Origin of the sequence: Ochrobactrum sp. AP1BH01-1 (assembly GCF_018066705.1) — a bacterium.
Taxonomy (GTDB): domain Bacteria; phylum Pseudomonadota; class Alphaproteobacteria; order Rhizobiales; family Rhizobiaceae; genus Brucella.
The window spans coordinates 113738-170827 of sequence record NZ_JAGPOU010000001.1 but is presented as its reverse complement, the minus strand read 5'-3'; the positions used below and the strand labels follow the sequence as shown (position 1 = coordinate 170827).

Here is a 57090-nt window from a genome sequence, read left to right as displayed (position 1 = left end):
GATTTCTCCGCCCGTCGGCCGCTCATTGCCCGCCAGCAGCTTCATCAGGGTCGATTTGCCCGCGCCGTTCTCACCGATGATCGCATGAACTTCGCCGCCGAAAATGCGCAGATCGATATTTTTCAGAACCTGAACAGGGCCGAATGATTTGGAAAGCGACACGGCCTCCAGCAGCGCAGGCCTGCCATCCTCTTCCGGTGTGCTCATTGGCAGCCGTCCACGGCAACCCGCCGCAACTGACGCTTCTCAAATATGCTTTTGTCTGAAACTTCTGGCTGCACGTGAACTCCTCCCAAAGCATCACGATAAAAAGATTAGCCTTCGTTTTGAGGTACGTAAAGCAAAATATGTGCCCTACCTCATCATCGTGCCTCGCACAAAAGTCCGTCAGTCGTCCTGATGGATAGGCTCATCAACAAATGCACCGCCCTGATAGACGGCAAGTGCAGAATCCGGCGCAGGCCGCGGTGTCGTCTTTTCCAGTTCGGCGCGGAAGCGTTCGGCGTTGTCCTTCGGATGCCAGCCGAGGAAACGGGCATGGCTGTTATCCCACCACATCGAATCGTTGTTGGAAACGCCCCAGATGACGGGGCACCCCAGCATCGGTGCCCGGAAAACGCACTCGATCAGGCTGGCAAAATCGTCATAGGACATCCAGGTGGAGAGCATGCGATGATTGCGCGGCTCCTCAAAACAGGAACCGATGCGCACGATTGCCGTCTCCTGCCCGAACTTGTCGTGATACATGCTGGCAAGGGACTCGCCGAAACACTTTGAAACGCCGTAGAGGCCATCCGGGCGCGTGGGTGCCTTTGCGTCGATATATTCGTCCTGCCGGTAGAAACCGATCGTGTGGTTGGAGCTGGCGAAAATGATGCGTGGATGGCCATGCGCCCGCGCCGCTTCGTAGAGATTGTACATCCCGACGATATTCGCGTTGAGTATCTTGCTGAAAGACGCCTCGGTGGAAATCCCGCCAAGATGCAGGATGCCGTCACAGCCCTCGACAAGGCGCATGACCGCATCCAGATCGCCAAGGTCGCACTGAACAAGCTCTTCATTGGGGCTGGCTTCTCCCATATCGACAACATCGGAAAGGCGCAGCAGTTCTGCTTGCCCCACCAGCTTTTCGCGCATCACGCGTCCCAGTCCACCCGCAGCACCGGTAATCAGAAGTCTTTTCACGAAAATCTCCATTCGGACGGGATAGGGCATAATTCGACCGTTCGGCTTGCGGCCACCGACCCTCGCCTACGGTAATCCTATGGATGGAAAGGCAGCGTCCCCTCCCAGGCATATCGCCGCTTGAGCAATCATACATGCCCGAAGGTGACGGTCAACGCCGAGACCGCTTCAAGCCACTTTCGCGTTATGCGGATCGCTGATCCGGCAGCAGACTTGTCAGGTTGTCGATCAGCGGTGACCGGTTGTTCTTCATCGACACCAGGCCGAGCCGAGCCACAAGTGGCTCCCCTTCGATCGGTCTGTAAGTGACGCCAGCGAGCTTGATCTGCGCAATCGCAGCAGGGACGATTGAAACGCCGAGATCAGCCGCGACCAAATTGACGACGGATGGCATCTGCGGCGCTTCCTGCGCCACGATCATCTCGAAACCAGCGTTCCGGCAGGCTTCTACCACATCATCGTAAAGGCTAAGCCCGACAATGCGCGGGAAAAGCACGAATGCCTCGTTTGCCAAGGCTGAAATTGGCAGCTTCGGATGAACCGCAAGCGGATGATGACTTGGCAGGGCGATCATCATCGGCTCGTCCGCCAGCCGCTTCATACGCACATCCTTGGGGTTTTCCAGACCGGGACGGATAAAGGCTGCGTCCACTTCCCCCCGCAATACGCTCTGCATCAGAAGATGGCTGTTCATCTCCGTCAACGTCAGCCGGACATCGGGCCATCTGGCCCGAAACTTGCGGATCGTACCGCTGACAGCCGGATTGAACGCGGACGACGCGGTGAAACCCAATGCAAGCCTGCCGGTTTCCCCACGGGCCGCCCCTTGCGCCGCAAGCCTTGCCTTCTCTGCGGCGGCAAGGGAGGCTTTCGCTTCATCTAGAAAAGCCGTGCCTGCCGCCGTCAGTTCTGCACCGTGCGGCACGCGATGAAACAGCGCCACGCCGATCTCGTTTTCAAGATCGCGTATCTGCTGGCTGAGCGGCGGCTGGCCAATCCCAAGCTTCGCAGCCGCCCGGGTAAAATTGCCTTCTTCGGCAACCGCCAGAAAATAACGCAGATGACGCAGCTCCATCGCCATACCCAAAAGCTATTGCAATCGTTACTTTCATATATTGGACAAATGAAGCCCATTTGACTAGATCAAAATGCGGGAGGATTTGAAAAGGCAAAGTCATGTCCCGCCTCGCAGAACGCAGTCTCGACAGCGTCAGAACACAGGAAAGCCAGCTCAAGCTCGTTCCAGCTCCAGCGGCGCCCGAACAAAAACACTACCTCATCAAGGGTACACCGGCGTTTCGCAATGCGAGCATCGCACTGTTCCTGTCAGGCTTCGCGACCTTTTCGCTGCTTTATTGCGTGCAGCCGCTGATGCCGCTTTTCGCGCATGATTTTAACATCACGCCTGCGGCCAGTTCGCTGTCGCTTTCCGTTTCAACGGGTTTTCTCGCTTTTGCAATCTTCTGCGCCGCTGCCGTATCCGAACGCTTCGGACGCAGGACACTGATGTTCGTCTCGCTTCTTGGCTCCGCGCTCTGCACAATAGCCAGCGCGAGCGTGCCGGACTGGCACATGCTGCTGGTCATTCGCGGCTTGCAGGGTTTGTTGCTCGGTGGCGTCCCTGCGGTCGCCATGACCTATCTGGCGGAAGAAATCGACCCGCGCGGGCTGGGCGCATCGATGGGACTCTATATTGCCGGGAACGCATTCGGAGGCATGGCAGGCCGCGTCATTGCCGGAACGCTTGCGGAATATTTCTCATGGCGCGTCGGACTGGCAGGCATGGGCCTGCTCGGGCTCGCAGCATCCATCGGCTTCCTTCTCCTTCTGCCCCCATCGCAGAACTTCGTCCCGCAAGCTGGTTTCAATGCACGATTTCACCTCGGCGCGTGGATCGGCCACATCCGCAATCCTGCCCTGCCGCTGCTTTTTGCCATCGGCTTTCTGGTGATGGGCTCGTTCGTCACCATCTATAATTATATCGGTTTCCGCCTCGTTGCCGCGCCTTACAGCCTCAGCCAGACGGCACTCGGCGCTATTTTCACAGTCTACCTGTTCGGCATTGCAGCTTCGTGGCTTGCCGGCAAAATGGGCGACAGGCTCGGCTATTTCACCGTTCTTCCCATCGGCCTTGCCGTGCAGGCTGCGGGCTGTCTTCTCACCCTGTTTGCGCCGCTCCCCGTCATCGTCGCTGGCATCATCCTTGTCACTGTCGGCTTCTTCGTCAGCCATTCCGTCGCCAGCGCACTGGTCGGACGGCTGGCGCTCCAGACCAAGGGGCATGCATCGTCGCTATATCTGCTCGCCTATTATCTGGGCTCCAGCGTCGCGGGTGCGGCGGGCGGCTATTTCTGGATTGCCGACGGATGGTCCGCGGTCGCCGAATTCACCTTCGTCATGCTCGCCCTTGCTTTCGCAGCCGCGCTGGGCGCTGCCCGACTGTCAAGGCGAAACTGACGGCAGGCAAAAAGATAAAATTGCATGGAACCATATCCGTTGCGGCGCGTTCATGCGGCTCGGAAGGAGAATAAATGCATGCAAATTGTTGATGCTCTGGTCAAAAGGTGCGGCAAGGAAAATTCCTATCAGGTCGAATTCATCGGTGAAGATGGCGAAACTGTCTGCGTATCCTTCCGCCACGATTCCGAGGAAGAATTGAGCCACCACGATGCCATTGCAAGCGCGCTTGCAAAGATGGCGCCGCTCACGGCTTACGGTGCAGCGTTCATCAGCATCCTGTCGGCCAACAAGTTGAACACAGCCGCCACGGCTGCCTGACATTTTCCAGACCAAAGCCCTGCGATCCGAACGGACCGCAGGGCTTTTTGTATCCGCCGATCCGGCCTTTATGAACCAGTTTGGGATTGATATCCTTCTGGAAATTGCCTAGCTGCCAGACAGGAGCGAGGCAGTTGACGGAGGTGCGAACATGAGCGAGCTGGCCGATTGGCTATCGGACACCCATCCGATCACACGAAAGAACGCGGCGGAAGTCGTATTCGACGATATTCGCACCGCCATTACGTCGGGTCGCCTCGCCATCGGCACCCGCCTGCCCTCAGAAGCCCGGCTTGCAGGCCGGTTCGGCGTCAGCCGTCCGATCGTGCGGGAAGCCTTACGGTCGCTGCAGACGCTGGGCCTTACCCACACCCGAACGGGCAGCGGTACCTATGTCCTGAACACAGTCCCTGCGACGGAACTGAACTATGGCGGTTATTCGGCCCGCGATCTGATCGAGGCGCGCCCCTTTATCGAAGTGCCAGCGGCAGGCTGGGCGGCGCTACGCCGCAACGCCGGGCAATTAGCCCTTCTGCTGGAACTTTGCGACAAGATGGACAGGCAAACAGATCCCCATAAATGGGAGTTGCTGGATTCCGAGTTCCATTGCGCCATTGCCGAAGCCTCCGGAAACACGGTCTTTACCAAGATCGTGGCCGATGCGCGCGAGGCGCTTATCCAGCAATCCGAACTCGTCAATCTGATGTCCGGTCGCCGCGAAGCATCGAATGTCGAGCATCGCCGTATCGCCAAAGCCATCGAGGCCGGGTCGGAAGCCGAAGCCCGCGCTTCGATGGAAGCGCATCTGAGCAAGGTCAAGACCGCCGTTACGACCATCATCGGCAAGGATGAGGTCTAGGGCCAATCGAGCCTCCAAATATTTCCACAGGATCGAGCTCGCCATTCGTGCTGAACCGGGCCGTCACGGTGCTTTCACGCCATTTCAGCACAGGCCGATAACACTTTCTTCCTGCTGGTTTTTTCTCCGCTGAGAGATTTTCTGCAACGCACATGGGCCCCGTGAGTTGAAGCTCAATACTTGACGCACGTTCTCCGATATGCGTTAAACCGCACCCAAAACCTGTCATGCAGCTTTACAGAATAACTTTTCAGAAGGGGATGAGTTTCATCCCTCATTGAATGGCCAGCGGCGCGCCCTAATTGGCCTTGCACGCCCATGGTCGCCCCCAGCAACCCCGTGCTCTCAGGGAGGAGCGATGCCGACTGAAACCATAAAAGCCACCCCGGCCGAACGCGAAGTGTTCATTGAAGAGGATCGCGGCTATCACAAGGCCCTGAGACCGAGGCAGATCCAGATGATCGCCATCGGCGGCGCAATCGGAACCGGGCTGTTCCTCGGCGCGGGCGGACGTCTGGCGCTCGCGGGTCCGGCTCTGGTCTTCGTCTACGCACTGTGCGGCTTCTTTGCGTTTCTGGTGCTGCGTGCGCTCGGCGAACTCATCATGCATCGTCCCAGCTCCGGCTCGTTCGTCTCCTATGCCCGCGAGTTCTACGGCGAGAAGCTGGCTTTCGTGGCCGGCTGGATGTACTGGCTCAACTGGGCGATGACGTCGGTGGCTGACGTGACTGCGGTCGCGCTCTACATGAACTTCTTCAAGCACTACGTGCCTTGGCTGCAAGGCATCGACCAGTGGATATTCGCGCTGACAGCGCTTGTCATCGTGCTGTCGATGAACCTCATGTCCGTGAAGGTGTTCGGCGAACTGGAATTCTGGTTCAGTCTCGTCAAGGTCATCGCGCTGGTGACGTTTCTGGTGGTCGGCATTTATTTCGTCGTGACCGGAACGCCGATTGACGGTCATCCGGCGGGCTTCAGCATCATCACCGATAGCGGCGGCCTGTTCCCGAACGGCATATTGCCTGCCTTCATCATCATACAGGGGGTTGTGTTTGCCTATGCATCCATCGAGTTGCTGGGCACCACGGCTGACGAAACCGAAGACCCGCGCAAGGTCATGCCTCGCGCCATCCGCACCGTGGTCTTCCGCCTGCTCGTCTTTTACGTCGGTTCGGTTCTGCTACTGTCGCTGCTTCTTCCCTATACGGCCTATTCCGCGGGCGAGAGCCCGTTTGTGACCTTCTTCGGCAAGATCGGTGTCGAAGGGGCGGATATCATCATGAACCTGGTTGTTCTCACCGCGGTTCTGTCGTCGCTGAATGCCGGGCTCTATTCCACAGGCCGCATCCTGCATTCCATGGCGATCTCCGGCTCGGCACCGGCGTCCCTCGCCAGAATGAACAAGAACGGCGTTCCCTATATGGGCATCGCCGTGACCGCCGTCGTCACCGTCATCGGCGTCATTCTCAATGCCGTCGTGCCCGCGGAAGCGTTTGAAATCGCGCTCAATCTCTCTGCGCTTGGCATCATTACGGCATGGGGCGTGATTGTCCTGTGCCAGTTGAAACTGTGGCATCTTGCGCGTCGTGGCGAGATCGTGCGCCCGAATTTCCGCATGTTCGGCGCGCCCTATACGGGCATCCTCACCCTCGCATTTCTGCTCGGCGTGCTCGTCCTGATGGCGCTTGATTATCCGGTCGGCACCTCAACGATTGCTTCGCTGGCGATCATCGGCCCTGCCCTCATCCTCGGCTGGTATCTGATGCGCGAACGCATCCATCGACTTGCCGCCGAACGTGCTGTAGACGCCAGCATCCGCGGTAAGTAAGAGGATTCGGGAATATGACGCTTGCAACGCCCTCCATAGCGCTGATCACCACTGGCGGCACCATCGCCAGCAAGCGCGGGGAGAACGGAGCAAGCGCACCGGTCCTGTCGGGTGAGGACCTGGCTGGGCTGGTTCCGGGTCTCAAAGCGAAGCTTCGTCCTGTCAACCTGATGGCGAAGGATTCAGCGATCCTTACGCTCTCCGACATGCAGCGCGTCAGCAATGCCATTGACGCCGGAATGAAGGATGGTGAAATCGATGGCATCATCGTCCTGCATGGAACCGACGCGATGGAAGAAACGGCGCTGCTGGTGCAGTTGCAGTGTCGCATCGGCAAGCCGGTAATTTTTACCGGCGCGCAGTTTACCGCCGATCACCCCGACGCGGACGGCCCGGAAAATATCGCCACCGCCATTCGCCTTGCCTGCGATCCGGCCAATGCGGAAAAAGGTGTCCAGATCGCCTTCGGCGGACGCATCGTCCCGGCTTGGGGAGCCTATAAATTCAGCAGCGACAACGCCGATGCCTTTCGCTCCGCCCGTCCGGCCCTTGTCCAAAATCCGATGCTCCCTGCCCCTGTCGGCGATCGGCGCATCGACATGATAGCCATCTATCCGGGCTGCGACGCCCTCCACATTGAAGCGAGCATAACAGCCGGCGCCCGCGGCATCGTGCTTGCGGCGCTCGGTTCGGGCAACGCCACGCCTTGCGTTGTCGAAGCGGTCCGTGCGTGTTCGCGCCGCGATATTCCGGTCGTGGTTTCAAGCCGCGTGCCGGAAGGCTTGCTGGTCCCCGGTTATGGCGGCGGCGGCGGCGGATACGACCTTGCCGAAGCGGGTGCCATCCATGCGCGCACGCTTCGTCCCGGTCAGGCCCGCATTCTGCTTGCCGCACTGATCGCCAGCGGCAGCTCCAGAGATGCCATGGTGCACGCTTTCAGCGATTATCGATAAAGCGGTTCAGCCCGGAAACTGGCGATAGCATTCTTCCGCCACCTGTCGCAGCCGGTCGCGCGATATCTCGCCGCTCACCGCATAACCAAGATCGTTGTCGATCCAGTAGAAGGTTTCGACGCCGTCGCTCGAGGCAAAGCGGAAGCTCGTGTCGCGGTTATCCGGATTGCGCCCGACGATCACCGAAAGCCGTTTTCCTGTCGCATCTTCATACAAAAAGAAAGCGCCAGCCTTGCCGCCAACCGGCAAGAGGCGCCCGCCGACAAGCTGAAAGCCGAGCGAGCGGAGATCGGGTAGCCGAAGGTCGGCTATGTCGAGCCTTTTGCCAAGCCATGCCGCCAGATGCGCTTCTTCATTGGAAAAAACCTCGACCGGATGCCGTACTTCGCTGGCATAGATAAGATAAGCGGCTTGAGCCTGCTCCGGCAGGGTCTGCGCGCTGGCGAGTTGCGGTGCATTTTCCGCAAGCAGGCGCGAACCTGCAAAGCCGCCCGCGCCGCCGACAAGCAAAGCCGCGAGAACAGCCGCGGCAACGGCTCCCCGGTAGGTTCGCGACTGGCGATTTCCCGCCTGCCGGATCATTCCGGCATCGTCGTTTTTCGCCTCTGCATAGCCGGAAAAAAGTTGCCTGATGCCCTCGTTCTGCCTGCGCCATTCATCCGCGAGCGCAACCTGTTCGGAGTTGTCATCAAGAAGCCCGGCAATGCGAATATGCTCTTGTTCAGATAGTTGCCCGTCGACAAAGGCGTGCAGTTCCGCTTCGGTTATGGGAGAATTGCGGTCTGTCATCGGGTTCTCCGAAGCGTTACGATATTTGATCCGTTCAAATGTTCTGCAAGGCGATGGCGCGCTCGCGACAACCGCGACATGACGGTCCCCAAAGGTATGCCCAGCATTTCCGCCGCCTCGCCATAGCTATAGCCTTCGACGACGATGAGCATCAGCACGGCACGGTTATCTTCCGGCAGGGTGTTTATCGCTTCTTCCAGCTGCTGCAACTGGAATGGATCGGTTTGGGAGGCCGCGACACTGACATTTTCCGCAGCGTCCAGCGTTTCATGCCGGGTGCGCGCGCGGCTTTTATGGCCATTGCGATAAAGGTTGGTCATCATCGTGAGTATCCACCCACGCAGATTGAGGCCGCGCCACTGGCCGCGACGGGCCAGCGCTCTGGCCACACAGTCCTGCAGGAGGTCCTCGCCCTCGGCGTCGGACTTCGCAAGACTGCGCGAATAGCGCCGCATGACTGGCAGGAGGGCCAGAAGCTGGCCCTCGAAAGTTTCTGGAGCGGGATGGCTCACATCGGCCTCATGGCTTTGCGACGTGCCAGACCCCATTAACACCGTCTCCGGTTACATCGCCGGGCTTCTTGTCCTTCACCCAGTAATAAAGCGGCATTCCATCCTTTGCCCATTGTTCGCTGCCATCCTTGCGCTTGACCAGCGTATATGCGCCGGAAGCCTTTGCCCCTTTCATCGCCTTGAATGGCGGCCAGTTTTTCGCACAAGTATCATAGCAGTTGGATTCGCCCTTGCTATCCTTGTCGAAAGTATAGAGCGTCATGTCCTTGGCGCCAGCCAGAACCTGCCCCTTCGAGCTTTCCATCGTCTTGACGGATGGCGCTGCCAGAGCAGCGGACGCCGCCACGGCTGCGATTGCCAGTACGGACACAAAACCAAACGTTTTCATGATTTGCCTCACAGGGTTCCAATCGCGACATGCGATATGGGGTAAGACAATCGTCGGTCCCGGTTTATTCCCGAAACGACAAAATTATTTTTTCTTTTCTCCTTTTCGGGGAGCAAGTCCCATTGATTAGCAGACCGGAATTAATATATGTATAGCTACACACATAATAGATAGCTATACAAATGTCTCACTCAAATACCGATCTCGAAGCGGCCTTCACGATGGAGCTCTCCACGGCCGCGCGCAAAATGCGCAACCTGTTCGATTCCCGCGTCCGCGAACGCGGGTTGACGCTGGCGCGCGCCCGCCTGCTGCTGCTTCTCGCCCAGCCGCGCGACTGGAACCAGCGCGAGCTGGCGGATGCTCTGGAAATCGAGCATCCTTCGGTGGTGCGCCTTCTGGATGGCCTTGAAAAACAGGGATTGATCTATCGTGCTGCGGTTGAAGGCGACCGTCGCGCGAAACGTATCGAGCTGACCGACGAAGCACAGTCACAGGTGCGCGAACTGCAGGAAATCACCCGCAGCATCCGGTCGGACCTTTTGCAACGCATCGACAGGCCCACGCTGGAAGCGGCGCTCTCGGTGCTTCAGGAAATCAGCCAGACGGTCGAGACGACGCTTGCGGATAAAGACCGCTAGAAACATGCCGGAAGAAAACAAAGACAGCCAGTCAGATGAGACCTCCCCGGCAGAGCAACCCGCTGCGGCGCCAGCCGCCGCGCACATGCCGGTTTACATGTCTGCCATCTACATCGCCGCGTCGATCCTCATGTGGTCGACGCGCGGTCTCAGCATGTATTTCATCTCGGCCAACACGCAGCAGATTCAAGGAGCGCTCGGCGCAACGCTGACGGAAACCTCGTGGCTTATCGCGGCCTATATGGCGCCCTATGCCAGCCTGACGATCCTTCTCGTCAAGATTCGCACCCAGTTCGGTTTGCGCCGCTTTGCGGAAATAGCCATTGCCGTCTTTCTGGTGTCCTCGCTGCTGCATCTGCTTGTCTACGACATCTGGTCGGCGATCCCGATCCGCTTCATTGCGGGCGCGGCCGCAGCACCGGTTTCGACCATCGGCTTTCTCTACATGCTGGAAGCCTTTCCACCCGCCAAGAAGATGACCTGGGGTCTCAGCCTCGCGCTCACCTGTTCGGGTGCGGCAGGCCCGCTGGCGCGCGTCATCTCGCCATTGCTGTTCGATATCGGGCAATGGCAGCAGCTCTATATGGTCGAGATCGGCCTGTCGCTCGCGGCCTTCGCCGTGGTCTATATTCTGCCCATGACACAGGCACCCCGCGCCAAGGTGCTGCACTGGCTGGATTTTGTCGCCTATGGACTGATCGCCATCGGCTTCGGCCTTCTCGCGGTGGTTCTGGTTCAGGGAAAGAACTACTGGTGGTTTGAAGCGCCTTGGATCGGCGTATGCCTCGCGATCTCCATAGCGGCGCTGGCCTGCGCTGCCGCAATCGAACTCAACCGCGAACAGCCGCTGATGAACCTGCACTGGCTCTTCTCACCGGAAATTCTGCGCTTCACGCTGATCCTGTTCGTCTTTCGCATCGTGCTTGCCGAGCAGACGACGGGCGCCGTCGGTCTCTTTCAGGCATTCGGCCTGCAGGATGGCCAGAGCCAGGGACTTTATCTCGTCATCCTCGCCGCTTCGCTGGCGGGCGGCATTGCCTGCGGCATGTGGATGAAGCTTGAACGCGTATCGCTCATTTTCGGACTGGCATTGGTCTTCATCGCGGTCGGCGCCTTTCTGGATAGCCATGCGACCAATCTCACCCGCCCGCACAATGCCTATCTCAGCCAGGCGCTGATCGCATTCGGCGGCGCCCTGTTCCTGCCTCCGGCCATGCTTGCGGGCATCACCAAGGCTCTGAAACAGGGGCCGACCTATATGACGAGTTTCATCGTCATCTTCCTCTTCACCCAGAATATAGGCGGGCTCATCGGTTCTGCCGTATTCGGCACATTCATCGCGATCCGCGAGAAGTACCATTCCGCCTATCTGGTGGAGCAGCTGGTCATGTCCAACCCCGTCGTCGCCCAGCGCATTCAGGCACTGTCGGGCACCTATGCAAAGGTGCTTGCCGATCAGGGACTGACCAAGGCCGAAGGGCTGGCGCTCCTCGGACAACAGGTCACCAAGGAAGCGACGGTGCTGTCCTATAACGATGCCTTTTTCGCGATCTCCATCATTGCGGTCCTCTCGCTCGCGTGCCTGATCGCTTATCGCCTCTATGAAAACATACAGGCCCGCCGCCATAGCGTTGCGGCGGCCGGATAAATCCACGAGTCTTTGAAAATGTCAGTTGGAAAACAGTATATTCGCGGCGGACTTGCCCTCATCATTGGCCTTGCAGGCGTTCTGATGGTGCTGTGGGCGTGGCAGCTGCCGCCTTTCAAACACAGTGTCGAAACCACTGATAACGCCTATGTCCGCGGACAGGTGACGGTTATCAGCCCGCAGGTCGCCGGCTATGTCACCAAGGTCAATGTCAACGATTATCAGACCGTGAAGCAGGGCGACCTCCTGTTCGAGATCGACAACCGCAGCTATCAGCAGAAGCTGGATCAGGCGCTGGCCGCACTCAACAGCAAGAAGGCAGCCCTTGCCAATTCGGAACAGAGCCAGCGTTCGGCGGAAGCGACGATCCAGTCGCGGCAGGCCCAGATTTCCGGCGCGAAAGCCGCGCTTGAGGTGGCCGAAGCCAATGCGAAACGCGTGGAGGCCTTGCTGCCGCGCGGCGTGACCACGCAAAGTTCGGCTGATACGGCGCACGGTTCCCTGCTTCAGGCGCAGGCTGCTGTCGAGGAAGCTCAAGCCGCGCTGGCCGTCGCGCAACAGGACCTGCAATCCATCATCGTCAATCGCGACAGCCTCAATGCCGATATCGCCAATGCCGAGGCGACCGTCGAGCTGGCGCGGATCGACCTGCAAAACACCCGTATCATCGCACCGCGCGATGGCACGCTTGGTGAAGTCGGCGTGCGGCTCGGTCAATACGTGACGGCGGGAACGCAGCTCGTCTCCATCGTCCCGAAGACCAAATGGGTGATGGCCAATTTCAAGGAAACGCAACTCTATGGAATGAAGGTCGGTCAGCCGGTCACATTCACCGTCGATGCGCTGCGCCATGCGGAGCTGACCGGACGTATCGAAGCCTTCGCGCCTGCTGCCGGTTCAGAGTTCAGCGTGATCAAATCCGATAACGCCACCGGCAATTTCACCAAGATCACGCAGCGCCTTTCGGTTCGCATCGCCATCGATGAAGATCAGCCGGATGCTGCACGTCTTGCGCCCGGCATGTCGGTCGTCGTCCGTGTCGACACCAATGCGAAGCCCCTCGCAAACTAGAAAAGTCGCAGCTTGCGGGCATGGAAAGCCTCGGCATAAGTCTCAGGCGCGCGGCATTCCATGCCGCGCAGCCGGGCAAGCCCACGAAAGGTTTCCGCGTCGAACCAGTCCTTGGAGCGCTGGGTGCCGAAATGCTTCATCAACAGGTCGATCTTGCGACCCATGATCGCAGCCGGTAGCGCTGAATAGGCGTTGGGCTGGCCCAGATCACCATCCCATTTCGGAATTTCATATTCCAGGATTACCTGATCGCGGAAAAGGTTCCATGTCAGTTCGTTGACCGTTCGGTGATCCTGATGGGCGTCGCCATGTCGATGGGTGAACACCATATCCGGCTGCCCTCGCCCGCGCTGCTCGATCAGCCATTGCTTGATTTCGCGGCTCTGTGCCGGAAAATAACTGTCCTCGAAAGAGGCCAGATGGATGTTGAAACTATCCATGCCGCGCAGAAAATCGCGGGCGGAAGCTTCCGCCTCCGCCCGCCTTTTCTCATTTCCCGAAAGCACGCACCACTCTACATGGAGCGGCATGCCGCTCTCGATCAGGCTCAGAAGCGTGCCGCCGCAACCGATCTCGATATCGTCAGAATGCGCGCCCAGACAAAGCAGTTGCAGCGGACGGCCGGGATTTGCGAGCGAAGGCAGGTCGATCATAGCGCTATCGCGATATTGGCCGCGCGGCGTTCCGCCTTGTGTCTCTTCCAGGGCATATCGCCCTTTTCAACCATGTCCTCAAGTGTCTGCCAGTCGCGCAGCGTATCCATGGACCGCCAGAAGCCTTCGTATTTATAGGCCATCAACTGGTTTTCAGCGATCAGCCGTCCGAACGGTTCAAGCACCAGTTCCTCACCCTCGCGCATATAATCGAAGATTTCCTTGCGGAAGAGGAAATAGCCGCCATTGATCCAGATGTCGGACGTGTTCGACGTCCGGAAAGCACGCACGTCGCCGCCTTCGGCAATATCGGCAAGGTGATAGGTCAACGGCGGACGGACTGCGAGAAAACAGGCGATCTTGCCGCTGGCGCGGAAGCGTTCCGTCATATCATCGAGGTCTACATCGCTGAGGCCGTCGCTGTAATTGGCGAGGAAAATGTCCTCATTCGCCACATGCGACCGGGCGCTCCATAGTCTTTCACCGATATTGCGCCAGATGCCGGTGTCGAGCAGCGTCACGCTCCAGTCGCGATCCACTTCCTCAAGCAATTGCACATTGCGCCCGCCATCCGAAACCACGCAATCCGCAAAGGTCTGCGGACGGATGGTCAGGAAGAAATCCTTCACCACATTGGCCTTGTAGCCAAGGCACAGGACGAAATCGTTATGCCCGTAGTCGCTGTAATATTCCATGACGTGGTGCAGGATCGGCTGATGGCCGAGCGGAATCATCGGCTTCGGGATATTCTCTGAATATTCGCGAATTCTGGTTCCAAGACCGCCGCAGAACAGAACGACTTTCATGACTTACCGCTCCTCTGTGAGTAGTGCCGGGTCGATCAACGTGACGTGCGGAATGGGAATGATGAACTTCGCCCCCCATTCGACCACGTGCTGCATCTGCCGGATGATCTCGTCCTTGAAGTTCCACGGCAGGATCAGGATGTAATCGGGCCGGTACTTGTCGATTGCCGATACATCGTAGATCGGGATGTGCATGCCCGGCGTGAATCGCCCGTGCTTGTAGGGATTGCGGTCGACCGTGAAGTCCAGGAAATCCGTGCCGATGCCGCAATAGTTCAGAAGCGTGTTTCCCTTGCCCGGCGCGCCGTAGCCACAGATGCGCTTGCCCGCGTTCTTGGCCGCGATCAGGAAGGACAGGAGATCGCGCTTGGTGCGGCGGGTCTTTTCGGCGAACTGTTCATAGGTTGAAATCTCGTTGAGGCCGAAACTCTCTTCGCGCTTCAGGAGTGCCGCGACACGCGGTCCCGCCTTCCGCTTGCTGCTGTTATGCGCAAGATACACCCGCAGCGACCCGCCATGGGTCGGCAATTCCTCCACGTCGATGACCTTGAGGTGATGGCGATGCGCCATGTAGCGGATCGTCAGCAACGAGAAATAGGAAAAATGCTCGTGATAGATCGTATCGAACTGGTTCTGCTCGATCAGGTTGGCCAGATGCGGAAACTCCAGCGTGATCACGCCTTCCGGCTTCAAAAGCAGTTGCAGGCCGCGCACGAAGTCATTGAGATCCGGCACTTGCGCCAGAACATTGTTACCGATCAGAAGGTCGGCCTTGCGTCCCGCGCCGACCAGCTCGGCGGCCAGTGTCGCGCCGAAGAAATCCACACGTGTCGGCACACCTTTGGCGATGGCGGTCTCGGCCACGTTGACCGCCGGTTCGATGCCGAGGATCGGGATGCCCTTCGGCAGAAAATGCTGCAGCAGATAGCCGTCATTGCTGGCGATCTCCACCACGAAGCTGTTTTCATTCAGCTCCAGCCGCTCGGTGATCTCGTCGCAATAGGTTTTCGCGTGGCTGACCCAGCTGGTGGCGAAGGATGAGAAATAGGCATATTCGGTGAATATCTCGGCAGGCGAGAAATATTCCTTCAGCTGCACCAGATAGCAATGGTCGCAGACGAGCGCATAGAGCGGGTAATATGGCTCCATACGGTCAAGCCGATCCGCCGTGATGAAGCTTTCGCAGGGCGGCGACATCCCGAGATCGACAAAATTATGCTTAAGTAGTTTACCGCACAGGCGACAGCCGGTCTGCTCTTGCGCCATGCTCGTGCTCCGCGAAATATCCGGCGTCTGGATGGTCATACGTCATTCCTCGCCTGTTGAACCTATATGGCCGGGCTTCTGTGGGGTTGAATTCCGATCCGCGTCGGATAGCCAAAATTACTAAGCGGTCTAAAAATTGCCGAGACTGTCATCAGGGGCGAGCCGCACCTACGATCGGGCGCAATATTCACCGGATGGACTACGAAGCGTAGTTACCCGATCTTCGCCCAATGGCGGCGGGGGCTTAGCCGCATACCCCTTTCGGACAGGGTCGCTTCATCCCGAAGCCGGTCCGGATGCATCGAAGAAAGTTCTACCGTCCGAGAAACCCGCTGGCAGAATGCCCTTGATACAATTCGGGGCACGACATGCGTTTCACTTCGCTCAATATTGAAGGCGCCTGGTCTATCGAGCCGGAAAGGCTTGAAGACGAGCGCGGCTGGTTTACACGCGTCTATTGCGAAAGCGCCTTTGCCGAACGGCAGATGGAAACGCATTTTCCGCAGCACAGCCTGTCTTTCTCCCGCGAGGAAGGAACGTTGCGCGGCCTTCATTACCAGAGCGAGCCGCATTCGGAGACGAAGCTCGTCACCTGCCTGCAAGGCGTGATCTGGGACGTTCTTGTCGATCTGCGCCCGCAATCGCCGACCTATCGGCGCTGGACGGGCGTGGAGCTTTCAGCTGCAAACGGCGTGCAGCTCTACATTCCGGAAGGCTGCGCGCATGGTTTTCAGACCCTGACGCCTGAGGTCCTCGTGCGTTACATGATCTCAAAGCCCTATGCACCTGATTATGCAACAGGATTGCGCTATGACGACCCGGCGCTCGGCATATCGTGGCCGAAAAGGCCAAGCGTCATCTCAGACAAGGATCTGGCCTGGCCGCTGCTTTAAGTCTCCGTCAGCAAGCCTGCACCGCGAAGCCGGTCTGCGGCATCGGCAAGGGTCGCGAATGGCAGTTTCGCCCGTTCTGCCATATCAAGGATGGAATGTTTGCCATCCGCCAGATTAAGCACCCATAACAACGCCATTGCATTTTGCGCGGCGCGGCTGTCGCCGCCCATGCTTCCATAAAGCCCGCGCTTTCCAAGCTGCGGCTCCCCCTTTGGGGAAGTGTTCACTGGAAGCCAGTTTCGTTCGGCAATCTCAATGGCTTGCATGATCATATTGAAAGATTGAACGAGACAGTCCGGTTGGATAAAATCGAGATTGTCCGCCGATGTATGATATTCTGGAAAAGTGCCATAGAGGCTGCGCTGGAACATGCCCACCGGCAGGTTGAATCCCGGCGAACAGAACTGGCGCTCGTCATAGCCATAAGGCCAGAAATCGTGCATCAAAGCACTGGCCTGCCCCGCCAGCACATGGCCCATGATGCGGTCAATCTCCGCATCGCCGCGACGGCTGCGCTTGTAATTCGGCCCGCCCGCATCACCGACACAGGAAAGAACCAGCCCATGGCTGACAAGGTCCAGTTGCACCTCATTCTGCTTGAGCCATGCGAGCGCGCCGAAAGTCGCCGGACCGAAAAGCAACCGGTAGGTCAAGCGCGTGCGGCGCGATTGCAGCACTTCGCCGATATGGGTAAGCAGCGCCAGCCCGGAACAATTGTCGTTGGCCAGCGACGGGTGACAGAGATGGGCTGACAGGATGAACGTTTCGTCGGTTTTACCCCAGTGAACGAACTCGCCGTAGGTCAAAAAACCGTCGCGCCGCTCCGCGTCGACTACGACGTCATAATCACCGTCCTGCATCGCCAGAAATTCCCTATGCGCCATGCAGAAACCCCACCCATCCGCATGATAACAGGTGCGGTAGGGAATGAGGTCGGGCTGATCGGGCAGTGTATGAATATGCTCCTTCAGCGTACTGAGCGGCATCCGCATACGCACGGGCACGCTGAAATTCACGACATGCAGATTATGCCGGGCAAAATCGACAATGCGATTGCCATTCATGTCCGCGATATAGGCCTCGCGAATGATCCATTCCTGCGGCGCTTTCCAGTCGTAAAGCGGCGTACCGGTCGGCACCTGATGGAGCGTCAGCGGCAGGTGCTCCCCGATAATGGCGAGCGTTTCGCGCACGCCATCCCCTGCCAGACTGCGGCAAAGCGGGTAAAGGCGGGCAGCGAGATCGTAAATGGCCATCCCGTCCGATGACGATGGAACGGCCCGTTCGGTGCTTCTGCCCGCCCCCGTATCCATCACGCCGTCGCCCGCAGTGGTTGCGGCTCTTCTTCAACACGGCGCAGGTTCGTATCCAGCACGCCGTCGGCTATCAGCTTGCGGATATGAGCAATGCGCTGGAAGCGCGGCCCCTCGAATTCCTCCAGCGTCAGGGTGGAGCGGCTATAGGCGGCGAGCAATTCACGCGTACCGGCAACGGCATCCCATTCCGGTTTGGCTTCTGGCAGCACCCGCGTCAGCTTTTCAAAACTGACGCGATAGGACCGCGTATCCGGCCCCGCATCCTCCGCATATTCGATGCGGCAATCGGGAACATTCTCGGCAACGATCTCCGCAATATCGCGGATACGGTAATTATGCTCCGTCGAGCCGACATTGAAAGCTTCGTTCCAGACTTTCTCGCGCGGGGCTTCCATTGCCGCCATGAAGGCGCGGGAAATATCGCGGATATGCACGATCGGTCGCCAGGGTGTGCCGTCGGACTTGAGGTAGATCAGCCCCTTCGTCACCGCCCATGCCACGAGATTGTTGAGCACGATATCGAAACGCAGGAAGGGCGAAACGCCATAGGCCGTGGCAGGCCGCAGATAGACCGGGCAGAAGCTTGCATCCGCAAGCTCCCGGATTTCCTGTTCCGCCCGCACCTTTGACCGGCCATAGGCCGTTACCGGCTTCAGTTCGCCGGTCTCATCGATCAGATCGGCGTCACTGATGCCGTAATTGCTGCAGGACGAGGCGAACAGAAAACGCCCGACACCGGCCTGCTTCGCGGCTTTTGCCATCGCAACGCTTGCCCGGTGATTGATGTCGTAAGTCAGTTCCTCGTTGAGATTACCCAGCGGATCGTTGGAAAGCGCGGCAAGATGAATGACCGCATCGAACCCCTCGAGATCGCGCGGCGACACATCGCGCACGTCCTTGCGAAGCGTCGGCACATTCATCACCGCGCCGCCTTCCTGAAAAAGACAATGTTCATAAAGGCCAATGTCATAGCCGGACACGTCATGCCCCGCATTGATCAGGACCGGCACCATGACCGACCCGATATAGCCCTGATTGCCCGTAACCAGTACCTTCATGTCCAGCTCCTCAAACCTTGATAAATGCATGTTAACGGGGGAGCGCAGGTGCGACGACCTGACCGAAGGCATGTCCGGTTAGGACAAGCGTTTATGAAAGGAGAAAAAGGGCGTATCGGCTACTTCTTTTGGATGTCTCGCAGGCGTTCGGCGCTGCCGACCAGCAAAAGCCAGTCGGCTCCGCCACCGGCGTTTTTTGCCTGCTTCGGCCGGTAAGTTGCGTTTGTTCCCTCGACCTTCGGTCGGCCTGCATCTGCGAACATGCCGGAAACCGGATCGAACCAGATTGCCTGCCAGCCTTCCCCGACAGCATCCTTTGCCACCGCAAAGCCATCCGCGTCGCCATAGATGACCGACAGCGTGCCGTCAGGCAGGGACGAGGCGTAGCTTTCCGGCTTCAATACGATGCGCTTTTCACAATCAGGTCGCAAGTACTGCCATGGCAGTCTGTCGAACAGTTTCTTCAATACCGTCATCGACCGGGCGCCCGGACTGTTCAGCGCTTCCTGCCAGCTGCGATCGGCGGTGAAGACACCCGGCCCGGTGAAATGCCAGATCGGGTTATTGCCGAAGAACTGCCCTGCGGCACCGGCCAGCAGCGCACCATAGGCATTGCGGCGGATCATCCGCGCAGTGGTTTCCCGCTCAAACTCATAAGCGCCCTCCAGCAAGATGACCGGCATTCCGCCCGGTTTCAGCCGGGCAGAAATCGCCGCATGAACATCGTCATAGGTATAAACCGTATCGAAGCTCAGCCACGGCTGGTCAGCCCAGAGCTCAGCCGTATTGGTGTTGCGTCCGGAATGCACGGTCTGGAGCGCGTGCGGGGAAACGAGCGCTATGCCTTCGGCCAGATCAGAGACAAGCTGGCGATCCGGCGCATTGAAATCCCCGCCCAGGACCCAGACAATATTGTGAAATCCGGCAAATCGCCGGGCAATCGCTTCGCCATAGGTACGCATTTTCGCGGGTCCGGCAGCCTGAACCTTGGAAAACCAGCCCTGGCTGTTGCCATTGACGCCCAGATAGGCGGGTGCCAGGAAGACAGCCATTCCCAGTTGCTCCGCCCGCCCGATCACCCAGGCGGCATGGTCGAAATATCTCGGATTGAGCTCACCGAACGCGTCGCCCACGAAGGGCTTCTCGCCATAGGCATTGGCAGGCGGATGACTGGAAAACCGATGTTCGAGCAGATTGACCAGAATAGCGTTGAAGCCGCGCTTCCTGCGATCCTGAAGATAGATCTCGGCATCTTCCCGTTTCAGTTCGGCGATCAGCGACCAAGCCGTATCGCCCTGCAACAGGAACGGTTTGCCCGTCGCATCCTCGAAAATGCGTCCATCCTCAGCGACCCTGATCGGAAACTGGCCCGCCGCATATGAACCGCCGACCGCCATCGACAGCAGGATCGTTGCGATCATAACCGCAGCGAAGCACCTCATCGCATCGCGGAGGGATAGGCCGACGCTTCGTTGAAGCGGCGATAGACCACCTGCGAAGGACGGCCCGTCAGATAGGAACCCACCCCGTCGTTGAGTGCGCGAACATAAATGCCGAGCGCACCGTCGATTGCATCCACTGTGCGCGCAATGTCGGTGTCGCTGTGGGTGTAGCTCACGACCAGCGACGGCATCAGCACGCCACGCCGGATCGTCTCCTGAAGGAACAGCGTGCGGAAAGCTTGCGACGGCTGGCCCTCTTCATCAAGCGTACCATAGGCAAGGCAGCACGGCCGCCCGAACAGGCGAACGTGGTCCTGAAGCCCATGGCTGGCTATTGCCGCATTCACGCCTTCCGCCAGTTTGGAGCCTTGCTCATAGAGCCTTTCGATCACGGGCTCGTCGCGATAAATGGTCATCGTGGCAATCGCCGCCGCCATCGCGTGGGTTTCCGCGCCATGCGTGGTCGAAAGCAGGAACACGCGCGGATGGTCGGTCTGGGTCAGACCGCCAAGCTGCATATATTCCGCCTTGCCTGCGAGCGCCGAAATGGCAAAACCGTTGCCCAGCGCCTTGCCGAAACAGGAAAGATCAGACTCGACATCATAAAGCTTCTGCGCCCCGCGCGAATGCCAGCGAAAGCCGGTAATCATCTCGTCCAGAATGAACAAGGCCCCGTTTTCATGGGCGATGCGCCTTGCTTCGTGCAGAAAATTGTCCTGCGGTTCATCGGCCTTTGCGGGTTCGAGGATGATGGCAGCGATACGCCCCGGATAATCGTCGAACAGGGCCTGCACGCTTGCGATGTCGTTGTAGCGGAACGTCGCCGTCAAGGCCGATACCGACGCGGGGATGCCCGCGTTCATTTTCGTGGTTCCGATAAACCAGTCATCGGTCGAAAAGAATGGATGATCGGCGCAGCAGGCGATCATGTCGCGCCCGGTATAGGCACGCGCCAGCCGCACCGCGCCGGAAGTCGCGTCCGACCCATCCTTGCAGAATTTCACCATGTCCGCGCTGTCGATCAGCTCAAGAAAGCTTTCCGCGCATTCGACTTCGATGGCGCTCGGACGCGTGAAATTGCATCCATCCTGCAAGGCGTCGCGCACCGCGCGCACGACGGGCGGGTAGGCATGACCTAGCCCCACGGCGCGATTGCCCATGCCGTATTCGATATATTCATGGCCGTCGACGTCAAAGACATGCGAACCGGAACCGCGCTGGATGAAGCCGGGCGCCAGAACCGGATACTGGTCGTCGCCCTTGGCATAAGTGTGACAGCCACCCGGAATGAGCGCATGCGCCTTGCTGGAGAGCAATTGAGAATTGCGGAACTGCGACGTGAAAAGGTTCATGCCCTTCTCCTTTCTATTCACAGGTCATGCTGCCGACCATCCCGCATGCAGGCGCTCGCGCATCTGGCGCAGCCAATTCTTCACGGGCTTCGGCAGGCGGCTGCGCAGGCTGGAATGAAGCGCGTTCGGCATCGCCCATTGCGAAAGCGCCAGCGGCGGGGCAATGGCCGGGCGTTCCGCCACCAGATGTTCAAGAAGGCTCGCATAGGCGCGCCCCACAACATCGTTGTCGAACACGGTTTCCACCTTCTGCCGGGCGGCGGTGGCCATGCCCGCAAGCAGTTTCCGGTCACGTGCAAGCCGCTCGATATGGCGCGCCGCCTGACGGAAATCGCCAACAGGGAACAAAAGGCCGTCCTCGCCATCGGTGACGATGGTATCGGTCACACCGGCGATCCTCGACACAACCGCAGGGCAACCCTGGCTCATTGCCTCGATGAGCGTGAGGCCGAACCCCTCGAAGCGCGAGGGCATGACCAGCACGTCATGCTGGCTCACCCGCCACGGAACATCGGAAGGCGCAACCCAGCCGGTAAAGCTTACCCTTTCGCCAAACGGCGCCAGACGTTGGCGCAGTTCCGCCAGATCGGGGCCGTCACCGGCGACTGTCAGATGGTAGGAACAATCAAGTTCCCGCAATATGTTCGGCAGCCAGAAAATGCCTTTGGAGTTGTCCTCAATACGCCCCATATAGAGCAGGCGCAGCGGACTGCCTTCATCCTGTTTCGTAACATTGCGCGCCAGGTGAATATCCCGGTTCAATCCATGCGGAATGACCAGCGTGCGGGCCGCGTCGAAACCGTGCTGGCGGACGAGATCGTCGCGGCAGCGTTTTGAAACGCCGACCGTCGCATGGACGTGATCGCGGATCGCCCGCGCCGCCGCATAGGTGCCGGGCGTGATATTGTGCACGATCATGATGCGCAGGATATCGGCTGGCAGATAGCGCGCCAGATTGGTTTCAAAGCGATTGGCGAGAACATTGACGAAAACGGCATCGAAGCGGTTTTCCCGCAGAAAGGCGATCATGTGCCGGGCGCGTGTTTCTTCGTCCAGCAGCCCCATGCGGTCGATGGCGTCGCCCTTGCGCAGCGCATCCTCCAGCCCCTGCCCGCTCGGTACGTTGACCGTATCGCCCGCTGCGCCCGCCGCCAGCCAGCGAAGCTCTATCCCCGACCGGCCGAGCGACGAGCGCAGGCGCGTGAAGACCGAATAGGTCCCGCCAATATGAGGACGGACAAAGTAAGCACATTTCATGGCCAGAACCTTGTTGCCACGTGATATTGCAAGGGAGCCAAGACTTCGAGGGAACAACTCCCTCGAAGCCTTACTCCGGTATATCGGGGGGCAATGGATATACCGCTCGCCAGTGTATCGGAATTGAGATACCGCGCATTTCGGCTATGAGGGGTACATGCCCTCCTACAATAGAGGATGGTGTTCACCATTCTGCCAGTTTTCCCGACAGCGCGTCCGGCATTAGCTTCTAGGTCTATCGGGAGGCGCGCATATGCGGGTTGGACTTTTCGGGCAATTTGGATCGGGCAATACCGGCAATGACGGTTCGCTGGAGGCCATGTTGCAGCTTTTGAATCGCAATTGCCCCGAGGCACAACTTGTCTGCATCTGCTCCAGGCCCGACATCGTTGCGCAGAAATTCGATCTTCCAGCCCTTCCGGTCTCCCAGCCCCATCCCTCGAACCGGCTGCTTCGGGCCATCAACAAAGCCATGTTGCATCTTCCTCGCCGCGCAATCGGTTTCTGCTTCGCGCTGCTGCTTGCTTCCCAGCTCGACCTCATTGTCGTGCCAGGGACCGGCATTCTGGACGACTTCAACGAAAACCCCTTCGGCTGGCCTTTCGCGGTGCTGCGATGGTCGCTTGCGGCGAGGCTGACCGGAACAAGCATGATTTTTGTGTCGATTGGCGCGGGTCCTGTCAATCATCCGCTGAGCAGACGCTTCATGCGCTGGGCATCGGCGCTTGCCGCTTTCCGGTCCTATCGCGATCAGGTTTCGCACGACTTCATGAAACAGCTCGGTGTCAGTCCCCATGAGGATTTCGTCAGCGCGGACATCGCCTTTGCGCTGCCTACGGTTCCAGATGGAAGACGGGACGAGCGGGACCAATGCGTGGGCATCGGCGTGATGTCCTATCGCGGGTGGAAAAAGAACGGCAGGGACGGCGATGCCGTTTACGCGGATTACGTCGCCAAAATGACCACCCTTGCAAAAAGACTTCTGGGCGGTGGACGGCAGGTTCGACTGCTGATTGGTGACAAGGGTGATGTCGAGGCGGCGCGCGATATACTGGGACAGCTTGGCCCGGCGGAAGCGGACAAGGTGATGTTCGAGCCGTCGGCATCGCTGCACGAACTGATGCAGCAGATCGCCAGGACTGACATTGTCGTTGCCAGCCGCTACCACAATATCGTCTGTGCCCTTGCCATGGGGCGTCCGGCAATTTCGCTGGCTTATGCGAGCAAGAACGATGCGCTTCTGCACGATACCGGACTTTCGCCATTCTGCCACCGGATCGACAGTTTCGACCCCGAAACCATCCTCTCCCAGATCGACCTCGCCTTCGCGCAGCAAAAGGCGTTGAGCAGACAGGTGGAGGCTGGCGTGGAACACTATCGCAACCGGCTGGCAGAACAGGAACAAGTTCTTCGCGCCGCATTTCTCGAAACGGCTGACGAGAAGATCATACGCCGTTTCGACGGGCGGATCGTTTCAACAGGTAGTCGAACGGGGGCATGACCGCGAGTAAGGGCTCCCGCTTCAGAGCGAACGCCATCAGCGAACCCGCCGCTTTAGGCTGCCGCGCCAGATTTGAGATTGCGGACCAGTAGGCGCGCCTCGCCAGACAATCCCGTGCCATTGCGAACAGCCGCTGCCCTTGCGGCAGGCTGGCGCCTTCATGCTCGAAAAACGACCGGAAACCGGCCTCGAACTCCCTGTTCCAGTTCAAAATGCCATTAACCGCCGCCGACTGGTTCTGGGAATGCGTACGCGCAAAAGCCTGTATCTGACCGGTCGATGCAACGCATCCATGGATGGCGATGCGCAGCCACATTTCCAGATCGTCCGTATGTGAAAGCGACGTGCGGTAATATCCGGCCTGTTTCTGGATCGCAGTGCGCACCACCGCTGTCGGGCCGATCACCGGATTGAACGCATGCCGGCAGGCCAGTTCGATGAATTCCTCCCCGGACCGTATCCGCCATTCATCCGGGGCGGGACCTGCAATGGGATGGGGTTCGCCGTCATCGGCTTTCATCCTTCCGGTCGCGCCGTGCGCCAGATGAACGTCCGCGTGTTGCGAAAGCACGCCTGCCGCCCTCTCCAATGCGCCTGCGGCCAACATGTCATCCGAACACAGGATCAGGAAATAGTCCGATGTGGCCCAGTCTATGCCTTCATTGAACGAAGCATGCGGCCCCAGATTCTTGCGGCGAAGCAGCAACTCGACGCGGCTGTCCCCGGCGGCAAGGCCCTTTGCCACCTCGACGCTGTTATCGGTCGAGGCGTTGTCGATAATGAGCAGGCGGACATTGACGCCTGCCTGATTTAAGACGCTGTTGGCACAGAGGGAGAGATAGCGGCCATAATTGAAATTGGGGATGACAACGTCAATCGTCGGCTGCTCCGCTTTATATTCGCTCATCACCCACCTTCCTATTTCGCAAGCCGGGAAGCCGGCGGCTGCACAGCCCGCGCCCGAAATTTTCCGGCAAGCCAGACCAGCAACGGTTCGACCTCGGCGGTAAAGGGATGCCGCACTGCGAACAGCGCGCCCAGCCAGCTGAACGCCGCGATGAAGCCCATCAAGACCGCCATTGACCAGTGAATTTCCAGCGAAAAGCCAGTTGCGGCCACCATACCAAGCGGGATGGCAAGCGTGATCAGGGTAACGAGCCCGCTTTTCAGCAAGGCCCGGCCAAGCACCGCATAGGAGAAGGCCGCGTGCCTGCGCACGAACACGATGGCTATGACCATCTGTATCGGCAGGCTGATGAACTGGCCGAGCGCAACGGCGAGCAGCCCGTAGAACGCGGCGGTGCCGATGACGGTGACCGCGACCAGCCGCGAAATCAGGTTGGACAGAAACGCCTCGCGGTTCTGGCCCAATGCCATCAGCAGCGGATAGGTCAGGATGGATGGAAACCAGAAAAGGCAGGCCAGACTGAGTATCGCGACGATGGGCGCCGCTTCGGACCAGCCGGGGCCGAGAACGATGTGCACCGCCGGATAGGCAAGGAGCGCTAGCAATGCCTGCGCCGGCCAATAGACGACGGTGATATAGGACAAGGCGCGGATATAGGATTGGCTGATATCGGCTCCTTCACGGACCTGTGCCGAAAGCATCGGAAACGCGACCGTGAAAACGGCGGAAAGGATGATGCGATCCGGCAGGCCGCTCAGCGTGTCGGCGCGGTTGTAAATTCCCACCGCCGATATGGGCATGAAGCGCCCGAGCAGGAGCTGCGGAAGCGTCATGCAGATCTTGTTGAGCCCGGCGTTGCCCCCGAGAAAAATCCCGAACCGCCACGCCGTGCCGAAACTGGCGAGCGATGGGCGCAGAATGGTTCTCAAAGGATGGAGCGCAACCGCCAGTCCCGTCGTCATCAGCGCGCTTGCCAGCAGGCCGAAGGCAAAGCACATATGTCCGAACCCACAGAAGGCCATGGCAATGGTTACAAGAGCGCCGAGGCCCGAGCCAGCGGTACGAATGCGCGCCAGTCTTCCAAAGGCCATTTCGCGCCTCAACAACGCGACAATCGGCAAGGACAGGCTTTCGACCAGCGCAGCCACGATTGTAATGCTGAGAAAAAGTTCCAGTTGCGGATCGTTATAGGTTTCGGCGAAGTAGCCCAGCGAGAGATAGAGGACGGCAGACAGCAGGACCGTCACGCTCATCAGGAAAGTAAGCGAAGTCTGGATGTCCTGATCGCGCACCTTATCGATCTTTATCAGGAACTCCGGACTGGCGAATTCACGCAGGGAAAAGACGATCGCCGTGACGCTCAGGCCTATCACGCCCATCCCGGTTTCCGTCGGCCCCAGAAAGCGCGATACCGCAGCGACCGTCACGAAGTTGAAGAGCAGCCCCGCATACTGCTCCAGCGCCGCCATGAGAAACCCTCTGCGACTGCCGTTCATGATGCGCTCCAACGAGTGATATTCCGCAGCGCGGTCGGCGGTTTTCGTGTCACCTCTTTGTCCCCCATTCATCCAGCCGAACAAGGGCGTGCACAGACGCAATCTTCCCGGCCAGGCCCAGAATAGCCTTTTGCCACAGGCACGAAATGTCGCCCTTGGTGTTAGCACCCGACCTGAAAGGCGTATGCGGCACGCTCTAAAGCCAAGTCGTGGACGCAAGCGGCAGTGCGTAAAAATTTGCGGAGTTCGATCTTTTGCACGCGCCTCGGAGCAGACATGACAAGTCTTTCCTGGATCACGCTTCTGGCCTTCGCCCTTTCCGTCGCCTTTTGCCTCGGCTTTCGCGGGCTGGCACGCGAATGGTATCTCATCGATGTCCCCGATGCCCGCAAGATGCATGACGGAAACGTCCCGCTTTGCGGAGGCATCGCCATTTTTCTCTCGTTTTCCGTTGCCGCGCTGGTGGCGCTCGGCGTTTCAGGTCACGCCAATGCAGTGACCCTGCTGCCGGGGCTGGTGCTGATCCTCGTCACCGGCGTTCTCGATGACCGCTTCAACCTGCCCGTAGCGCCGCGCCTTGCGATTCAGCTGCTTGCAGCCATTCTGATGCTCGGCATGGCCGGGGTCTGGCAAATCTATCTGGGCCTCGCACCCGACGGCACCGGCACGCCCGCAGCGGCTCCGGAGGACACGCTGATCCAGCTTCTTACCGGCCCGCTTTTCCTTCTTGTCGCGCTTGCTTTCATTGTCGGCCTCGTCAACGCGGTCAATATGAGCGATGGCGTGGACGGGCTGGCGGGATCGGCAAGTGCCGCCGCCTTTTTCTGGCTGGCCGTCATCGGTTTCGGCGCGGGCGAGCATCGCCTCTGCTTGCAGGCGCTCGCCATCGCCGCCGCCTGTCTCGGCTTTCTCGTCTTCAATATGCGGCATCGCTGGCGCAACAGGGCAAGCCTTTTCCTTGGCGATGGCGGCAGCACCTTTCTTGGTGCGGCCCTTGCCGGGTTTATCCTCATCCTTGCAAGCGGAACCGCCGCCGTCGCCTTTCCCATCCTGATCTGGATAGTCATCGTGCCCGTCATCGATACGCTGAGCCTGATCGTGCGCCGCATGTCGGCGCGCCGGAGCCCCTTCTCGCCGGACCGCCAGCACCTGCATCATCTGCTGATGGATGCGGGGCTTTCGTGCGGACAGACAGCCGTCGCGATCATGGTGCTCAATTTCATGGCCGGTGGCGTCGCCTATCTCGCCGTCCGGTTCGACATCGCTGTCTGGCCGATACTTCTGGCACTGGCGATCCCGGCTGCGGCGCACACGCTTTTCGTGTTGCACATGACCAGAGGCCCGCGTCAGGCCGCCGCCGCTTCAATGGTCGAGGCCAACCCGGCCGCCAAACCGAAAATCACTTACCCCGGGGCAACTTCATGAATGTTTCCGTACTCATCATGACGCTGAACGAAGAGGCCAACCTGCCAGCCTGTCTGGCTTCGCTGGACTGGTGTGACGATATCGTCGTGCTCGATTCCTTCAGCAGCGACCGCACGGTCGAAATCGCCAGGGCAGCAGGCGCTCGCGTCTTCCAGCGTGCCTACGACACCGAGGACCGCCAGCGCATGTATGGCCTGACCGAAATCAAGTTCAAGCATGACTGGGTCTACACGCCCGACGCGGACGAGATCACCCCGCCGGACCTGCGCGACGAAATGCAGGCGATCGCCGCCGACCCCGACCGACCGGAGGTGTTTTTCAAGGCGCGTTACAAGAACATGTTCATGGGGCGCTGGATACGTCATGCCAGCCTTTATCCTACCTGGATCACGCGGCTGGTGAGGCCGGACCGCGTGCGGTTTGAACGCTCGGTGCATTCCCGCGCCAGCGGCGGGCCTGAGGGTGCCTTGCAGTCCCATTTCATTCATTACAGCTTCAACAAGGGCCTCGAAGCCTGGTACGACAAGCATAACCGCTACTCGACAGCCGAAGCTGATCTGTCCGCCTCGCGCCTGCTCGAACGCAAGATCGACTGGGGCGGCATGCTTTCGGCGGTGCCTGAGCGGCGGCGGCGGGCGTTGAAATCGCTTTCCTATCACATGCCTTTCAGGCCGGGCCTGCGCTTTCTCTATATGTACCTGCTGCGCCGCGGCTTTCTCGACGGCAAGCCTGGTTATCTTTATTGCCGCCTGCTTTCGGCTTACGAGTTCATGATCGTCGTCAAGATGGAAGAACGGCGGCAGCGCCAGTTGGCCGCCCTCGCGGAGACCTCTCCGGCACGGCGGCCGCCGGAAGCCGAAGCACCGCAACGGCGTATGGTATGATGCTTCTCGTCGCTCTGCCCTGTGCCATCCTGTTCGGCATCGCCGCGATGTTCTTCTCGGAACCGGTTCTCACCTTGCAGGACGATGGCGGCAGGGCGGATGTCATCGTCGTGCCCGGGGGAGACGGCCCGCCGCGCGCGGCGCAGGCCGCCCGCCTGTGGAAGGAAGGCCGCTCGCCGGTGATCCTCGTTACCGGCGATGGCGACTGCCTCTATAACAAGCGGATCATGGTGCGCAACGGCGTGAACCCTTCGGCGATCTTCGTCGAATGCCAGTCGGGCAGCACGTGGCAGAATGCGCAATTTTCCGCTCCCGTTTTGTGGGAAATCCGGGCCAGAAGCGCGCTGATCGTGACGAACTGGTATCATTCCCGGCGCGCCATGGCGAGCTTTCGCGCCGCCTGTCCGCAGATGCGTTTCATCTCTTCTCCCATCGGCGGCGATGGCGGACGCCCCGGTTTTCCGGCGACGCCCGCAGACATGGAGCTCGTCGCCAAGGAATATGTGAAGCTCGGCTGGTATCTGGTTTCCGGCCGCATTTTCCCGCACGATCTTTCCTCAGGCGAACCGGCGCCCGAACTTTCGGACATATGCGCTGCGGCGAGGGTCACGCAATGAACCTCCCGCTCACCTGGATTTTCGTCGGGTTCGTCCTCTACCTTCTGGCTGGAGGCCTCTTCTCCCGACCGGAACGCATGTACCAGTTTCCGTTTCTCGCTGGCGTGATGACCTTCGGTTTCCTGCTGCCGCAGCTCCCTGCCCTCGTATACGATCAGTTTCTGCCTTCCGGCGCTTATGCCAAGACGATGATCATGGGCATCCTGTCCTTCGCAATGCTTGTGACCGGGTGGCGGATGACGAAAAAGCCGATCCGGTTTCTCCGCATGAGTTTCAGCGAGCGGCGGCTGATCTGGGCGGCGGCCGGGCTGTCGGCTTTCGGCGCCGTATTTTATTTTCTGCTGAGCCGTCTTCCGGGTGATGTTTCCATCGGCATGCAGATGACCGGCATGCCGGTGGTCTATCTGTTCTTCGCGCAGCTCATGCCCTATGGCCTTGCCATCGCCGTCCTGTGTTTTGCGCGGCGTCCGACATGGGCCGCGCTGGCGATCATCCTGTTCGATCTGGTTTTCTATCTGGACCGGATTCTGGTGACGGGAAAACGCGCGGAGACAATACAGCTCGTCCTCATGTTCCTTCTCGCCTTCTGGTTCTACCGGCGGATTGTGGTGCCCCGAACGGTCATGGCAATCGGCATCCTGGCCGGCACTTTCCTGATGACCAGCATGGGCGATTATCGTCAGGTAACCCGCACGGATGCGAGCTTCGTTCTCGATGAGATACTGGAAATCGACTATGCCGCCAATTTCCGCAGCACCCTTGAGCGCGGTGGCCCTGAAATGCGCAATGCCGTGCAACGCATCGATGAAATCGACCGGCGGCTGGAATTCGACTACGGCAAATATCACTGGAACCGGATCATCTTTACATTCGTTCCCGCGCAGCTCGTGGGCGGCGATATCAAGGAAGCGCTCTATCTCGATGTCCCTGAACCCAGCCGCGATTACAATCCGCTGACCGGCACCACGGAAACCGGGCTTGTCGATGCGTTTTCGTCATTCTGGTATTTCGGCACGTTGAAATTTCTGGTGCTCGCCTGGGCCATGCGCAGGCTCTGGGAAACCGCGATGGCGGGCGAGATGCTGGGCCAACTGGTTTACATGCTTTCCATCGTCCCGGCCATGCATTCCATTTCTCACCACACGGATTGGGTCGTGCCGGTCTGGATTCACATGGCACTGTTCCTCATTCCCGTTCTCTCATTCTGCGTGATCCGCAATCGATCGATCCACCTGCCGCTTCCGCCATCGCAAAGCGGCACGCTTCAGGAAGGATGGTCATCATGACCGTAACGTCGGACCACAAGGCACTCGGAGAAGGCATCAAGGGCAAAATGAACGCGTCGCGTCCGCTTGAGGGTGGCGCGACCTTTACGCTCGGGCACCGCGTCCAGCGCCTGTGCTGGCAGGCAAGCTGGCTGGTGCTGGCGGCATGGACGCCATCCTTCCTCTGGCGCTGGCGTGGCGCGGTGTTGCGCGCCTTCGGCGCCAAAATCCACAAAACGGCCATCGTGCGCGGCAGCGCCCGCATCTGGTGGCCGGGCAACCTGACCATGGGCGCGCATTCCTCGCTCGGACCGGGCGCGCTGTGTTACAACGTGGCGCATGTGACGCTTGCGCCTTTCGCCATCGTCTCGCAACGGGCGCATCTGTGCACCGCGGGACACAATATCGATCAGGCCGACTTTCCGCTAACGGCAGCACCCATTCATGTCGGCGCTTATGGCTGGGTTGCGGCGGAAGCCTTCGTCGGACCGGGAGTGAATATCGGCGAAGGGGCGGTTCTCGGCGCGCGCGGGGTCAGTTTCCGCGACATGGAACCGTGGATGGTCTATGCGGGCAATCCGGCCAGAGCGGTGCGGCCACGGCGAAAGCCCTGAGCGTCAGCTTGCCGGAACGGACCGGAGCGCCTTGCGGCTTGCAACCGCGTCGGTCTTCTGCGACTGAAAATCCTGATAGGCCGCAATCGTCTGAACCGCGATGCGCGGCCAGGTGTAGTTGTCGCGCACCAGTTTTGCACCGGCGGCGCCCATCCGCGCCGCACGATCCGGATCTTCCAGAATCCGCTCAAGCGCCGCAGCAACCGCCATCGGATCGAGCGGGGAAACAACACCGGCGCCCGCCTCGCCAACTTCGGGAAAATGGCACGCATCGGTAATCGCGACAGGCACGCCGCAGGCAAGCGCCTCGGTGATGGCGACGCTGAACCCCTCCTGACGGCTGGGCAGACAGAAGCAGGCCGATCGTTTGAGGGCAGCGATCTTGGCCGGGCCATAAAGTCCCCCGGTCATGTGCACGCGCTGTTCCAGCCCGTATTGCCGGATACGCTCGCGAAATTCGTCTTCCGCCCCGCCATCGGGACCAGCCACCACCAGATCGACATCAGGAAACAGCGGAGCGACCCGGCGAAAGGCATCGGCAAGAATGTCGAGACCCTTCTTGTAGTGAAGCCGCGACAGAAACAGCACATAGGGTCGCCTGGGCAAGCCGCCGACATCGGCCTCTCCCCCCTCGACCTCGTTCAGAAAAATCCCGTTCGGGATAATCACCGGCGGAGCCTTCAGGCCCAGGGGCCGCATCAGCTCGATCTCATCCGCATTGAGCGCATGGATAAAGGCCGCGCCGTCGAGCATCCGGCGAAAGCCCAGCCCCATGGCGAGTTTTTTCTTCCACGCGCTTTGCTTCATGCTCCACACATCGAGCATCCCGCAGCAGCACACGCAGTAAGGCACGGAAAAGCAGCGGCAGAGCATCGATGCGCGCAGCAGATTGGTTTCCCAGACGCCATGAAGATGCACGAAATCCGTAGCCCGCAACAGCGCTTCCATCGCCTTCGCTGCAGCACTTCCAAACAGCGTCTCGCGCAGATCGGGCATTGGCAGCAACAGGGTCCGCACCCTGTCGAACCCGGGAATTGCAGCAGTCGCCGCGACAGCGCGCCTGCTCACCTCGTCGTCGCTGTAACTTACGATTGTCACCTCATGGCCGAGCGCCGCCTGTGCCGCTGCCAGCCGCACCACGACCGCCTGCGGCCCGCCTTTTGCTGGATCGTAGGAGCCGATGACATGGACGATGTTCATGCCGCCCTCTTCCCGAATATCGCCGCAGCAAGCCTTTCGCCATAGCGTGACAGGGTATAATCGGCTGCACGTTCACGTGCATTTTCCCCCATCCGTTCCAGCGCCGCCGGATTGCCCGCCAGCTCCCGCAAGATTTCGGACGTCTCCCTGACGTCGCGTATCGGCACGATGTAACCATCCACACCGTTGCGAACCACGCTGCCGGTATTTTCGGTACAGACCACGGGCAGGCCTGCGGCCAATGCCTCATAAACAGAGATCGCCGACCCTTCGCACAAGGATGGAAGCAGAAAGACATCTGCCCATTCAAACTGCTTGCGCATTTCGCTGCGCGGGATGGGACCGGTCAGTTCAACCGTTGCAGCCAGCTTTGCCTGCGCCTCGGGCAAGAGCTCCAGCGGTCCCACCATACGGAATTCCGCCTGCCCCGCCAGCAGCCTCGAAACCGAGCCGACATAGGGCGAGCCTTTGCGCAGCCCCACCGCGCCCACCGTCAGCACGCGCAATTTGCCCGGCGCCCGCGCCTTTCGTTCGATCCGGAAGCGTGTATCGACCCCGGTTGGAACCACGACGATCTTTTCCGGCGCGCAGCCTTCCTCGGCAACATGACGGGCAACGAAAGGCGACGGACACACGACCAGATCGGCGAGCTGCCATTCGGTTCGCTCGCGCTCCGCGAAAGCCTCGCAATAGCCGTCGTCTTCCACCGGCAATTGCCAGCCCGGATTCAACAATTCCTCTTCTCGCCCCAGCCGATCGACAATCGCGCGCGGCGCGATCACCTGATCGACTGCGGTCCACAGGCCCGCTTTTCGCGCAGCCGACAGCACTTCCACGGCTTCGCCGCTGAAAGCATAGACCCCGCCCGCGCCGTGAAAACCGCTTTCAGCGACCAGCCTGCCGAATGTTTCGCCAGCCCATATCGCATTGGCGGTGGATTTCGGCCCGGTCTGGTTTGCCAGCCTGCGGAGGGCTGAATGCAGTCCGAAAACCGGAAAGGTCGTCATCTGCTTCAGCGGGATGCCCTGGGGCTTGCGCCCGACCAGCCGGCGCACCGAGGATGGGAGTGCATTGGGCGGAACGCTGCCGAGCAGACGCGGCCATCCCTGAAAGGCGCAGATATCCGTATAGAAATGCGCCAGCCTCTGATTGTTTGCGAAAATGCGCGGGACCGCATAATGCCGGCGCGCGCCAAGCTGGCTGACAACGATCGACCCATCCATCATAGTTCCCTCGGCTGGAACTGACGGTCGAGAACAGGCATGGCCTGCGGCACCACCTTCTCCTCGAGCCGCGAGATGGCCGACTGCCAGACGGCGGCGCCATATTCCCGCGAATAGGCGGTTTCCATCAGATAACGGGCATTGTTGCCCATCGACATGCGTCCGACCGGCGAGTGGCGCAGATGAAGGATCACTTCGACCAGCGCATCCACATCGCCCGGCCTCAGCGCCATGCCGCATTGGAAATCGCGGACAATCGTGCCGATCTCGCCTTCCGTGTCGCCGATGAAGATCGTCGGGCGGGCGGCGGCAAGCACGCCGTAAAACTTGCTGGGAACGATGCAATGTTCCAGTTCCGGCTTCAGCGAAACCAGATGCACATTGGCCGCGCCGAGGCTTTCGGAAAGCTTTTCCACCGGCTGGAAGGGCTTCATCATCACATTGGTCAACCCACGCCGCCTGACCTCGCTTTCGACAAAGCCGCGCTGCTGCCCCTCGCCGATCATCAGGAAGATGATGCTTTTCATATGCCGCAGCCGTTCGGCGGCATCGAGCACCGTCTGGAATTCGTGGGCGCGCCCGAAATTGCCCGAATAGCCGATGACGAACTTGCGTCCGAGACCCCAGGCGCGACGGAGCGGATTGTGCGCCGGTGGCACGGGAACGATCTCATTGCGGTCTGCCCAGTGATGAACCACGCTCAGGCTTTCCGCCGGAATATCCCGTGTCGAGAGATAATGCGCCATGCGCTCTATCGGGCAGATGGTCAGCGCCGACTGGCGCATCGACCAGTTGCGCAGGATCAGGGCGAGCCTGCCGGAAACCGTATTGGACCTGATGAGACCGAGTTCCATCGCCGTTTCGGGAAAAAGGTCCATCACCCAGTTGACCAGCTTAGCCCGGCGAAGGCGGATTGGCAGCGCAGCCGACACCGACAGAAGCGGCGGATCGGTGCAGACGACGCAAACATCGTCCTTCTTGGCATTGGACGCGAACCACGCAGCAGCGGACAGATGAAAGGTCGCATAATCGACCGCGCGCCCGACAAGCCTGCCGCGACCGAAGCCGGAGGTCCATATGCGGTGCACATCCACGCCGCCGATGGTCTCGCGCGCAGGAAGCACGTCCTTTCGCCTGTCGTGATAGCTGCGGCTTGCAAGCACGGTCGTCTCTATGCCTTCGCGCACAAGCGTATGCGCAAGGCTCGTCACCATCCGGCTCGTCGCCGACTGGTCCGGGTAGTAGTAACGATTGGCAAGCACCACACGCATGATTTCGCTTCCTGTTGAACGACCCCGTTGATCAGAGGATCGCAACAGCGCAGCAGAACCCGCAAGAAACACAAAGGCATGGCAGGCACCGACAGCGGGCGAACCGCCTACCTCTTTGGGGGAAACCGGTCATGCGGGGCGCGCTTCAGTCCTCATCCGAAGAGGGAGGTTCCGGCCCGCGATTGCCGTTTTGGAGCCGTTCTGCCCGCGCGGGAAATCGCTAACATGCTTCCATCGTGTTTCTGATTGGAGGCAGGGTCTTGCAGGAGAAAACAGCTCTCATCGTCGGTGTGACCGGACAGGACGGCGCTTATCTAAGCGAGCTTCTGCTCAAGAAAGGCTATCGCGTCCATGGTCTGAAACGGCGGTCATCCTCGTTCAACACGGCCCGCATCGATCATCTCTATCAGGACCCGCACGAGGAGGACATTCGCTTCCGCCTGCATTTCGGCGACCTGACGGATGCGACCAATCTGTGCCGGGTCATTCAGGAAGTGCGGCCCGACGAGATTTACAATCTCGGCGCCCAGAGCCATGTGCAGGTGAGTTTTGAAACGCCTGAGTATACGGCGAATGCCGATGCGCTCGGCACGCTTCGGCTGCTTGAATCCATGCGCATTCTGGGGCTCGGCAAGACATGCCGCTTCTATCAGGCTTCCACATCGGAGCTTTTCGGCAACAGCTCGCCCAAGGCGCAGAACGAGCGGACGCCTTTTGCGCCGCGCAGTCCTTATGCGACGGCAAAGCTCTATGCCTACTGGACAACGGTCAATTACCGCGACGCCTATGGCTTCCATGCTTCCAACGGCATCCTGTTCAACCATGAAAGCCCGCTTCGCGGCGAGACATTCGTCACCCGCAAGATCACGCGGGCCGTCGCTGCCATTGAACGCGGCCTTCAGGACAGGCTTCGGCTCGGCAATCTCGATGCCCGCCGCGACTGGGGCCATGCCCGCGATTATGTCGAGGGCATGTGGCGCATCCTGCAGGAAGATGAGCCGGACGATTATGTGCTTGCAACCGGCGAAACGCATACGGTGCGTGAATTTGTCGAACACGCGTTCAAGGCGGTCGACAAGGAGATCGAATGGCAAGGCGACGGTGTGGAGGAAATCGGCCGTGACCGAAAAACGGGCAATTGCCTGATCGAGATCGATCCGCGTTATTTCCGCCCTAACGAGGTCGATTTCCTGCTTGGCGATGCGTCCAAGGCGAAGAGCCGTCTCGGCTGGCAGCATACGACCGGCTTCGACAATCTCGTCGCCGAAATGGTCGACTGGGATTTGCGCAACATCATGCGGGAGGTCGGACGCAATGACTTCTACGGCTGATATCGCCCCTCTCTATTCGCTCGAAGGCAAGAAGGTGTTCGTTGCCGGGCATACGGGTATGGTCGGTTCGGCCATCCTGCGCCGCCTGCAAGGCACGGATTGCGACATCATCACCGCCGCGCACAGCACGCTCGACCTGACCCGTCAGGGACCGACGGAAAATTTCATAAGCGGCCGCAAGCCGGATGTCATCATCATCGCAGCCGCCCGCGTCGGCGGCATTCTGGCCAATTCGCAATATCCGGCGGATTTTCTCTACGACAATCTCGCCATTGGCATGAACCTCATCCGTGCCGCCCACCAGAACGGCGTCGAGCGCCTCTTGTGGCTCGGCTCAAGCTGCATCTATCCCCGCGACGCGGCGCAGCCGCTCACCGAGGACGCGCTGCTGACCGGTCCGCTGGAGCCGACAAATGAAGCCTATGCCATCGCCAAGATCGCCGGGCTGAAATATGCGCAAGCTTGCGCGCGGCAATATGGCAATCATTTCATGACGGCCATGCCGACCAATCTCTACGGCCCGAACGATAATTTCGACCCAGCAAGCTCGCACGTATTGCCAGCGCTGATCCGGCGGATTCATGAGGCCAAGATGCGCGGCATCGATCACGTCACGCTATGGGGCAGCGGCAAGCCCTTGCGGGAATTCCTGCATGTGGACGACCTTGCCGATGCCTGCCTGCACATGCTGCGCTTCTATGACGGCATCGAGCCCATGAATATCGGAACGGGCGACGAGATTTCGATCAGGGATCTGGCGCTCACTGTCGCCCGCGTCGTCGGCTATGAAGGCCGCTTTGAACACGACCTCAGCAAGCCCGACGGCACACCGCGCAAGCTTCTCGACACGTCGCGGATGCGGGCGCTCGGTTGGAAGCCGCGCATTCATCTGGAGGACGGCCTGCGCGACGTCTATCGCGATTGGTCGCGGGAAACCGCCAATCCCGTTGCGGCTTGAATAGCTCGCCCTATGTGCCTGAATCAAAAAGCGGCAGGCCGTGGCGAAAATGGTGATTTTCGAGTATCGGAGCGCAACGTACTTAAGGTACGTGAGCACCGGAACGCAGAAAAACACCATTTACAGACCGGCATGGCGACTTTTGGAACAGCCTCTAAGAGGGCGAGCCGCCGGTCCTGCTCATGTCCAGCTCGACGCGCAGGATATCGCCCGGCTTGATTTCCGTGCGCTCATTGGCAACGATATCCTGGAAACTGCCATCAACGATCCGGCTGATCGAGAAGATCAGCTTCTGGCGCAGTGTGGACGAGGCGATATTGCCGGATGACTTGGCGATCTCGGCCATTGTCTGGAGCTGCGCATTGCTGCGGCGTTCCATGCGGGCAATATTGAGATCGATGTCCTGCAAGGCGGTAGCCGCCTCGCTCTTGCGGCTTTCGTCCAGATTGGCAAGGCGTTGCTGCATGGCAAGCTGGTTCTGCCTTGCCCGTGCAAGAAAGGAGGCGAGCTCCAGCGCGGCCCGACGGGTCGCCGACAGATCGCGCTCCATGTCGCGAAGATTGGATTTGGCGGCAAGGCCGCGATCCACCAGCGACTTGCTGGAGTCCACATTTTCCTGCAACAGCCCGATTTCCGTGTCGTGCAGCTTGATGCTCTGCTGCAAGGTCTCGATCTCGTCGCCATAGCTCGCCGCCTGCGCCTCGAGCGCCTGACGTTCGGCGGCGAGATTATTGCGGCGGACAGTGAAGACGGTCTTTTCCCCGTCCAGCATCTGCTGGGCCAGCGCCGCCGTTTCCTTGCTGGAGGCAGGCTGTTCCGGCAGGCTATAGGTGAATTCCGTGCCGTTCAGTTCCGCCTCGAAACGGGCTCGCCGGATCGTCATGGCCGTGATCTGCATCTGCAAATCCACATATTCCTGCTGGACGGTGATAAGCTGCATGCCGGCGGTCAGGGCCGGCGTTTCGGCCTTGCCGGCCCCGCCGCCAAGCGCCATCAGTTCAAGCGCCACCATGCCGGGCCGGAACTGGTATTTTCCCGGCGCCTTCACGTCGCCGACGACAAACACCGGCGCATACTGGTTGATGGTTGCCGTGACCGTCAGGCCGGGAATATGCTGCGACAGCGATCCCGCGATCTTCTCGCCAATCTCGTTGATGGTGAGCCCGCTCACCGGAATATTGCCCACGATCGGATAGCCGATATTGCCGTCCACATCGACCGGGTAAAGACCCGTCAGGGACGGCTGGCCATAGACGGTCACCTGCAACACGTCGTTGGCCCCGACCCGGTAGGCCTGTCCCTCGCCAAGCGCGGCAAAACTCCCGCCAGCCAGAATGAGCCCCGCGAGCATCGTGGCCCGCAGATGGGTGGCAATGCGGTTTCTGATGATCCTGTGCGACATGGTGTGCCCTCACGCCTGTTCCTGAACGCTACCTGCGACCGGCTTTCGCCGCCGCGAGAAAATGCCGCCTAGCCCCCGCCCCGCCTTCTGCAGCGCCATCCCGCACAGCGCGACGGGAAGCGTGATCCAGCTTTGATAGGAAGCGGTATTCTGGTTCACGACCGCAAGCGCGGGCTTGCGCCCGAAAGAAGCCATCGTCTGTATCAGCGCATTGGTCGCGAGCTGGTCCTGGCGGTCGGGCTGGACCACGAGCAGCGCCGTGTCGGTCGCCCGCGACAGGAGAACCGAGCGCTTGTCTTCCAGGACTGGCGGAAGGTCGACGAGAATGATCTTGTGATCGGGCCGCAACTGGGCGATCAGTTCGGCCAGCCAGTCTCCCTCGCGCATCTGGCTGTTCGGCTTGATGATGTCGATGCCGGAGCCATGATCGTGCACGAGCGTCGCGCCGGTGAGTTGCCGTCCGGTGGGCACACCGCCAAAATCATTGTGCGGAAGCCCGAAAGCCTCGGCCAGCCCCGACCGCCTGTTGGTCGCATCGATGACCGCGACCGTCAGGCCGGTGGCGGCGATCTGCTGCGCAAGCGCGGTGATGAGCAGCGTCTTTCCCTCGCCGCTGGACAGGGAAACGACCGAGAGCGCCAGCGAATCCCGACCGCGTGTCAGTGCCCGCAGGCGATCATGCACGGACTTGATGGCGCGGCCGAACGGGCTTGCAGGATCAAGGCCGCGATTGACGAGAAGCGGCACGGTCATCTGCGGCGAAACCGGCAGCAGCGTCGCTGCCGGAATGCCCGGCAGCACCAGCGATGCCGTCTGCGCGGGCCGGATCTTGTCGAATGTTTCCTTCAGCATCGTGCCTGCAAGCGCAACCAGCCCGCCAAGCCCCAGCCCCAGCAACAGCCAGTTGGGCAGGTTCGGGCTGGCCTTGGCCATCGCCGGTTCTGCGGGCGAAATCATCTGCGCTTCGGGCGCAGCCATGCCGTCCTGCTCGATCAGTTGCTTGTAACGCGTCAGATAACTTTCATAGACCGTGCGGCTGGCATTGGCTTCCCGGTCAAGCTGCACGGCCTTCACCTGCGCCTGATTGGCTTCGGCAAGATCGGCTTCCGCCTTCCTCAACGCTTCTTCCAGTCCGCTGCGCCGCTGGCGCGCTATCTGGATTTCGTTGCCGAGGCTCTTGATGATTTCGCCGACCTGGCTGGAAATCTGCTGTTTCAGTGCTTCCCGTTCAGCTTTCAGCACAGGAATTTCAGCGCTTTTCAGCGCGCCATTTGTCTGCAACTCGCCAAGCTGGCGCTCGACGCGCGCCTGCTCGCTGCGCAGGGTCTGGATGGCTGGCGAGGCCAGAACTTCGGCCAGCGCGGGCGCTTCATCCTTATCCTTCAATTCTTCCGCCGTGCGCAACCGCGCCTCGGCAAGCGAAACGGCGCCCGTTGCGGCGACGATCTCGCTGTTGAGAGCCGCCACACGCTGGGCCTGGAAACTGATCTGGCCCTGATCGCCCGCAAGGCGCGACTTCTGGCGGAATTCCTCCGCCGCACGTTCGGCACTTTCAAGATCGCTGCGCAGGTTGCCCAGCTTGTCGCCAAGCCACTCGCTGACCCGCCGCGTGGCCGATTGCTGCACATCGATCTGGTGGTCGAGATAGGCGGTGGCAAAGGCGTTGGCGACCTGCGCCGCATAGACCCGGTCGGAAGCGCGATAGGAAATGAAGATCGTATAGGACCGGCCGTCATTGGTGACGCGCAGCCGCGACAGAAGAAGATCGATCTGCTGGCGTTCGCGCAAGGCCGGATCGACCTCACGCCCGCCCTTTGCCTGCAAGGCCGCATCCGAGGCAGACGACAAAACCGTGCGCGATCGGAATTCCGTCGGCACGGCGATGTTTTCCGCTTGCAGAATGTCGATGACCTTGCGCGCCATCATGCGTGAATTGATGATGTCCAGCTCGGAACGAAGAACAGGGCTGTCCTGCGGCAGCGGCGTGATCGCGCTTTCGTTGGGAAGCGCCTGCAACCGCCGCATATCCAGCACCAGCACGGACTCCGACACATAGCTGACCGGCGCTGTCAGATAGCCCGCAAAGCCGACGCCAATGCCCGCGATCACCGGCACGACAAGCATCATTTTTCTGCGTTTTATAATGGCGAGCATGTCAGCCACCGGCTGCCGCCCGTTTCCTGCTGAAACGTCGGAGATAATCACCCAAATTCTCCTTCACGGAATGATTCAATCCGCTGAATGTCCCCTGGCCCCCTGAGTGGCCGCCAGGTCCCGCCTATTGCAGGTCTGAAAACGATGTTTCCGAAGGAAACAGCTCGTTGATCATGCAAGCCACCTCGGTGCGATTGGACGCCTTCAGCTTCTTCATGATGTTGCGGATATGAACCTTCACGGTGCTTTCCCGCAGTTTCAGCTCATAAGCGATGATCTTGTTCGCCTTGCCCCGCCGCAGCGCATTGACCACTTCGGCCTGACGCTGGGTGAACATTCCGCCAAGCGGTTGCAGCCGCTGCGAATTCGGATCGGTGGCGTGCCGCAGGGCGAGCACGCTGCTGGCCGGAACGAACGTCCCTCCCGCCATGGCAAGCCGCAACGCTTCGACGCAGACATTCACATTGACCGATGTCGGAATGTAGCCTCTCACCCCATGATCGAGCGCCTTGAGAACCTGCGAGATTTCTTCCTTGTCGGCCAGAAGAATGACAGGCGCCGGAGCGCAGTCCGTGACAATGCGATTGAGGTAATTCCCGACAGCCGGGTCGGAGACCTTCTGTCCGCCAATGTTGAAGAGCACCGCGCCCGCCGTGCGGCCGCGGCGCTGATGCTGCCACTGCTCGAAAGAGCTGAATGTGGCAATCGACATTTCGATGCTGTGGTTCGTCAGTCCGTGTGCAAGGCATTCTCGATCCAACGCACGGTTGTCTATGATGACCAGCAGCGGCAACACGCAGTCACTGGGCAGTTCAGGCTTGAAGGAAGCGTCTTTCGCCCCTCCGTAGCCATTATTCTTTAATTCGCCGGTCCTGTTACTGAACTGTGGGGAAATGTTCATTTGCTCGCCCTCTAACCCAATTCAAAAACGCGCCTCCGTTGCTTGCACGTCACAATCAAGCAAGCGCATTGGTTACTTGTTTTATTTATCTTCGTGATATCTAGACAACCACCGGCAGAAGTTTCCCGGCCTTTGTTCTTATTTTCTTGGAAAGTTGCCCGAAAATTTCTTGAGTGTCATTAACCTAGATTAAGGGCTTCAGCAAAATATGGTTTAGAGGAATCGCGGATACATACCCAATTAGTGGTAGAAATTACCACCTTGCCAAAATAAACGCCCTCGCTGAAACTCTTGCGATGCCCTGCTTCCGGGCGAGAGCGGGGAAAACTGAATGCGGGGACATCAGACGTAAAATTAAAATTTTCCTTTGCTGGGCGAAACGGCAGGTAGGCTCTATGGTGGTAAATGCCGACGAAGCAAAATCGCTGCGCCATTTTCTGGAGAGCGCCCCCATAGGCGCGGTTTTTGAAGAAAGCGATCTCAGTATCCTCAGCGCCCTGCCAATGGCTTCAAAGACCTATGCCGCCCATACGGTCGTCAGCAGCCAGGGAGAATGGGCCAACTCGGTCCACATCATAAAAAGCGGCTGGGGCTGCATCTATCGTGATCTTCCCGATGGCGACCGCCAGATTCTCGACTTTCTCATGAAAGGCGATTTCCTCGGTTTCCGCACCGGGCTCGGCTTCAACTACTATACGCTTATTTCGGTTACCGAGCTTTCCGTCCTCGAAATCTCGCTGGATCATCTCACAGAAAGCCTGCTCAAATCGCCGCGGCTGGCCATGACATTCATGGAACTGATGGCCCGGCAGCGCGCAATCCTGATCGAACACCTGATCAGCATCGGTCGCCGCAGCGCGCTTGTGCGCATCGCGCATCTTCTGCTTGAACTCGGACACCGGGCCCGGATCAACGGTACGGGCGACGTCAACCGCTTCTTCTGCCCGCTGACACAAAGCGAGCTTGCCGACGCGCTCGGGCTGACCCCGATCCATATCAACCGCATGCTGCGTGAACTGCGCGAAGACGAACTTCTGGTTTTCCGCAACAATGAGGTAGAGTTCCTCAACCGCTCCGCCCTCGTGCATATTGCAAGTTTCGATGAGCACTATCTGTCCATGGAAATCTTTCCCCGAGTCCGGATCAGCCGTTGACGTCGCCGGATCAGTAGCCGCTATCCGATTGATTGTGTTTCATATTTTCCGCCACGACGGCGAAGTTTTTCGTGCCGGTTACGCAAAGCGGATAAAATCACGCATTATTGCAATACGAAACTATCCTTGATATCCCTCAGAAAATCGTATACTAAATATACCATTCATATATAAATTATCGTGCAGTACGCCTCTCAAACTGCTTAATGATACAGAGATCGTCGCACCCTTTAATGGGCGCGGGCCTCAAATACGCCTTCGAATATTCATATATGCGCTATGTATTTATCAGGAAATTATCGCTAGTTTCCGCTTCATCGTCCTGCCCCACGGGCAGCATTGAGGAGGAGGCTCAACGATGCAAGACAATCATGTCGATTCAGCCGTCGGCAAGGCGACGAAGCGACTTCTGCCATTTCTGGCGATCATGCTTATCCTGGCTTTTTTGGACCGGGCAAATATCGGCTTCGCCAAATCGGAATTTCAGGCCGATACCGGGCTGAGTGACGCGGCCTATGCTTTCGGCGCCGGCATTTTCTTTATCGGATATGCTCTTTTTGAAGTTCCAAGCAACATCATCATGCACAAGGTCGGCGCCCGCCTGTGGCTCAGCCGCATCATGATTTCATGGGGCATTGTCTCGGCCGCCATGATGTTCGCTCATACTGAAGGCGTCTTCTACACGCTTCGTTTTCTGCTGGGCGTCTGCGAGGCCGGGTTCTATCCCGGTGTCCTGCTTTATTTGACCTATTGGTTCCCGGCAAAGCAGCGTGCCCGCGCCACCGGCATCTTCTATCTCGGCGTTCCGCTGGCCCTGGTTCTGGGAAGTCCACTTTCGGGATGGCTGCTGACGCATCACGGCATTTTTGGCCTCACCAACTGGCAGTGGATGTTCGTTGTGGAAGGGCTTGGCGCATCGCTGGTCGGTATCATCGCCCTGTTCTATCTGACGGATCGCCCCGAAAAAGCGCGCTGGCTTTCCGCCGAGGAGCGCGATGCCCTCACCCGCGTCATCGCCGAAGAAGAAGCGGCAAAGGAAACGCAGGCCGCGCATTCTGCCATGTCGGTTCTGAAAGACCGCCGTGTCTGGGCCTTCATCGGCATCTATTTCTTCCTGCAGATCGGGACCGCGCCTTTGACCTTCTACTTCCCGTCACGCTTTGCGCAGGCGGCGTCCGATGGACACATGAACCTTCTGATCGGTTCGCTTCTGGCGCTGCCGTGGCTGTGTTCGGTCATCGCGACGCGTTATTTCACGGTTCTGGCAGATCAGACCAACCAGCATCGGCTTGTCTGCATGGGCATGGTCATCGCGGGAACAGTGGCGCTTGCCGTCATCGGACTTACGGGCAATCCGTGGCTGATGCTTCTCGCGGCCTGCATTGCCGTTCCTGGCCTCACTGCCTCGCAACCCGTGTTCTGGAGCCTTCCTACCCGCTATCTGGGCGGCATAGGCGCAGCCAGCGGAATTGCCTTCATCGTTTCCATCGGCAATCTCGGTGCATTCTTCGCGCCGCAGATCAAGAACTGGGCTGATGTCGCGGTCGGAAACCATGACGCCGGTTTCTATACGCTTGCGGTGCTTTGCGGGATTGCAATCCTGCTTCTCGCAGGTGCAGGCAATGCCACGCCCCGCGAGAAGCTGGCGGCAGCGAAGTAGCTTCCTCTTCGGAAAGTAGTGAGAACCCCGCCCCGGCGGGGTTCTTCAACAGTTAGTCATTTGCTGCGGACTGGAATAGTTGCTCTCGTCGTCCTAGATTCTGGACACATATGAAGGGAGCGCACATCATGACCTACAGCAAGAACCCGGAAGCGATTGCCAGGCTCACGCCGGAGCAATATCGCGTCACGCAGGAAAGCGGCACCGAGCGCCCTGGAACCGGCGAATATCTTTATAACAAGGAGCCGGGAATCTATGTCGATATCGTCTCGGGCGAACCGCTCTTCGCCTCCGCCGACAAATACGAGTCCCATTGCGGCTGGCCCAGCTTCACAAAGCCCATCGAACCCGCCAATGTCATGGAACTGACCGACGTGTCGCATGGCATGGTGCGGACGGAAGTACGCTCGGCCCATGGCGACAGCCATCTCGGTCATGTCTTTCCTGATGGACCTGTGGACCGCGGCGGCCTTCGCTATTGCATCAATTCCGCATCGCTCCGGTTCATTCCGAAGGACCGGATGGAAGCTGAAGGATATGGTCAGTATCTCGATCAGGTCGAAGATATCGGCTGAACGGAAGGTCAGATCAAAGGGCCGCGCGAAGTATTTGAAATAAAATTCGTGCGATATGAAATTAATCCGGGTCCGGATTAATTGATCCACAGCCATTCCCGGCGCCTGAGAAGTAAGACTTCTTTCTGTCGCAATGATCACTAATCTGATCCCGCGCACCGCTCCGGCGGAATCAGGCAAATGCGCAGCCTCGGTATGATTATGCTATCACCACACATACCGAGGCTTTTTTGGGGCTTTCCAGCGATTTCGCCCGGTTTTCCGCCGCCCTCCTGCGAATTGCATTCTCCCGCCAAGGGGTGAACCGGGCATGGCAACGGTTGCATTGATTGCATGAATTCCATTGCAAATAGCGGGCAATTATATTCAATATACTGTCCCGCTGTTATTGAATGATGGTTTTCGATCACGCAACATTTTGGGAGGCGGCTTGGATAGTGCGGTTGAGGCCTACCGGATCTATTCCGAAAGGGAGTGCGCGGAAGCGCCGGCGCTCGACTGGCCTTATCTCTGCGCCTTGCATCTGCTCAGGAAACCTGTCGGGAACGCCATTTCGGAATTTCTCGCCGTCGTCGGCCATGCATCGCAGGCCGACCGGGCGTGGATGATCGAATATGCGCCCGATCTTCTGCGGTTTCGCAATACGCATGAATGGTGCAAGGGCAGTACGGTGCCCTATATTTCGGAGCTTCAGGAGGTTCCCACCACGCTGATTGCATGGCTGCACCGCTATCTGACCAAGGGACAGGCCGTCGCGGTTCATGATGTCCGGGGGTTGCCGCGCACTGCCCGCGCCCTTCAGGCGGAGTTCTTGCGGCAGGGAAATCAGAGCATTCTCAGCATTCCGCTCTTTTATGGCGACCGGCTGCGCGGGATCATCGGATTCGATACGACTGTCGAAGCCAGACGCTGGTCGCGGGCCGAGATCAAGGCCATGTTCCAGTGCGCAAGCCTGATCGCGCAGGCGAAATATGCGACGCCCCAAGACGTGCCCCTTCCGCATGAGGAACCCGACCCGACTTCGGTGATCTATGTCAGCAAACGCGGTGTCATGCGCGGAGTTTCGCCGGAGGAGATCATCGGCGTCCGGTCGGCGGGCAATTACAGCGAGATATGGCTTGGCGACGGTTCGACGGTTCTCGATTCCCGGCCGCTCGGTATATGGGCAGGCATTCTTCCGGCAAGCATCTTTTTGCGCATTCACCGCACGACATTCATCAATGTCCTGCACGTATCCGACATAGACAGAAGCATGATCGACAAATGGCTGGTCAGGATGCGCGGCGTCGAACAGTCGTGGCCGGTTTCACGATCCTACCGGAAGGCCCTGAGGGAGCGATTGGGCTTCTAGCCTTTATTTTGCCATGTTTTAGTCCGCTCGTCGCCACAAAATCCTATGCAGAAAGCGCAGGGTTTCTGTCCGAAAGCATTGTTTCGATGCTGAATGGGTGAAAATCCCGGTTTTGCCTCAATCTGAAAACGGCGTTTACGACAGGTCGAGATGCGCCTTGAGCGGCATGTCGTCATGCACCGGAACGGTCTGCCTTTCGATCATGCGATGGACCAGCGGCGGCTTGTCTCCCTTGTGCAAGGCGAGCAGCCTTTCTGACACTTCCGCATCGGCATGGGTGCGGCGCTGGTTGTGACGGACATACTCTACCCAGGTCGGCACGTGATAGCTTTCCGTCCAGGTTTCGGGATTCTCCAGATCGCGCAGCAGCACCCATTGCCGGGCACCGTCGCGGATACGCATGCGCCGCCGCAAGGCCATGGCCGAAAGGAAGGCTGGAACGTCTTCCTGCGCGATCTTGTAGTCGACCATGATCATGATCGGACCGCTGCGCGAACGAAGATCCAGCCTAAGCTGCGGCTCGCTGAAACGGTTGAGCGGATCGAGATTGAGGGATTCAAACTCGGGCTGCGGCAGGAGAAGTCCGATCACTGCGCCGAAAACGAGCACGACGGCGGCAGCCAGAAGCGCGCCCGGCACGCTATATTCATCCGCCACGGCACCCCAGAGCCAACTGCCCGCCGCCATTCCGCCGAAGGTGGCCGTCTGGTAAAGCGCCAGAGCGCGCCCCACCACCCAGCGCGGCGTGGAAAGCTGCACGGTGACGTTGAAGAGCGACAACGCCAGAACCCATGACACCCCGGCAGGCAACAGGAAGATGCAGCTGAGCCACACGTTCCGGCTGATCGACAGCAAGCCACAACTGACCGCGAAAGCGATGAAAGCGCCGCGCACCAGCCATTCATTGCCGAGCAGTTCCCGAAGCCGGGCGCTGAGCAACGCGCCACCGATGGCGCCAAGCCCGAAGAAGCCCAGCATGATGCCGTAGGTAAGCGCTGTTCCGTGCACGAGATCGCGCGCAACCAGCGGCAGGAGCGCCAGAATGACGATCGCCGACAGGCCGAACAGAAAGCCCCTGAACATCACTTTCAGAAGGTTCGGCGACATGGCGACGTAGCGCAGCCCCGCCACCATGGCCGGTCCCAGAGTTTCGCGCGGCAAGGTGGATTTGACCGTTTCGGGCTTCCACTGCCACAGCGCCAGAATGAGCGCGCAATAGCTGAACGCATTGAAAATGAAGGCAAAAGCCGCACCCGCCGCCGCAACGATGATACCGCCGATAGCGGGACCGATGCTGCGCATGAGATTGAAGCTCATGCTGTTGAGCGCCACTGCTGCAGGCAGATCGGCGCGGGGCACGATGTCGCCCATCGACGCCTGCCATGACGGATTGTGCAACGCACCGCCGCAGCCGATCAGGAAGGTGAAGCCGAGCAGCATCCAGGGCGTGAGAATGCCGAGATAGGCAAAAGCCGCCAGCGCGACCGAAATTATCAGAAGCAAGACCTGCGCGGTCAGCATGATGCGGCGGCGGTCGAAATTATCGGCCAAGGCCCCGGCTGCGACCGAAAAAATCATCACAGGCAAGGTTGTCGAAGCCTGCACCAGTGCAACCATGTCGTCCGAATGGGCGATGGTTGCCATCATCCAGCCAGCGCCGACCGTCTGCACCAGACCGCCGAGGTTGGAAACCAGTGTAGCTGACCACAGCGCCCGGAATGTTTTGTATTGAAAAGGCGCGAGGGGGGACATTCTCTGCGGCACCGGACGACCTCCCGTTCCATCTGCCTGATTAAGGCGATACGTGAATCTCTCCCCAGGGACAAGGGGTTAAAACCAAAACCGGCTTAGAACCTCTCCTTCGCCGGTTCATCCACGCGTTTCATTCGCCGATTGACTCCATTTCCCGATTAGGTAGACTGGTCTACCTATTAAATTGGGCGATGCAAGATGGGCGATTCCGTAACGACAAGTTCGAGACCGGCACGCGAGCGGCTTCTGCAAGCGGCGGCGGAGCTGTTTTACGACGAGGGCATTTCGGCCACCGGCATCGACGCGATCATCCAGCGCGCAGGCGTGGCGAAGCAGAGCCTCTACAACAACTTCGCATCCAAGGCGGAGCTGGTGGCCACATATCTGGAACACCGCCACGCCGAATGGCTGGACCTCTATGAGAAGCGGTTGGAGAAGGCAGCAGGCCCGTTGGACGGGATACTGGCGGTCTTCGATGCTTATCGCGATCACGCGGAATTTGCCTATGAACACGGGTTTCGCGGCTGCGGTCTTCTGAATGCGGCAGCGGAACTGCCCGCTGGCGATCCGGGCCGCGAGGCGGTGAGAAAGCACAAGGAAGAGGTCGAGGGCCTGCTTGTAACGCACCTCACCGGCTTGATCCCCGACGATCCGCCACGGGTAAGCCAGCTCGCCGTGCAGCTCTCCTTCATCCTCGAAGGAGCGATCATGCGGGCCGGGCTTGAGGGTAACAGTGCGCGCCTGGGCGAAGCCAAGGCGATGGTCGCAACAGTTTTGAAGTCTTCATAAATGCAATCATCGAGAAGCTACTTTCTGGGAGTGACTGCGATCATCGCCGCTTCCACCATCTGGGGCACGACCGGCACGGCAGCGACTTTCGCGCCGGAAGTCGGCGCGGCTGCAATCGGCGCCGCCGCCATGGGGCTTGGCGGACTGGCACAGGCCGCGATTGCCTGGCGCGGCATCATCGCGTCGCGAAAGGCGCTTGCCGATCAATGGCGCATCCTGATGCTCGGCGCGGTCTGCGTCGCCATCTATCCCCTCGCCTTCTATGCCTCGATGCGGATGGCTGGGGTGACCATCGGGACGGTCATCTCGCTCGGGTCCGCCCCTTTGCTTTCCGCGGGAATCGAATACCGGCAGAGCGGCTTTCGCCCGTCATTGCGCTGGCTGGCCGGCGCGATTGTCGGCATTACCGGCATGGTCCTGCTCAGCATATCGGAAGATGGCGGCAGCCACGCCGTGTCCGCTGAAGGCTCGCCGCTCATCGGCTCCCTGCTTGGCCTCGTGGCAGGCTTTACCTATGCGCTTTATTCCTCCTGCGCGCGCCAGCTGATGCAGGGCGGCATATCGTCGACAACCGCCATGGGCGCGACCTTCGGCATAGGCGGCGTTTTGCTGATGCCGGTGCTGATCGCAACCGGCGGCCCATTTCTCGCCTCATGGAACAATGCGGCTGTCGGGCTATACATGGCTTTCGTGCCGATGTTCCTCGGCTATGTCTGCTTCGGGTACGGCTTGAGCCGCGTCGAAACAAGCGTTGCAACGACGATCACCCTGTTTGAGCCGGTTGTCGCCGCGTTCTTCGCGGTGGTGATCGTAGGAGAGCGGCTGTCCGCCCTCGGCTGGTTTGGCGTCCTTCTGGTCGTCATCTGCCTCGTCTGCATCACCATGCCAGCCCGCAGCCGGAAAACGCAGCTGGAAGTGCCTGAGCCATCAACCTGATGCGCTGGCGCATGATCGGAGCAGGATCACAAATCAGTCCGGCGGACTGATTTCCCTGCGTAGGCGTTTCACACTTTTCGGGATGCGTCTTGTTTGTATTGATGCGCATCTCATCCGAAAACCGTTTCACACTTTTCGGGATGCGCTTTTCAGCCAGCCCTTCACGGCCTCCACGGATTCAGGATGGCGCGGCTTTCGCAGCGAAACCGCGTAGAAGTCCGCGCCGACCCGCAGCTCGGTAGCCAGCGCCTGGACGAGACTGCCCGCGGCAATTTCCTTTTCCACGAAAAAGCGGCTTGCCAGCGCCAGCCCGTGCCCGGCGATTGCCGCATCGATGGCAAGCGAAGTTTGGTTGAAGCGCGTATTTTTCGGTGAAGCCGACACGCCGCCGGGAAACGCCTTCTCCAGATATCTCGGCCAGAAATTATGCGCATCGTGCAGCAGCGGATAGCGCTGCAGATTTTCCGGCAGGCCCGCATCGCCCAGCCTCTCGACCAGAACCGGACTTGCGACGGCAACGATCACGTGCTCGAAAAGCAGCTCCGCATTCAGCCCCGGGCCGAAAGGCGGCTCGCCGTAGCGCACCGCGAGATCGACGGCATCTGTCTGAAAATTGGCGACCTTGTCGCTGGCGACAATGCGCAATTCTATATCGGGATGCGCTTGCGTAAATTCTGCCAGTCGCGGGATAAGCCATTTCGAGGCGAAGGTTGGCGTCACGCTGATAGTCAGGTGCTGCGGCTCGGGGCGCAGCATCTCGGTCGCCTCCGAAAGCAGGTCGAACGCCCGCCGCACGCTGGCGATATAGGCGCGGGCCGGTTCTGTCATGACCAGCGTGCGGGGCTGGCGTTCAAAGAGTTTCAGTCCAAGCTCCGCCTCAAGGCCGCGTATCTGCTGGGCCACCGCCGCCTGCGTCACGCCAAGTTCCTCCGCCGCCAGACGGAAATTCAGATGCCGCGTGACGACTTCAAATACACGCAGGCCGTTGAGCGAGGGAAGTCTTTTCATGAACTTATCCGATAGATTTTCTATTGCTTGACGTTACGCATTTTCGTTCGTCAGGATAATGGTTCTCCGTTATAAATGGAAGGAACGGTTATTGGCGGTTGCCGTCTCGGGCAGCATTTCCCGGAAAGGAAAGCATCATGACAGTAGAAAAAGTAGCGATTGTGACGGCTGGCGGAAGCGGCATGGGTGCCGCCGCTGCGCGCAGGCTGGCGCAGGACGGTTTCAAGGTTGCGATCCTTTCGTCCTCCGGCAAGGGCGAGGCATTGGCGCAGGAACTGGGCGGCATCGGCGTCACCGGCTCGAACCAGTCGAATGAGGATCTGAAGCGGCTGGTGGATGCGGTTGTTGAAAAATGGGGCCGTATCGACGTGCTGGTCAACAGTGCAGGCCACGGACCGCGCGCGCCCATCCTCGAAATCACCGATGAGGACTGGCACAAGGGAATGGACACCTATTTCCTCAATGCGGTTCGCCCGGCCCGTCTGGTCGTGCCGACGATGCAGAAGCAGAAATCCGGCGTCATCATCAATATCTCGACCACATGGGCATTCGAGCCGAGCGCCATGTTCCCGACTTCGGCGGTGTTCCGCGCCGGGCTTGCCTCCTTCACCAAGATTTTCGCCGACACCTATGCGGCCGACAATATCCGCATGAACAATGTTCTGCCGGGCTGGATCGACAGCCTGCCCAAGACGGAAGAGCGCCGGGAGAGCGTTCCGTTGCAGCGCTATGGCAAGAGCGAGGAAATCGCCGCGACGATCTCCTTCCTCGCATCGGATGGCGCCGCCTATATCACCGGGCAGAACCTGCGGGTGGATGGCGGATTGAGCCGTTCAATTTGATTGGTGTTTGAAACGGTCGGCCGGCACATGGCGGCGACCGTTTCCGACGAACTTTTCAATCTTATCTGACGCTTGGGGACGCTTAACCTGACGCTTTGGATTTTTTCCGCGTCTTCTTGGCTTGATTATGCGCGATGGCAGCGTGAACGAGCCCGATGAAGGCGTCCTCATCGACCGTTTCGCCCTCGCTTATATCGAGCGCGCGGCGCGTATTGCCTTCAAGACTGGAATTGAAAATGCGGGCCGGGTCATCCAGTGCCGCTCCATTGGCGAAGGTCAGTTTCACTACTTTCTTGTAAGTCTCGCCGGTGCAGATAATGCCGTCATGCGACCAGACCGGAACGCCGCGCCATTTCCATTCCTCGACCACTTCGGGGTCGGCCTGCCTTATGAGCGCGCGCATTCTGGCAAGCGTCTCGCCGCGCCAGTCGCCGAGTTCGGCGATGCGCCCGTCAATCAGCCTGGACGCCTCGTTATCGTCTGCCATGAAGTCCCTCCCGTGGCATAAAGGTGTAAATTCGCCAGTCCGGCATCACGGATTTGTATCTACATTTTCTCGCCCGGCAAGCGGCTCGCCTGCCTGATCCAATCGGCAAGCTGGGCTTCGTCCACCTCGTCATGCTCGCGGATGTGGAAGTACCGCGTGTCCTTGCTTCTGGATTCGACCGGCGGCATGGGCGTCAGCTTCGCACCGCGAAAGAACGCAACCTTGATATATTTCTCGTAGCAATGATAGCTGAGGAACCAGCCCTCTCCCTTCAAACCGTAGAGGGGCGAATTCCATTTGACCGCTTTATGGACATCGGGGACCGTGCGCACGATCAAGGCATCGAGGCGGCGGCCTGCCGCGCTTTTCCAGCCCGGCATGGCGGCGATATAGGCCCGCACCGGCGCGTCGCCTTCGCCCTTGGCGATCTGCGGATTGCCGCCCGATAGAAGTACCGGACCGTCAGGTTTCTTGTCGGTCATGAATTCCTCGCTGCCCGCCTCTGCCGCCGCCACCCATGAGGGAACATACCATAGCCGCCAGTCCGTGACCAAGTCCGGCTACGGGACGGCCCGGTCGAGCCTTCTGTCGGCGCCTGATTGCGCAAGGGCAGCGAGCGCCATGCCCATCGGCAAAGCGGGGGCGAACAGGAAGCCCTGCCCGCTGTTGCAGCCAAGCTTGCACAGCATGTCGCGGTCGTCTTCCGTCTCGATCCCTTCGGCGGTTACCTTGACGCCAAGCGCATCTCCCAACGCGACCATAGCCCGCACGATATGCTGGTCGCCTTCCGATTCCGCGATGCCGCGCACGAACACCTGATCGATCTTGATCTTGTCGACGAGACCTTTTTTCAACGAAGCAAAGGTCGCAAAGCCGGTGCCGAAATCATCCAGCGCGATCGAAACGCCAGCCTTCGACAACGCGTCCAGGCTGTCATTCATCCCTCGCTGGTCGAAGGGGGCCTCTTCCGTAATCTCGATTTCAAGCATGGAAATCGGCAGGTCGCGTCTTTCCATATGGGACAGGATTTCATGCGGAATGCGCCCGCCGGCCATTTCGCGCGGCGACAGGTTCATGGCGACCGTCAGATCACAGCGCCCGCTGTCGGTGAGCTTGTCAATCATCTCGCAGCAATTGAAGAACACATTATGCGTAAGCTGGCGCACCACGCCGACTTCACAGGCAACATCGATGATTTCCGGCGGGGGAATTGTGCCATGCTGCGGATGGTCCCAACGCAGCAAGGCCTCGAAGCCGATCATGCGACCGCTGGAAAGTTCCACTACCGGCTGGAAGTAGGTTTGCACCTGCCCGGTTTCGATTGCGATGCGCAGATCACGCTCGATGCTCTGCTTGCGCTCCCATTCGTGCTGAAGGCGCTTCTCGAAAAAGTAATATTCGTTGCGGCCGCGTTTCTTGGCCGCATAAAGCGCGAAATCGGCACGCAGCAGCATTTCGACCGGATCGAGGCATTCCAGCCGGCAGATGCCGACGCAGGCGCCGATTTCGACCGACAGGATGCCCTCATAATGGGCGCTCAGGCTGCCGATGATGCGCGCGGCGATCAGCCCCGCCTCGATTGTCGCCGACGGTTCGGGATAGACGAGAACGAATTCGTCGCCGCCGATGCGCGCCAACACGGACCGCTCGGGTGAAATCTGCCGGATACGCTGCGCGATGGCGACGAGGAGATCGTCCCCCACCTTGTGTCCATAGGTATCATTGACGGATTTGAACCCGTCGAGATCGATCAGCATGACGATGAAAGGGCCATCCTCGACAGGCAGCCGACGGATGGAGGTTTCCAGCCCGCGCCGGTTGAAGAGGCCGGTCAGCGGGTCTTCCTGCGACTTGAGCGCCATCTCGTCAGCAAGCTGCTTGGCCTCGTGTTTCAGCCTGCTTGTCTGGATGAAGCGGTGCTGCCCCAGAAGCGCGCCCCGCGTGAGCCCGCACCAGAACAGAACGACGGATACAGCGATCACGCCATATTGCAGGTCGGCTCGCATGGCCAGGCACACCACCGTCACGACGAGCGGCGGGGTAATGAAATTGATCGCAACCGAAGCATAGGACGAACCATAGGTGACGGCGCCCGCGCAGATACCGGCAAGGATGACCAGATAGACCGGCGATTGCGGGTCCGCGAACCCGCTGGAAAGCACCGCAACGCCGGACCAGACCAAGCCGGACAGGGCAGCAAGCAGCTGGAACCGCCTGATCTGGCGCTGCAAATCCGCGACCTGCTCAATCGGCACCTGACGGCGGTTATGGGCAATTGCCTCGAAGAAACGCAGCGCATTGATGAAATTGACCAGCGCGAACCAGGCAACTGCCTCCCAGAAATGCCCCGCGGCGACCTGCACCACCAGAATGAGCACCGAAAGAACCGTGCTGATGGGCATCGAGAAGCGTGCCCCCTCGCAGATCTCCCCGAGCTGGTCCGCAAGTATCTTGTCGGCTATCGGACTGTCGTGACTGCCATATGCCGACCTGACCAGTTGAAGCCAATATGCAGTTTTCGACCCCATCGATACGCAACCATCAGCCAGAGCACGTTCAGCTTTTTCTGATCAGGACGCCCCCGTGTTCCCGGCCAAAAAGGAATGGCAGCAGACCCGCCTCCCAACTGATAACTATAACATGCACTTTATCTGAAATGCCAATGGCCAGCCGTTCAATCGATACAATTACTTCGGCGGATGGGGCATACCACCCGGCATTGCCCCGTCCTGCAAGTCCTGAAAACACTTATTGATGGCCCGGCTTACTCGGTCGCCGGTTCTTCCGCCGTCAGCAACAGCTTGTCGATGCGGCGTCCGTCGAGATCGACAATTTCAAACACCCAACCGTTCTTGACGAAGGTTTCGCCCACATCCGGCAGATGCTTCATTTCCTCAAGCGCCAGCCCGGCCACGGTGTTGTATTCCGCGTCCTCATCGATGGGGAAACGCAAAAACTCCGAAAATTCGTCAATCGGCATCCAGCCGGAGACGAGATAGGAACCATCCGCCCGGCGCACGATCGCCTTTTCCTCGACATGGTCCTCTTCCTGCATGGCGCCGATAATGGCCTCGATCACGTCGCCCGCAGTAATCACGCCTTCAAAATGGCCGTATTCGTCGTAGACGAGCACCATATGGGTTGGCGTGCCGCGAATGGCTTCCACCACGTCCAGCGCATCGGAAAAATCCGACACGACGGGGACGTCCCGGACGATCTCGCGCAGATCGACGCTGCCCCTGGAGGACAGCTGGTTGAAGAAATCGCGCACCTGCAGGACACCGATCACCTCGTCGGAATCTTCGCCGCGCACTGGCAGCCGTGAACGGCTGGTATTGTGCAACTGCTGGCGGATTTCATCGAAACTGTCTTCTATATCGACCATTTCGACGTCCATGCGCGGCGTCATCAAGCCGCGCGCCGTGCGGTCTGCAAGGCGCATCACGCCTGCGATCATGCGGGATTCTTCGGTCTCGATCACGCCAGCGCTGTGCGCCTCGGCAAGAACGGACTTGATCTCCTCATCGGTCACGCCATCGCTCGACTTGCCGGACTGGCCGAGCAGCTTGAGGACCAGACGGCCCGATGTATCGAGAAGCCAGACGAGCGGCGCCGCCATCCGGGACAAAAACGTCATCGTCGGGGCGACGCGGCTTGCAACCGCCTCCGGTGCGCGCAGCGCAATCTGCTTCGGCACGAGTTCGCCGATGATCAGGGACAGATAGGTGATAACCACGACGACCGAGCCGACGCCAAGCGCATCCGCAAGCGCCGGCGACACGCCTTGTCCCAGAAGCCAGCCCGACAGGCGCGCACCCAATGTCGCTCCGGAAAATGCACCTGACAGAACGCCGACCAGCGTAATGCCGATCTGGACGGTGGACAGGAAACGGCCGGGATTATCGGCAAGCTCAATAGCCATGCGGGCGCCGCGGCTGCCCTTGTCGGCCATTACCCTCAGCCGTGCCGGTCGGGATGAAACCACTGCGAGTTCCGACATGGCGAGAACGCCGTTGAGGACCGTCAACAGCACGACCGTAATTATTTCAAAATACAAAACTTCCCCTCAGGATCAGATCATCGGTATATAATGATAGAAAGGAACGCCCCCTCTTTCCAGAGGCGGCCGCATAAAATACCAAGCTACTGTCAGATTTGCAGTAATGATGCGTTTTCTTCTGCTCCGCTTCCGCCCCGGAACGGAAACCCCTTATCTCCGTTCCGGTAAATGATTCATGAGGCAGATCGAACGGCTGCCCCCCTCTGGTCAGGCCAATTATCCCGCTCATTGGGGTTTTGACGGCGGCATTTCCCTATAACGTGGGATTTGTGTCGTTCCCGCAAAATTGGCTTGACCAGAAACCTGCTGCCTTCTACTTCTTCTATTGATAGGTGATGAAACTTTGCGCGAGGGAGGAAGCGCGATGGGAGGATTGCCGTCAGCGACAGCGCGCGCGGATGCCGCGCCTGTATTGCTGAAGCTGGATTCAGTTTCCAAGGAGTTTCCGGGCGTCAAGGCCCTGTCGAACGTCAGCTTCGAATTGCGGGCGGGCGAGGTTCATGCTGTCTGCGGCGAGAACGGCGCTGGCAAATCGACCCTGATGAAAATCGTCAGCGGCGTCTATCAGCCGGATGGGGGGACGATCCATTATCGCGGCCAGCCGGTCCGCTTTGCCTCCACGCTTGAATCGG

At 59.5% G+C, this 57090-nt stretch carries 53 protein-coding genes and 1 pseudogene (2 of these 54 only partly in view); 25 read left to right on the top strand and 29 right to left on the bottom strand.

Annotated features, from left to right (window positions below; all coding sequences use genetic code 11):
- From J9800_RS00805 to J9800_RS00795, 3 genes are all read right to left on the bottom strand, one after another.
- Positions 1–207: the 5' end (the start) of a sugar ABC transporter ATP-binding protein gene (locus tag J9800_RS00805; RefSeq protein WP_114215114.1), read on the bottom strand. The gene continues 1317 nt to the left of window position 1, outside the view; 207 of the gene's 1524 nt are visible here — the first part of the coding sequence; its start codon is at positions 205–207; its stop codon lies off the left edge, out of view.
- A 180-nt stretch (positions 208–387) separates the two neighbouring features.
- On the bottom strand, positions 388–1185 hold the full coding sequence (locus tag J9800_RS00800) for an NAD-dependent epimerase/dehydratase family protein (protein WP_114215230.1): 798 nt from the start codon (positions 1183–1185) through the stop codon (positions 388–390).
- A gap of 184 nt (positions 1186–1369) precedes the next feature.
- Positions 1370–2260, bottom strand: a complete 891-nt coding sequence (locus tag J9800_RS00795; RefSeq protein WP_114215231.1) for a LysR family transcriptional regulator — start codon at positions 2258–2260, stop codon at positions 1370–1372.
- Between the two features lie 101 nt (positions 2261–2361).
- On the opposite strand from J9800_RS00795, the gene J9800_RS00790 reads away from it, so the two are divergent.
- From J9800_RS00790 to J9800_RS00770, 5 genes are all read left to right on the top strand, one after another.
- Complete coding sequence (locus J9800_RS00790; RefSeq protein ID WP_114215115.1) at positions 2362–3642, top strand: MFS transporter; 1281 nt, start codon at positions 2362–2364, stop codon at positions 3640–3642.
- A gap of 78 nt (positions 3643–3720) precedes the next feature.
- The gene (locus J9800_RS00785; RefSeq protein ID WP_010658600.1) at positions 3721–3963 is read left to right on the top strand and encodes a hypothetical protein; all 243 of its coding nucleotides are present in this window, start codon (positions 3721–3723) and stop codon (positions 3961–3963) included.
- Between the two features lie 151 nt (positions 3964–4114).
- Entirely contained in the window at positions 4115–4822 is a 708-nt protein-coding gene (locus J9800_RS00780; RefSeq protein WP_114215116.1) for a FadR/GntR family transcriptional regulator, read from the top strand.
- A 358-nt stretch (positions 4823–5180) separates the two neighbouring features.
- Positions 5181–6650 carry an amino acid permease gene (locus J9800_RS00775; RefSeq protein ID WP_210845384.1) on the top strand — a complete coding sequence of 490 codons (1470 nt, stop codon included), beginning with the start codon at positions 5181–5183 and terminating at the stop codon, positions 6648–6650.
- Positions 6651–6664: 14 nt separating this feature from the next.
- Positions 6665–7603 carry an asparaginase gene (locus J9800_RS00770; protein ID WP_114215118.1) on the top strand — a complete coding sequence of 313 codons (939 nt, stop codon included), beginning with the start codon at positions 6665–6667 and terminating at the stop codon, positions 7601–7603.
- 6 nt (positions 7604–7609) lie between these two features.
- Here J9800_RS00770 and J9800_RS00765 read toward each other — a convergent pair whose 3' ends face one another.
- From J9800_RS00765 to J9800_RS00755, 3 genes are read right to left on the bottom strand one after another with little or no spacing between them, the layout of a single operon-like run.
- Positions 7610–8392, bottom strand: coding sequence for an anti-sigma factor family protein (locus tag J9800_RS00765; protein WP_114215119.1), 783 nt, complete (start codon positions 8390–8392; stop codon positions 7610–7612).
- Positions 8389–8940 (bottom strand): sigma-70 family RNA polymerase sigma factor, encoded by a 552-nt coding sequence (locus tag J9800_RS00760; RefSeq protein ID WP_114215120.1) that lies wholly within the window; start codon positions 8938–8940, stop codon positions 8389–8391. The genes J9800_RS00765 and J9800_RS00760 overlap by 4 nt, the downstream gene beginning before the upstream one ends.
- Positions 8912–9292 carry a COG4315 family predicted lipoprotein gene (locus J9800_RS00755; RefSeq protein ID WP_114215121.1) on the bottom strand — a complete coding sequence of 127 codons (381 nt, stop codon included), beginning with the start codon at positions 9290–9292 and terminating at the stop codon, positions 8912–8914. The genes J9800_RS00760 and J9800_RS00755 overlap by 29 nt, the downstream gene beginning before the upstream one ends.
- A gap of 182 nt (positions 9293–9474) precedes the next feature.
- Here J9800_RS00755 and J9800_RS00750 point away from each other — a divergent pair, with 182 nt between their 5' ends.
- Genes J9800_RS00750 through J9800_RS00740 form a run of 3 tightly spaced genes read left to right on the top strand, consistent with a single transcriptional unit; the run spans position 9475 to position 12652 of the window.
- Complete coding sequence (locus J9800_RS00750; RefSeq protein WP_112588868.1) at positions 9475–9933, top strand: MarR family winged helix-turn-helix transcriptional regulator; 459 nt, start codon at positions 9475–9477, stop codon at positions 9931–9933.
- A gap of 4 nt (positions 9934–9937) precedes the next feature.
- Positions 9938–11581 (top strand): MFS transporter, encoded by a 1644-nt coding sequence (locus tag J9800_RS00745; RefSeq protein WP_114215122.1) that lies wholly within the window; start codon positions 9938–9940, stop codon positions 11579–11581.
- 18 nt (positions 11582–11599) lie between these two features.
- Complete coding sequence (locus J9800_RS00740) at positions 11600–12652, top strand: HlyD family secretion protein (RefSeq protein WP_114215123.1); 1053 nt, start codon at positions 11600–11602, stop codon at positions 12650–12652.
- On the opposite strand, the gene J9800_RS00735 is transcribed toward J9800_RS00740, so the two are convergent.
- The 3 genes from J9800_RS00735 to J9800_RS00725 are packed head-to-tail and all read right to left on the bottom strand — an operon-like array spanning position 12649 to position 15416.
- Positions 12649–13305, bottom strand: coding sequence for a PIG-L deacetylase family protein (locus J9800_RS00735; protein WP_114215124.1), 657 nt, complete (start codon positions 13303–13305; stop codon positions 12649–12651). The two genes, J9800_RS00740 and J9800_RS00735, sit on opposite strands and share 4 nt — an antisense overlap.
- The gene (locus J9800_RS00730) at positions 13302–14111 is read right to left on the bottom strand and encodes a sugar phosphate nucleotidyltransferase (protein WP_114215125.1); all 810 of its coding nucleotides are present in this window, start codon (positions 14109–14111) and stop codon (positions 13302–13304) included. The genes J9800_RS00735 and J9800_RS00730 overlap by 4 nt, the downstream gene beginning before the upstream one ends.
- A 3-nt stretch (positions 14112–14114) precedes the next feature.
- Positions 14115–15416, bottom strand: coding sequence for a class I SAM-dependent methyltransferase (locus J9800_RS00725; RefSeq protein WP_112588858.1), 1302 nt, complete (start codon positions 15414–15416; stop codon positions 14115–14117).
- 329 nt (positions 15417–15745) lie between these two features.
- Here J9800_RS00725 and rfbC point away from each other — a divergent pair, with 329 nt between their 5' ends.
- Positions 15746–16270 carry a dTDP-4-dehydrorhamnose 3,5-epimerase gene (gene rfbC, locus J9800_RS00720; protein WP_114215126.1) on the top strand — a complete coding sequence of 175 codons (525 nt, stop codon included), beginning with the start codon at positions 15746–15748 and terminating at the stop codon, positions 16268–16270.
- Here the strand turns inward: rfbC and J9800_RS00715 are convergent.
- The 5 genes from J9800_RS00715 to J9800_RS00695 form a co-directional block, all read right to left on the bottom strand.
- The gene (locus J9800_RS00715) at positions 16267–17583 is read right to left on the bottom strand and encodes a DUF4910 domain-containing protein (protein ID WP_114215127.1); all 1317 of its coding nucleotides are present in this window, start codon (positions 17581–17583) and stop codon (positions 16267–16269) included. The genes rfbC and J9800_RS00715 overlap by 4 nt on opposite strands.
- Positions 17583–18644: an NAD-dependent epimerase/dehydratase family protein gene (locus tag J9800_RS00710; RefSeq protein ID WP_114215128.1), complete on the bottom strand. Its 1062-nt coding sequence runs from the start codon at positions 18642–18644 to the stop codon at positions 17583–17585. The genes J9800_RS00715 and J9800_RS00710 overlap by 1 nt, the downstream gene beginning before the upstream one ends.
- Before the next feature lie 119 nt (positions 18645–18763).
- On the bottom strand, positions 18764–20086 hold the full coding sequence (locus J9800_RS00705) for a glycoside hydrolase family 140 protein (RefSeq protein ID WP_210845382.1): 1323 nt from the start codon (positions 20084–20086) through the stop codon (positions 18764–18766).
- A complete protein-coding gene (locus J9800_RS00700; RefSeq protein WP_114215130.1) occupies positions 20083–21438 on the bottom strand; it encodes a glutamate-1-semialdehyde 2,1-aminomutase in 1356 nt (451 codons plus the stop codon). The genes J9800_RS00705 and J9800_RS00700 overlap by 4 nt, the downstream gene beginning before the upstream one ends.
- A 24-nt stretch (positions 21439–21462) precedes the next feature.
- Complete coding sequence (locus J9800_RS00695) at positions 21463–22695, bottom strand: glycosyltransferase family 4 protein (protein WP_114215131.1); 1233 nt, start codon at positions 22693–22695, stop codon at positions 21463–21465.
- A 253-nt stretch (positions 22696–22948) separates the two neighbouring features.
- Between J9800_RS00695 and J9800_RS00690 the strand changes: the two genes are divergently transcribed.
- Positions 22949–24196 carry a polysaccharide pyruvyl transferase family protein gene (locus tag J9800_RS00690; protein WP_205315902.1) on the top strand — a complete coding sequence of 416 codons (1248 nt, stop codon included), beginning with the start codon at positions 22949–22951 and terminating at the stop codon, positions 24194–24196.
- Here J9800_RS00690 and J9800_RS00685 read toward each other — a convergent pair.
- A complete protein-coding gene (locus J9800_RS00685; protein ID WP_114215132.1) occupies positions 24141–25103 on the bottom strand; it encodes a glycosyltransferase family 2 protein in 963 nt (320 codons plus the stop codon). The two genes, J9800_RS00690 and J9800_RS00685, sit on opposite strands and share 56 nt — an antisense overlap.
- A gap of 11 nt (positions 25104–25114) precedes the next feature.
- On the bottom strand, positions 25115–26599 hold the full coding sequence (locus tag J9800_RS00680; RefSeq protein WP_114215232.1) for an oligosaccharide flippase family protein: 1485 nt from the start codon (positions 26597–26599) through the stop codon (positions 25115–25117).
- Positions 26600–26875: 276 nt separating this feature from the next.
- Here J9800_RS00680 and J9800_RS00675 point away from each other — a divergent pair, with 276 nt between their 5' ends.
- Genes J9800_RS00675 through J9800_RS00655 form a run of 5 tightly spaced genes read left to right on the top strand, consistent with a single transcriptional unit; the run spans position 26876 to position 31404 of the window.
- Entirely contained in the window at positions 26876–28024 is a 1149-nt protein-coding gene (locus J9800_RS00675) for an MraY family glycosyltransferase (protein ID WP_114215134.1), read from the top strand.
- Entirely contained in the window at positions 28021–28908 is an 888-nt protein-coding gene (locus J9800_RS00670) for a glycosyltransferase family 2 protein (RefSeq protein ID WP_114215135.1), read from the top strand. Before J9800_RS00675 ends, J9800_RS00670 begins: the two co-directional genes overlap by 4 nt.
- Entirely contained in the window at positions 28908–29525 is a 618-nt protein-coding gene (locus J9800_RS00665) for a YdcF family protein (protein ID WP_205315903.1), read from the top strand. Before J9800_RS00670 ends, J9800_RS00665 begins: the two co-directional genes overlap by 1 nt.
- A complete protein-coding gene (locus J9800_RS00660; protein ID WP_114215138.1) occupies positions 29522–30811 on the top strand; it encodes a hypothetical protein in 1290 nt (429 codons plus the stop codon). Before J9800_RS00665 ends, J9800_RS00660 begins: the two co-directional genes overlap by 4 nt.
- A complete protein-coding gene (locus J9800_RS00655; protein WP_114215233.1) occupies positions 30808–31404 on the top strand; it encodes an LbetaH domain-containing protein in 597 nt (198 codons plus the stop codon). The genes J9800_RS00660 and J9800_RS00655 overlap by 4 nt, the downstream gene beginning before the upstream one ends.
- 3 nt (positions 31405–31407) lie before the next feature.
- On the opposite strand, the gene J9800_RS00650 is transcribed toward J9800_RS00655, so the two are convergent.
- Genes J9800_RS00650 through J9800_RS00640 form a run of 3 tightly spaced genes read right to left on the bottom strand, consistent with a single transcriptional unit; the run spans position 31408 to position 35098 of the window.
- On the bottom strand, positions 31408–32604 hold the full coding sequence (locus J9800_RS00650) for a glycosyltransferase (protein ID WP_114215139.1): 1197 nt from the start codon (positions 32602–32604) through the stop codon (positions 31408–31410).
- On the bottom strand, positions 32601–33827 hold the full coding sequence (locus J9800_RS00645; protein ID WP_114215141.1) for a glycosyltransferase family 4 protein: 1227 nt from the start codon (positions 33825–33827) through the stop codon (positions 32601–32603). The genes J9800_RS00650 and J9800_RS00645 overlap by 4 nt, the downstream gene beginning before the upstream one ends.
- Positions 33827–35098 carry a glycosyltransferase family 4 protein gene (locus tag J9800_RS00640; protein WP_114215142.1) on the bottom strand — a complete coding sequence of 424 codons (1272 nt, stop codon included), beginning with the start codon at positions 35096–35098 and terminating at the stop codon, positions 33827–33829. Before J9800_RS00640 ends, J9800_RS00645 begins: the two co-directional genes overlap by 1 nt.
- A 260-nt stretch (positions 35099–35358) precedes the next feature.
- Here J9800_RS00640 and gmd point away from each other — a divergent pair, with 260 nt between their 5' ends.
- Together gmd and J9800_RS00630 are read left to right on the top strand one after the other, a co-directional pair.
- Entirely contained in the window at positions 35359–36429 is a 1071-nt protein-coding gene (gene gmd, locus J9800_RS00635) for a GDP-mannose 4,6-dehydratase (protein ID WP_114215234.1), read from the top strand.
- Positions 36413–37387: a GDP-L-fucose synthase family protein gene (locus J9800_RS00630; RefSeq protein WP_114215144.1), complete on the top strand. Its 975-nt coding sequence runs from the start codon at positions 36413–36415 to the stop codon at positions 37385–37387. Before gmd ends, J9800_RS00630 begins: the two co-directional genes overlap by 17 nt.
- 9 nt (positions 37388–37396) lie before the next feature.
- On the opposite strand, the pseudogene J9800_RS22295 reads toward J9800_RS00630, so the two are convergent.
- From J9800_RS22295 to J9800_RS00615, 4 genes and pseudogenes are all read right to left on the bottom strand, one after another.
- Positions 37397–37507: pseudogene (locus J9800_RS22295) on the bottom strand (flagellar basal body P-ring protein FlgI); the annotation flags it as partial.
- Positions 37508–37541: 34 nt separating this feature from the next.
- On the bottom strand, positions 37542–38789 hold the full coding sequence (locus J9800_RS00625; RefSeq protein ID WP_114215145.1) for a polysaccharide biosynthesis/export family protein: 1248 nt from the start codon (positions 38787–38789) through the stop codon (positions 37542–37544).
- Positions 38790–38798: 9 nt separating this feature from the next.
- On the bottom strand, positions 38799–40994 hold the full coding sequence (locus J9800_RS00620) for a GumC family protein (protein ID WP_114215146.1): 2196 nt from the start codon (positions 40992–40994) through the stop codon (positions 38799–38801).
- A 73-nt stretch (positions 40995–41067) separates the two neighbouring features.
- Positions 41068–41844 carry a response regulator transcription factor gene (locus J9800_RS00615; RefSeq protein ID WP_114215147.1) on the bottom strand — a complete coding sequence of 259 codons (777 nt, stop codon included), beginning with the start codon at positions 41842–41844 and terminating at the stop codon, positions 41068–41070.
- A gap of 395 nt (positions 41845–42239) precedes the next feature.
- Between J9800_RS00615 and J9800_RS00610 the strand changes: the two genes are divergently transcribed.
- The 4 genes from J9800_RS00610 to J9800_RS00595 all read left to right on the top strand — a co-directional run bounded on the left by J9800_RS00610 (position 42240) and on the right by J9800_RS00595 (position 46584).
- On the top strand, positions 42240–42998 hold the full coding sequence (locus J9800_RS00610) for a Crp/Fnr family transcriptional regulator (RefSeq protein WP_112588818.1): 759 nt from the start codon (positions 42240–42242) through the stop codon (positions 42996–42998).
- A gap of 358 nt (positions 42999–43356) precedes the next feature.
- Positions 43357–44658: an MFS transporter gene (locus tag J9800_RS00605; RefSeq protein ID WP_112588816.1), complete on the top strand. Its 1302-nt coding sequence runs from the start codon at positions 43357–43359 to the stop codon at positions 44656–44658.
- 128 nt (positions 44659–44786) lie between these two features.
- Complete coding sequence (msrB, locus tag J9800_RS00600; RefSeq protein ID WP_114215235.1) at positions 44787–45233, top strand: peptide-methionine (R)-S-oxide reductase MsrB; 447 nt, start codon at positions 44787–44789, stop codon at positions 45231–45233.
- A 430-nt stretch (positions 45234–45663) separates the two neighbouring features.
- Positions 45664–46584 (top strand): LytTR family transcriptional regulator DNA-binding domain-containing protein, encoded by a 921-nt coding sequence (locus J9800_RS00595; protein WP_114215148.1) that lies wholly within the window; start codon positions 45664–45666, stop codon positions 46582–46584.
- A gap of 135 nt (positions 46585–46719) precedes the next feature.
- Here the strand turns inward: J9800_RS00595 and J9800_RS00590 are convergent, their stop codons facing one another.
- Positions 46720–48348, bottom strand: coding sequence for an MFS transporter (locus J9800_RS00590; RefSeq protein WP_112588806.1), 1629 nt, complete (start codon positions 48346–48348; stop codon positions 46720–46722).
- 186 nt (positions 48349–48534) lie between these two features.
- Between J9800_RS00590 and J9800_RS00585 the strand changes: the two genes are divergently transcribed.
- Positions 48535–49125, top strand: coding sequence for a TetR/AcrR family transcriptional regulator (locus J9800_RS00585; RefSeq protein WP_114215149.1), 591 nt, complete (start codon positions 48535–48537; stop codon positions 49123–49125).
- A complete protein-coding gene (locus J9800_RS00580) occupies positions 49126–50061 on the top strand; it encodes a DMT family transporter (RefSeq protein WP_114215150.1) in 936 nt (311 codons plus the stop codon).
- A 126-nt stretch (positions 50062–50187) separates the two neighbouring features.
- Here J9800_RS00580 and J9800_RS00575 read toward each other — a convergent pair whose 3' ends face one another.
- Positions 50188–51069, bottom strand: coding sequence for a LysR substrate-binding domain-containing protein (locus tag J9800_RS00575; protein WP_114215151.1), 882 nt, complete (start codon positions 51067–51069; stop codon positions 50188–50190).
- A 137-nt stretch (positions 51070–51206) separates the two neighbouring features.
- On the opposite strand from J9800_RS00575, the gene J9800_RS00570 reads away from it, so the two are divergent.
- A complete protein-coding gene (locus tag J9800_RS00570) occupies positions 51207–51911 on the top strand; it encodes an SDR family oxidoreductase (protein ID WP_114215152.1) in 705 nt (234 codons plus the stop codon).
- An 82-nt stretch (positions 51912–51993) separates the two neighbouring features.
- Here the strand turns inward: J9800_RS00570 and J9800_RS00565 are convergent, their stop codons facing one another.
- From J9800_RS00565 to J9800_RS00550, 4 genes are all read right to left on the bottom strand, one after another.
- Positions 51994–52398, bottom strand: coding sequence for a DUF1801 domain-containing protein (locus J9800_RS00565; protein ID WP_114215153.1), 405 nt, complete (start codon positions 52396–52398; stop codon positions 51994–51996).
- 59 nt (positions 52399–52457) lie between these two features.
- Complete coding sequence (locus tag J9800_RS00560) at positions 52458–52880, bottom strand: DUF1801 domain-containing protein (RefSeq protein WP_114215236.1); 423 nt, start codon at positions 52878–52880, stop codon at positions 52458–52460.
- Between the two features lie 78 nt (positions 52881–52958).
- Positions 52959–54926 carry a putative bifunctional diguanylate cyclase/phosphodiesterase gene (locus J9800_RS00555; protein WP_114215154.1) on the bottom strand — a complete coding sequence of 656 codons (1968 nt, stop codon included), beginning with the start codon at positions 54924–54926 and terminating at the stop codon, positions 52959–52961.
- A gap of 236 nt (positions 54927–55162) precedes the next feature.
- On the bottom strand, positions 55163–56455 hold the full coding sequence (locus J9800_RS00550; RefSeq protein ID WP_114215155.1) for a hemolysin family protein: 1293 nt from the start codon (positions 56453–56455) through the stop codon (positions 55163–55165).
- A gap of 367 nt (positions 56456–56822) precedes the next feature.
- On the opposite strand from J9800_RS00550, the gene J9800_RS00545 reads away from it, so the two are divergent.
- Positions 56823–57090, top strand: the 5' end (the start) of a protein-coding gene (locus J9800_RS00545) for a sugar ABC transporter ATP-binding protein (RefSeq protein ID WP_114215157.1). 1274 nt of this gene lie beyond the right edge of the window; 268 of the gene's 1542 nt are visible here — the first part of the coding sequence; the start codon lies at positions 56823–56825; the stop codon falls past the right edge of the window.

Coding starts and splice junctions, on each gene's coding strand:
- J9800_RS00795 (WP_114215231.1), bottom strand. CDS start 2,260: ATGGAGCTGCGTCATCTGCGTTATTTTCTGGCGGTTGCCGAAGAAGGC.
- J9800_RS00790 (WP_114215115.1), top strand. CDS start 2,362: ATGTCCCGCCTCGCAGAACGCAGTCTCGACAGCGTCAGAACACAGGAA.
- J9800_RS00785 (WP_010658600.1), top strand. CDS start 3,721: ATGCAAATTGTTGATGCTCTGGTCAAAAGGTGCGGCAAGGAAAATTCC.
- J9800_RS00780 (WP_114215116.1), top strand. CDS start 4,115: ATGAGCGAGCTGGCCGATTGGCTATCGGACACCCATCCGATCACACGA.
- J9800_RS00775 (WP_210845384.1), top strand. CDS start 5,181: ATGCCGACTGAAACCATAAAAGCCACCCCGGCCGAACGCGAAGTGTTC.
- J9800_RS00770 (WP_114215118.1), top strand. CDS start 6,665: ATGACGCTTGCAACGCCCTCCATAGCGCTGATCACCACTGGCGGCACC.
- J9800_RS00765 (WP_114215119.1), bottom strand. CDS start 8,392: ATGACAGACCGCAATTCTCCCATAACCGAAGCGGAACTGCACGCCTTT.
- J9800_RS00760 (WP_114215120.1), bottom strand. CDS start 8,940: ATGGGGTCTGGCACGTCGCAAAGCCATGAGGCCGATGTGAGCCATCCC.
- J9800_RS00755 (WP_114215121.1), bottom strand. CDS start 9,292: ATGAAAACGTTTGGTTTTGTGTCCGTACTGGCAATCGCAGCCGTGGCG.
- J9800_RS00750 (WP_112588868.1), top strand. CDS start 9,475: ATGTCTCACTCAAATACCGATCTCGAAGCGGCCTTCACGATGGAGCTC.
- J9800_RS00745 (WP_114215122.1), top strand. CDS start 9,938: ATGCCGGAAGAAAACAAAGACAGCCAGTCAGATGAGACCTCCCCGGCA.
- J9800_RS00740 (WP_114215123.1), top strand. CDS start 11,600: ATGTCAGTTGGAAAACAGTATATTCGCGGCGGACTTGCCCTCATCATT.
- J9800_RS00735 (WP_114215124.1), bottom strand. CDS start 13,305: ATGATCGACCTGCCTTCGCTCGCAAATCCCGGCCGTCCGCTGCAACTG.
- J9800_RS00730 (WP_114215125.1), bottom strand. CDS start 14,111: ATGAAAGTCGTTCTGTTCTGCGGCGGTCTTGGAACCAGAATTCGCGAA.
- J9800_RS00725 (WP_112588858.1), bottom strand. CDS start 15,416: ATGACCATCCAGACGCCGGATATTTCGCGGAGCACGAGCATGGCGCAA.
- rfbC (WP_114215126.1), top strand. CDS start 15,746: ATGCGTTTCACTTCGCTCAATATTGAAGGCGCCTGGTCTATCGAGCCG.
- J9800_RS00715 (WP_114215127.1), bottom strand. CDS start 17,583: ATGGATACGGGGGCGGGCAGAAGCACCGAACGGGCCGTTCCATCGTCA.
- J9800_RS00710 (WP_114215128.1), bottom strand. CDS start 18,644: ATGAAGGTACTGGTTACGGGCAATCAGGGCTATATCGGGTCGGTCATG.
- J9800_RS00705 (WP_210845382.1), bottom strand. CDS start 20,086: ATGAGGTGCTTCGCTGCGGTTATGATCGCAACGATCCTGCTGTCGATG.
- J9800_RS00700 (WP_114215130.1), bottom strand. CDS start 21,438: ATGAACCTTTTCACGTCGCAGTTCCGCAATTCTCAATTGCTCTCCAGC.
- J9800_RS00695 (WP_114215131.1), bottom strand. CDS start 22,695: ATGAAATGTGCTTACTTTGTCCGTCCTCATATTGGCGGGACCTATTCG.
- J9800_RS00690 (WP_205315902.1), top strand. CDS start 22,949: ATGCGGGTTGGACTTTTCGGGCAATTTGGATCGGGCAATACCGGCAAT.
- J9800_RS00685 (WP_114215132.1), bottom strand. CDS start 25,103: ATGAGCGAATATAAAGCGGAGCAGCCGACGATTGACGTTGTCATCCCC.
- J9800_RS00680 (WP_114215232.1), bottom strand. CDS start 26,599: ATGAACGGCAGTCGCAGAGGGTTTCTCATGGCGGCGCTGGAGCAGTAT.
- J9800_RS00675 (WP_114215134.1), top strand. CDS start 26,876: ATGACAAGTCTTTCCTGGATCACGCTTCTGGCCTTCGCCCTTTCCGTC.
- J9800_RS00670 (WP_114215135.1), top strand. CDS start 28,021: ATGAATGTTTCCGTACTCATCATGACGCTGAACGAAGAGGCCAACCTG.
- J9800_RS00665 (WP_205315903.1), top strand. CDS start 28,908: ATGCTTCTCGTCGCTCTGCCCTGTGCCATCCTGTTCGGCATCGCCGCG.
- J9800_RS00660 (WP_114215138.1), top strand. CDS start 29,522: ATGAACCTCCCGCTCACCTGGATTTTCGTCGGGTTCGTCCTCTACCTT.
- J9800_RS00655 (WP_114215233.1), top strand. CDS start 30,808: ATGACCGTAACGTCGGACCACAAGGCACTCGGAGAAGGCATCAAGGGC.
- J9800_RS00650 (WP_114215139.1), bottom strand. CDS start 32,604: ATGAACATCGTCCATGTCATCGGCTCCTACGATCCAGCAAAAGGCGGG.
- J9800_RS00645 (WP_114215141.1), bottom strand. CDS start 33,827: ATGGATGGGTCGATCGTTGTCAGCCAGCTTGGCGCGCGCCGGCATTAT.
- J9800_RS00640 (WP_114215142.1), bottom strand. CDS start 35,098: ATGCGTGTGGTGCTTGCCAATCGTTACTACTACCCGGACCAGTCGGCG.
- J9800_RS00630 (WP_114215144.1), top strand. CDS start 36,413: ATGACTTCTACGGCTGATATCGCCCCTCTCTATTCGCTCGAAGGCAAG.
- J9800_RS00625 (WP_114215145.1), bottom strand. CDS start 38,789: ATGTCGCACAGGATCATCAGAAACCGCATTGCCACCCATCTGCGGGCC.
- J9800_RS00615 (WP_114215147.1), bottom strand. CDS start 41,844: ATGAACATTTCCCCACAGTTCAGTAACAGGACCGGCGAATTAAAGAAT.
- J9800_RS00610 (WP_112588818.1), top strand. CDS start 42,240: ATGGTGGTAAATGCCGACGAAGCAAAATCGCTGCGCCATTTTCTGGAG.
- J9800_RS00605 (WP_112588816.1), top strand. CDS start 43,357: ATGCAAGACAATCATGTCGATTCAGCCGTCGGCAAGGCGACGAAGCGA.
- msrB (WP_114215235.1), top strand. CDS start 44,787: ATGACCTACAGCAAGAACCCGGAAGCGATTGCCAGGCTCACGCCGGAG.
- J9800_RS00585 (WP_114215149.1), top strand. CDS start 48,535: ATGGGCGATTCCGTAACGACAAGTTCGAGACCGGCACGCGAGCGGCTT.
- J9800_RS00580 (WP_114215150.1), top strand. CDS start 49,126: ATGCAATCATCGAGAAGCTACTTTCTGGGAGTGACTGCGATCATCGCC.
- J9800_RS00575 (WP_114215151.1), bottom strand. CDS start 51,069: ATGAAAAGACTTCCCTCGCTCAACGGCCTGCGTGTATTTGAAGTCGTC.
- J9800_RS00570 (WP_114215152.1), top strand. CDS start 51,207: ATGACAGTAGAAAAAGTAGCGATTGTGACGGCTGGCGGAAGCGGCATG.
- J9800_RS00565 (WP_114215153.1), bottom strand. CDS start 52,398: ATGGCAGACGATAACGAGGCGTCCAGGCTGATTGACGGGCGCATCGCC.
- J9800_RS00560 (WP_114215236.1), bottom strand. CDS start 52,880: ATGACCGACAAGAAACCTGACGGTCCGGTACTTCTATCGGGCGGCAAT.
- J9800_RS00555 (WP_114215154.1), bottom strand. CDS start 54,926: ATGGGGTCGAAAACTGCATATTGGCTTCAACTGGTCAGGTCGGCATAT.